Annotated in this window: 42 protein-coding genes and 2 pseudogenes (2 of these 44 running past the window's edge); 29 read left to right on the top strand and 15 right to left on the bottom strand. The window is 58.1% G+C overall.

Annotated elements, in window-relative coordinates:
* From K787_RS0104190 to K787_RS0104245, 12 genes are all read left to right on the top strand, one after another.
* Positions 1 to 526, top strand: partial view of a pilus assembly protein PilM gene (locus tag K787_RS0104190; RefSeq protein WP_022961539.1) — the 3' end only. Its footprint begins 539 nt before the window's first position; 526 of the gene's 1,065 nt are visible here — the last part of the coding sequence; its start codon lies beyond the left edge, outside the window; the stop codon is at positions 524 to 526.
* Complete coding sequence (locus K787_RS0104195) at positions 526 to 1,101, top strand: PilN domain-containing protein (protein WP_022961540.1); 576 nt, start codon at positions 526 to 528, stop codon at positions 1,099 to 1,101. The genes K787_RS0104190 and K787_RS0104195 overlap by 1 nt, the downstream gene beginning before the upstream one ends.
* Positions 1,098 to 1,721, top strand: coding sequence for a type IV pilus inner membrane component PilO (locus tag K787_RS0104200; RefSeq protein ID WP_022961541.1), 624 nt, complete (start codon positions 1,098 to 1,100; stop codon positions 1,719 to 1,721). Before K787_RS0104195 ends, K787_RS0104200 begins: the two co-directional genes overlap by 4 nt.
* A gap of 2 nt (positions 1,722 to 1,723) precedes the next feature.
* Positions 1,724 to 2,248 carry a type 4a pilus biogenesis lipoprotein PilP gene (pilP, locus tag K787_RS0104205; RefSeq protein WP_028614571.1) on the top strand — a complete coding sequence of 175 codons (525 nt, stop codon included), beginning with the start codon at positions 1,724 to 1,726 and terminating at the stop codon, positions 2,246 to 2,248.
* A gap of 56 nt (positions 2,249 to 2,304) precedes the next feature.
* Positions 2,305 to 4,452: a type IV pilus secretin PilQ gene (locus K787_RS0104210; RefSeq protein ID WP_028614572.1), complete on the top strand. Its 2,148-nt coding sequence runs from the start codon at positions 2,305 to 2,307 to the stop codon at positions 4,450 to 4,452.
* Positions 4,453 to 4,457: 5 nt separating this feature from the next.
* Entirely contained in the window at positions 4,458 to 4,973 is a 516-nt protein-coding gene (gene aroK, locus K787_RS0104215) for a shikimate kinase AroK (RefSeq protein ID WP_028614573.1), read from the top strand.
* A gap of 99 nt (positions 4,974 to 5,072) precedes the next feature.
* A complete protein-coding gene (gene aroB / locus K787_RS0104220) occupies positions 5,073 to 6,152 on the top strand; it encodes a 3-dehydroquinate synthase (RefSeq protein ID WP_022961545.1) in 1,080 nt (359 codons plus the stop codon).
* A complete protein-coding gene (locus K787_RS0104225; RefSeq protein ID WP_022961546.1) occupies positions 6,149 to 7,684 on the top strand; it encodes an AAA family ATPase in 1,536 nt (511 codons plus the stop codon). The genes aroB and K787_RS0104225 overlap by 4 nt, the downstream gene beginning before the upstream one ends.
* Before the next feature lie 256 nt (positions 7,685 to 7,940).
* Positions 7,941 to 12,389 carry a glutamate synthase large subunit gene (gltB, locus tag K787_RS0104230; RefSeq protein ID WP_022961547.1) on the top strand — a complete coding sequence of 1,483 codons (4,449 nt, stop codon included), beginning with the start codon at positions 7,941 to 7,943 and terminating at the stop codon, positions 12,387 to 12,389.
* Between the two features lie 102 nt (positions 12,390 to 12,491).
* The gene (locus K787_RS0104235) at positions 12,492 to 13,910 is read left to right on the top strand and encodes a glutamate synthase small subunit GltD family protein (protein ID WP_022961548.1); all 1,419 of its coding nucleotides are present in this window, start codon (positions 12,492 to 12,494) and stop codon (positions 13,908 to 13,910) included.
* A 228-nt stretch (positions 13,911 to 14,138) separates the two neighbouring features.
* Positions 14,139 to 15,221 (top strand): uroporphyrinogen decarboxylase, encoded by a 1,083-nt coding sequence (gene hemE, locus K787_RS0104240; protein WP_028614575.1) that lies wholly within the window; start codon positions 14,139 to 14,141, stop codon positions 15,219 to 15,221.
* Between the two features lie 30 nt (positions 15,222 to 15,251).
* The gene (locus K787_RS0104245; RefSeq protein WP_022961550.1) at positions 15,252 to 16,022 is read left to right on the top strand and encodes a ParA family protein; all 771 of its coding nucleotides are present in this window, start codon (positions 15,252 to 15,254) and stop codon (positions 16,020 to 16,022) included.
* Positions 16,023 to 16,028: 6 nt separating this feature from the next.
* Here the strand turns inward: K787_RS0104245 and K787_RS0104250 are convergent, their stop codons facing one another.
* On the bottom strand, positions 16,029 to 16,862 hold the full coding sequence (locus K787_RS0104250) for a universal stress protein (RefSeq protein ID WP_022961551.1): 834 nt from the start codon (positions 16,860 to 16,862) through the stop codon (positions 16,029 to 16,031).
* 167 nt (positions 16,863 to 17,029) lie between these two features.
* Between K787_RS0104250 and K787_RS0104255 the strand changes: the two genes are divergently transcribed.
* Positions 17,030 to 18,307, top strand: a complete 1,278-nt coding sequence (locus K787_RS0104255; RefSeq protein ID WP_022961552.1) for a bifunctional O-acetylhomoserine aminocarboxypropyltransferase/cysteine synthase — start codon at positions 17,030 to 17,032, stop codon at positions 18,305 to 18,307.
* A 17-nt stretch (positions 18,308 to 18,324) separates the two neighbouring features.
* Here the strand turns inward: K787_RS0104255 and K787_RS0104260 are convergent, their stop codons facing one another.
* Positions 18,325 to 20,121, bottom strand: coding sequence for an SLC13 family permease (locus K787_RS0104260; protein WP_022961553.1), 1,797 nt, complete (start codon positions 20,119 to 20,121; stop codon positions 18,325 to 18,327).
* A gap of 374 nt (positions 20,122 to 20,495) precedes the next feature.
* Here K787_RS0104260 and K787_RS0104265 point away from each other — a divergent pair, with 374 nt between their 5' ends.
* Entirely contained in the window at positions 20,496 to 22,286 is a 1,791-nt protein-coding gene (locus K787_RS0104265) for an acyl-CoA dehydrogenase C-terminal domain-containing protein (protein WP_028614577.1), read from the top strand.
* Between the two features lie 304 nt (positions 22,287 to 22,590).
* Complete coding sequence (locus K787_RS0104270; RefSeq protein ID WP_022961555.1) at positions 22,591 to 24,378, top strand: acyl-CoA dehydrogenase C-terminal domain-containing protein; 1,788 nt, start codon at positions 22,591 to 22,593, stop codon at positions 24,376 to 24,378.
* A 274-nt stretch (positions 24,379 to 24,652) separates the two neighbouring features.
* Here the strand turns inward: K787_RS0104270 and K787_RS0104275 are convergent, their stop codons facing one another.
* Entirely contained in the window at positions 24,653 to 25,441 is a 789-nt protein-coding gene (locus K787_RS0104275) for a 2-keto-4-pentenoate hydratase (RefSeq protein WP_022961556.1), read from the bottom strand.
* Positions 25,438 to 26,346 carry a TauD/TfdA dioxygenase family protein gene (locus tag K787_RS0104280; RefSeq protein ID WP_022961557.1) on the bottom strand — a complete coding sequence of 303 codons (909 nt, stop codon included), beginning with the start codon at positions 26,344 to 26,346 and terminating at the stop codon, positions 25,438 to 25,440. Before K787_RS0104280 ends, K787_RS0104275 begins: the two co-directional genes overlap by 4 nt.
* Positions 26,347 to 26,467: 121 nt before the next feature.
* Between K787_RS0104280 and K787_RS22125 the strand changes: the two genes are divergently transcribed.
* The 5 genes and pseudogenes from K787_RS22125 to ilvA form a co-directional block, all read left to right on the top strand.
* On the top strand, positions 26,468 to 27,535 hold the full coding sequence (locus K787_RS22125; RefSeq protein ID WP_022961558.1) for an AraC family transcriptional regulator: 1,068 nt from the start codon (positions 26,468 to 26,470) through the stop codon (positions 27,533 to 27,535).
* Between the two features lie 9 nt (positions 27,536 to 27,544).
* On the top strand, positions 27,545 to 28,210 hold the full coding sequence (locus K787_RS0104290; protein WP_022961559.1) for an ABC transporter ATP-binding protein: 666 nt from the start codon (positions 27,545 to 27,547) through the stop codon (positions 28,208 to 28,210).
* Between the two features lie 8 nt (positions 28,211 to 28,218).
* Positions 28,219 to 30,693, top strand: a complete 2,475-nt coding sequence (locus tag K787_RS0104295; protein WP_022961560.1) for an ABC transporter permease — start codon at positions 28,219 to 28,221, stop codon at positions 30,691 to 30,693.
* Positions 30,683 to 31,780, top strand: coding sequence for a lipocalin-like domain-containing protein (locus K787_RS0104300; protein WP_022961561.1), 1,098 nt, complete (start codon positions 30,683 to 30,685; stop codon positions 31,778 to 31,780). The genes K787_RS0104295 and K787_RS0104300 overlap by 11 nt, the downstream gene beginning before the upstream one ends.
* Positions 31,781 to 32,016: 236 nt before the next feature.
* Positions 32,017 to 33,093: pseudogene (ilvA, locus tag K787_RS22130) on the top strand (threonine ammonia-lyase, biosynthetic); the annotation flags it as partial.
* Positions 33,094 to 33,111: 18 nt separating this feature from the next.
* On the opposite strand, the gene K787_RS0104310 reads toward ilvA, so the two are convergent.
* Positions 33,112 to 33,639 (bottom strand): hypothetical protein, encoded by a 528-nt coding sequence (locus tag K787_RS0104310; protein ID WP_022961563.1) that lies wholly within the window; start codon positions 33,637 to 33,639, stop codon positions 33,112 to 33,114.
* 179 nt (positions 33,640 to 33,818) lie between these two features.
* Here K787_RS0104310 and K787_RS0104315 point away from each other — a divergent pair, with 179 nt between their 5' ends.
* The 8 genes and pseudogenes from K787_RS0104315 to K787_RS22155 all read left to right on the top strand — a co-directional run bounded on the left by K787_RS0104315 (position 33,819) and on the right by K787_RS22155 (position 46,174).
* Positions 33,819 to 34,160 carry an FKBP-type peptidyl-prolyl cis-trans isomerase gene (locus K787_RS0104315; RefSeq protein ID WP_022961564.1) on the top strand — a complete coding sequence of 114 codons (342 nt, stop codon included), beginning with the start codon at positions 33,819 to 33,821 and terminating at the stop codon, positions 34,158 to 34,160.
* Positions 34,161 to 34,270: 110 nt separating this feature from the next.
* On the top strand, positions 34,271 to 35,098 hold the full coding sequence (locus K787_RS22135; protein WP_022961565.1) for a hypothetical protein: 828 nt from the start codon (positions 34,271 to 34,273) through the stop codon (positions 35,096 to 35,098).
* Positions 35,099 to 35,282: 184 nt separating this feature from the next.
* Complete coding sequence (locus tag K787_RS0104325; protein ID WP_022961566.1) at positions 35,283 to 35,576, top strand: hypothetical protein; 294 nt, start codon at positions 35,283 to 35,285, stop codon at positions 35,574 to 35,576.
* A gap of 478 nt (positions 35,577 to 36,054) precedes the next feature.
* Entirely contained in the window at positions 36,055 to 37,230 is a 1,176-nt protein-coding gene (locus tag K787_RS22140) for an efflux RND transporter periplasmic adaptor subunit (protein ID WP_022961567.1), read from the top strand.
* A pseudogene (locus K787_RS22145) lies at positions 37,227 to 40,400 on the top strand (multidrug efflux RND transporter permease subunit). The gene K787_RS22140 and the pseudogene K787_RS22145 overlap by 4 nt, the downstream one beginning before the upstream one ends.
* Positions 40,393 to 41,796 (top strand): efflux transporter outer membrane subunit, encoded by a 1,404-nt coding sequence (locus K787_RS0104340; protein WP_022961568.1) that lies wholly within the window; start codon positions 40,393 to 40,395, stop codon positions 41,794 to 41,796. The pseudogene K787_RS22145 and the gene K787_RS0104340 overlap by 8 nt, the downstream one beginning before the upstream one ends.
* Positions 41,797 to 41,942: 146 nt before the next feature.
* Positions 41,943 to 43,085: an efflux RND transporter periplasmic adaptor subunit gene (locus K787_RS22150; RefSeq protein WP_022961569.1), complete on the top strand. Its 1,143-nt coding sequence runs from the start codon at positions 41,943 to 41,945 to the stop codon at positions 43,083 to 43,085.
* A complete protein-coding gene (locus K787_RS22155; protein ID WP_022961570.1) occupies positions 43,082 to 46,174 on the top strand; it encodes an efflux RND transporter permease subunit in 3,093 nt (1,030 codons plus the stop codon). The genes K787_RS22150 and K787_RS22155 overlap by 4 nt, the downstream gene beginning before the upstream one ends.
* 46 nt (positions 46,175 to 46,220) lie before the next feature.
* On the opposite strand, the gene K787_RS0104355 is transcribed toward K787_RS22155, so the two are convergent.
* The 6 genes from K787_RS0104355 to K787_RS0104380 form a co-directional block, all read right to left on the bottom strand.
* Positions 46,221 to 47,831 carry a GMC family oxidoreductase gene (locus K787_RS0104355; RefSeq protein ID WP_028614579.1) on the bottom strand — a complete coding sequence of 537 codons (1,611 nt, stop codon included), beginning with the start codon at positions 47,829 to 47,831 and terminating at the stop codon, positions 46,221 to 46,223.
* Positions 47,831 to 48,664 carry an ABC transporter ATP-binding protein gene (locus K787_RS0104360; protein ID WP_022961572.1) on the bottom strand — a complete coding sequence of 278 codons (834 nt, stop codon included), beginning with the start codon at positions 48,662 to 48,664 and terminating at the stop codon, positions 47,831 to 47,833. Before K787_RS0104360 ends, K787_RS0104355 begins: the two co-directional genes overlap by 1 nt.
* Positions 48,652 to 49,455, bottom strand: coding sequence for an ABC transporter permease (locus K787_RS0104365; protein ID WP_022961573.1), 804 nt, complete (start codon positions 49,453 to 49,455; stop codon positions 48,652 to 48,654). Before K787_RS0104365 ends, K787_RS0104360 begins: the two co-directional genes overlap by 13 nt.
* Before the next feature lie 107 nt (positions 49,456 to 49,562).
* The gene (locus K787_RS0104370) at positions 49,563 to 50,549 is read right to left on the bottom strand and encodes an ABC transporter substrate-binding protein (RefSeq protein ID WP_022961574.1); all 987 of its coding nucleotides are present in this window, start codon (positions 50,547 to 50,549) and stop codon (positions 49,563 to 49,565) included.
* A gap of 137 nt (positions 50,550 to 50,686) precedes the next feature.
* Entirely contained in the window at positions 50,687 to 52,060 is a 1,374-nt protein-coding gene (locus K787_RS0104375) for an aspartate aminotransferase family protein (RefSeq protein WP_022961575.1), read from the bottom strand.
* 38 nt (positions 52,061 to 52,098) lie between these two features.
* Positions 52,099 to 53,589, bottom strand: a complete 1,491-nt coding sequence (locus K787_RS0104380; protein WP_028614580.1) for an aldehyde dehydrogenase — start codon at positions 53,587 to 53,589, stop codon at positions 52,099 to 52,101.
* A 374-nt stretch (positions 53,590 to 53,963) separates the two neighbouring features.
* Here K787_RS0104380 and K787_RS22160 point away from each other — a divergent pair, with 374 nt between their 5' ends.
* Entirely contained in the window at positions 53,964 to 54,926 is a 963-nt protein-coding gene (locus K787_RS22160) for a LysR family transcriptional regulator (protein WP_022961577.1), read from the top strand.
* Here K787_RS22160 and argE read toward each other — a convergent pair.
* From argE to K787_RS22165, 4 genes are all read right to left on the bottom strand, one after another.
* Positions 54,874 to 56,025, bottom strand: coding sequence for an acetylornithine deacetylase (gene argE / locus K787_RS0104390; protein ID WP_022961578.1), 1,152 nt, complete (start codon positions 56,023 to 56,025; stop codon positions 54,874 to 54,876). The two genes, K787_RS22160 and argE, sit on opposite strands and share 53 nt — an antisense overlap.
* A gap of 99 nt (positions 56,026 to 56,124) precedes the next feature.
* Positions 56,125 to 56,820, bottom strand: coding sequence for a DUF1028 domain-containing protein (locus K787_RS0104395; protein WP_022961579.1), 696 nt, complete (start codon positions 56,818 to 56,820; stop codon positions 56,125 to 56,127).
* Positions 56,817 to 57,251 (bottom strand): RidA family protein, encoded by a 435-nt coding sequence (locus K787_RS0104400; RefSeq protein WP_022961580.1) that lies wholly within the window; start codon positions 57,249 to 57,251, stop codon positions 56,817 to 56,819. Before K787_RS0104400 ends, K787_RS0104395 begins: the two co-directional genes overlap by 4 nt.
* Positions 57,251 to 57,671 carry the final stretch of a flavin-containing monooxygenase gene (locus tag K787_RS22165; RefSeq protein WP_022961581.1) on the bottom strand. Its footprint extends 944 nt past the window's final position, so only the last 421 of its 1,365 coding nucleotides appear in the window; its start codon lies beyond the right edge, outside the window; its stop codon occupies positions 57,251 to 57,253. The genes K787_RS0104400 and K787_RS22165 overlap by 1 nt, the downstream gene beginning before the upstream one ends.

Below are 57,671 nucleotides of genomic sequence, written 5' to 3' on the forward strand. Positions count from 1 at the left end.
TCTGGTGATCGATCAGCTCGATGGTGACCGCGATGAGATGACCGTTGCGGTGATCGACATCGGCGCGACCATGATGACCCTCAGCGTTCTGAGCAAGGGTCGGATCATCTACACTCGTGAACAGTTGTTCGGCGGCAAGCAGCTTACTGACGAAATTCAGCGACGCTACGGCTTGTCCCAGGAAGAAGCGGGCTTGGCCAAGAAACAGGGCGGCCTGCCGGATGACTACGAAAGTGAAGTGTTGGGGCCGTTCAAAGATGCCGTCGTTCAGCAGGTGTCACGGTCGCTGCAGTTCTTCTTCGCCGGTGGCCAGTATAACGATGTGGATTATATCCTCCTCGCTGGCGGTACGGCCTCGATTCCAGGTCTGGACAATCTGATACAGCAAAAGATCGGCACTACCACGCTGGTCGCCAACCCCTTTGCAAACATGACCCTGTCAAACAAGGTCAATGCAGTGGCGCTCAGTAATGATGCTCCGGCATTGATGATTGCCTGCGGTCTGGCAATGAGGAGTTTCGACTAATGGCTCGCATTAACCTATTACCCTGGCGCGAGCAGCTCAGGGAAGAGCGCAAGAAAGAGTTTCTAACCGTTCTGGCTTTGGTCGTTATTCTTGCGGGGGCGCTGGTATTTATGGGCGACCGCTTCTATGCGGGTAAAATTGACCACCAGAACGCCCGGAATAAATTCCTGCAGGATGAAATTACCCTGTTGGAAGCCCGCATCAAAGAAATCGAGCAGTTGCAGGCACGTCGTACCCAACTGCTAGACCGGATGAAAATCATTCAGGATCTGCAGGGTAATCGTCCGATCATCGTGCGTGTGTTCGACGAGATGGCGCGGACCTTGCCTGATGGTGTGTTCTTTACCTCGGTCAATATGCGCGGCTCGACTGTTAATATCAAAGGTGGTGCCGAGTCCAATAGCCGGGTTTCCAATCTGATGCGTCAGATGGATGCGTCTGAGTGGATGACTTCGCCGAATCTGACTGCAGTAAGAGCGGTTACCTCTGGCGGGGTGGATCAGGCTAACGTTTTCGAGCTTTCAGTGCGCCAAACTGAGCCGAAAGCTTCTGCTGAGGGAGCGCAGCAGCAATGAGTATGTCTCAAATCAAGGATAGTTTTCGCAAGATCGATATCAATAATATCGACTTCAATAACGTCGGGGTATGGCCAGGGGCGTTGAAGTTTATCGTCGGCCTGTTGCTGTTCATCGCACTCTTGTTCGCCGGCTATCAATTTCATTTGAAAGATATGAAAGCCAGCCTCGAGCAGACCGAAGCCAGAGAAGTGGCCCTGCGCAAGGACTTCACCGATAAATCTTTTCGCGCCGCCAATCTAGAAGCCTACAAGGACCAGTTGGTCGAAATCGAAGAGCGGTTTGGGGCACTGTTGAAGCAACTGCCCAGCGACACCGAAGTGCCAGGTCTGCTTGAGGACATTACGCAGATGGGCCTCAATAGCGGCTTGGAGTTCGAGTCCATTACTTTGCAGCCCGAATCGGCTCAGCAGTTTTATATAGAGCTTCCGATCAAAATTGTGGTTCAGGGTAGCTACCATGATATAGCCACCTTCGTCAGCAGCGTCTCGGGTTTGCCGCGGATCGTCACGCTGCATGATTTTGATATTGATCCAGTTACCGAAGGCAATCCCGACCTGCTGAAAATGGATATTCTCGCTAAAACTTATCGCTACAACGAAGCAGGGGGCCAACAATGATCATGTACAAGCGCGTGTTGAGCGTCGCCCTCGCCTTGCCAATGCTATTGGCGGGTTGTAGCGGAGGCAGTTTTAACGATCTGCAGGCTTTTATGGAAGAAACCCGCGCTCGGCCTGCGGGCGAAATCGAGCCATTGCCCCGCTTCGCGCCCTATGAGGCCTTTACCTACAGTGCTACTTCACTACGTAGCCCGTTCCAGCCGCCAATCAGGATTGACTTGACCCAGCGCGAGCGTGGATCGCAGGATTTGAAGCCGGATGAAGATCGAGTTAAACAGTTTCTTGAAGGCTTCAATATTGAAGGATTCGAGATGGTTGGCGTCTTGAGTAATCAGGACGGTATGCAGGCATTGATCCGCGGTGCCGGTAGTGTGCACAGGGTGAGAATGGGTGACTATCTGGGCCGCAATCACGGTCGTATCACCAGTATTGAAGAAGGCCGTGTCGACGTGGTCGAAATCGTCCCGGACGGTGAAGGTGGTTGGTTGGAGCGCCCGCGAACGCTCAGCTTGCCTGAGCGCGGATAAGTCAACCAGGGAGAGATAAAATGAACTGCAAACAGTCACGCGTGGAACGCAATCAAATGCCTTTAACCAGAAAATTTACGCTTGCTGCCATCATGGCGCTGCTCAGCCCGTTGGCGTTAGCCGCAAATCTTGAAAAGCTGGATGTTGCTTCTTTGCCTGGGGAGCGGGTGGAGTTGAAACTGTCCTTTGACGAGCCAGTGACATCAGCGCCAAAAGGCTACACCATCGACCAGCCAGCGCGTATCGCCATTGATTTGCCTGGGGTGAAGAATCAGCTGGGCGAGCGCAGCCGCGAATTGGGCTTGGGTAACGCGCGCAGCATCACAGTGGTGGAGGCCAACGACCGCACCCGATTGATTATCAATCTTACTGATCTGGTGCCCTACGCCACACGGGTAGACGGCAATGATTTGTATGTCATGGTCGGGTCTGGCAGTGCACCCGGTTACACGCAAAGCGCACCGCCGCGTCCCGCGGCTGCGCAGGCTGTTCCTCAGGCAGCGCCGAGCGATTGGCGTGCGACCTCTGAGCCGGCCGTGTCCAGCCCTATGGCAGCACGTGGCAGGTCCATCACCAGTCTGGATTTTCGCCGCGGCGAACAGGGTGAGGGCAATGTTATTGTCGATTTGTCTGATCCTTCAGTGAAGGTCGATGTTCAGGAGCAGGGCGGCCGGGTCAGACTGACTTTCCCCGATACGCAGTTGCCTGATTCGTTGCGAGTGCGCCTGGACGTCAAGGATTTCGCGACCCCGGTTAACTTCGTTAACGCGAGTACCAGTGGTGGCGATAGCGTCATCAATATCGAACCTTCCGGCTTTTATGAGCATCTGGTGTATCAGGCTGATAGTCGTTTGATCGTCAGCTTCAAGCCGTTGACACAAACTGAAGTGGAGCAGCGCCGCTCCGAGGCATTTGCCTATACTGGGGAGAAGCTGTCGCTGAACTTCCAGGATATTGAAGTCCGCTCGGTGCTGCAGTTAATCGCCGACTTTACTGACTTGAACTTGGTCGCCAGTGACACCGTGCAAGGGAGCATTACTCTGCGACTACAGAATGTGCCTTGGGATCAAGCGCTGGACCTGGTGCTAAAAACCAAGGGTCTTGACCAGCGCAAGATCGGCAATGTGCTGCTGGTAGCACCAGCTGATGAAATCGCAGCTCGCGAGCGTCAGGAGCTGGAGTCGCAAATGCAGATTGCTGAATTGGCGCCACTGCGTCGCGAACTGATTCAGGTCAACTATGCGCGTGCCGCAGACATTGCCAGCCTCTTTGCTTCCGTAACAGCGGGTGACAGGGGGGAGCAGCGTGGCTCGATTACTGTTGATGATCGCACCAACAGCATCATTGCATTGGAAACTCAACAGAAGCTGGATGAGCTACGCCGCATCGTTGTACAGCTGGATATTCCGGTTCGCCAGGTCATGATCGAAGCGCGCATCGTCGAGGCTAACGTCGGTTTTGATAAGGCTCTTGGGGTGCGTTGGGGGGGGAACATACGTATGGGTGATCGTTTCTCTTTGTTCGGGAAGGATGGGGAAACGGATGTTGATGATAGTGTCGAAGATGCTTCAACAGCAGGTTTTCAAGGCCAAACTCAAAGACCGTTTAACTCTCCTTTCGTAGATATGGGACTCTTGTCTTCAACCTCCGGTATTGGCATAGGTTTTATCACCAACAACACTATTCTGGATCTGCAGCTGTCAGCGATGGAAAGTACTGGCAACGGTGAAATCATCTCGCAGCCGAAAGTGGTCACATCAGACAAGGAAACCGCCAAAATCCTTAAAGGCTCGGAGATTCCCTATCAAGAGGCTAGCTCCAGCGGTGCCACCACCACAGCCTTTGCTGAAGCAGTGCTTTCCCTTGAGGTGACGCCGCAGATTACGCCGGACAATCAAGTGATTATGGAAGTTATCGTGACGAAGGATGAACCGGATTTCACTAATGATGTTAATGGCGTGCCAACTATTCGTAAGAATGAGGTGAATGCCAAGATTTTGGTGGGTGATGGCGAAACTATTGTGATCGGTGGGGTCTTTTCCAGCGAGTCTCAGCAAGCCCAGGAGAAAGTTCCGTTCTTGGGTGATCTTCCTATTCTCGGGCGGGCATTCCGCCGCGACATTACCTCCGAAACCAAGTCAGAGCTGTTAATCTTCCTGACCCCTCGTATCATCAATAATGGAGCTATTACGGTTGCTAGGTAATCACCTTGCGTAATGTGTTTCTGATCGGCCCGATGGGTGCTGGGAAAAGCACCATCGGGCGTCTGCTTGCCAAAGAACTCAAATACCCTTTCAAGGACTCAGACCGGGAAATTGAAGCGCGTACCGGCGCTGATATACCCTGGATCTTTGATGTCGAAGGGGAAGAGGGGTTTCGCGAGCGTGAAGAGGCGATGATTGCCGAGCTGGTGCAAGAGCATGGCATTATTCTCGCGACCGGTGGTGGCGTGGTAATGCGTGAGGCCAATCGCAGAGCTCTAAGTGCCCACGGCCTGGTCGTGTATTTGCGTACCAGTGTGGATCAGCAACTGCAGCGCACCTCCAAGGACAGACAACGTCCGCTGCTGCTTAATGCCGATCCCGAAAAGGTGTTGCGCGATCTCATGGCGCGTCGCGATCCGCTATACAGTGAAATAGCCGACGTCACCATCGACACCGATCAGCGCGGCCCGAAAGTGGTCGTCAACACGATTCTGAGTCGCCTGCAGGGCACTAACGAATAGTCGCACCGCTACCCAATTCCATTCATGCGCCGAGATTCTGGCTGAGCACAAGTTGCGTGGCTGTTGTATTCTTGCCGGAGTCGTATCGGAGAGAAATTGATGCAACATCTAAGCGTTGAACTGGGTGATCGCAGTTACCCCATCTACATTGGCAGCAATCTGCTCGCCCAGCCCGAGCTGCTTACTGGGCACATCGGTGGCAAGCAGGTTTGTATTGTGACGGATGACACTGTTGCTCCGTTATATCTGGATGCGCTCCGTCAAGTGCTGGCTGGCTATCAGGTCCTGAGCGTTGTATTGCCTACCGGGGAAGCGTTCAAGACATGGGCTACCTTGCAGCAGGTATTCGACGCGTTGCTCGCCGCCCGTCACGACCGCAAGACGACGTTGATCGCGCTGGGCGGTGGGGTGATAGGCGATATGACGGGGTTTGCCGCCGCTTGTTATCAACGGGGTGTGGATTTCATTCAGATGCCGACCACGCTGCTGTCACAAGTGGACTCTTCAGTGGGTGGCAAGACGGGTATCAACCATCCTGCAGGCAAGAACATGCTCGGCGCCTTCTATCAGCCAAAGGCGGTGCTGATCGATACCGACAGCTTGCTGACGCTGCCGGCAAGAGAAGTGAGTGCCGGTTTGGCCGAGGTGATTAAATACGGGTTAATCCGGGATAGTCAGTTCTTGGGCTGGTTGGAAAATAATATTGAAGGGCTGCGAGCGCTCGATCCGCGCCTGACTACCGAAGCGATCGCGCGCTCTTGCCGGATCAAGGCCGAAGTGGTTGCTGCTGATGAACGTGAAGGCGGAATTCGGGCGATTCTGAATCTGGGACACACCTTCGGCCATGCTATTGAAGCGCATCAGGGCTACGGCCAGTGGCTGCATGGTGAAGCGGTGGGGGCGGGCATGGTGATGGCGCTGAGGATGTCCTGTCGGCAAGGCTGGATTACCCAGGCCGAGGTTGATCGCGCAACAACTCTGATCGCTGCGGCGGGTCTGCCGACCGAGCCGCCAGCGGAGATGACGGCTGCAGACTTTATGGGTCTGATGGCAGTAGACAAAAAAGTACTCGACGGACAGCTGCGCCTGGTTCTGGTCAAGGCGTTGGGGCATGCCGTCGTCAGCGCAGAATTCGATTCTGCTTCCTTACAGGCAACACTCGCAGCGGGCCAGTCATGACAGTGGAACGGGATATTAATTTCAGCGCCTCAGGTGAGCTCGATGAGTTTCTTGACCACTATCAGTTGAGTCATGACCCCTTTGCTGCTCGGACACCGGGATTTCGGTTTTTCACCCCGCAACGCAAAACAGTATTGGCTCAGTTGCACCACCTAGCGCGTTTTGGCGATCGCCTGCTGCTGGTCACAGGTCCCGAGGGCAGTGGTAAAACGCTGCTGCGCCAGGTGCTGGTCGCCAGTAGCAATAAGGATACAACCCAATGTGTGGTGGCTACGGCGCGCGAGTTTGCTGATGAGTCGGCGCTGACCGGTTATCTTTGCCAAGCGGTGAATGCCAAGGGTCGCTCGCCGGGCGCTTTGTTGGAGCGGGCTGAGCAGTTGAAGCAGACCGGCGTCCAGTTATATCTGATTATCGACGACGCTCAGCTCTTGGAACTACAGGCGTTGCAGGATCTGGCCGATATGGGCCTCAGTGGCGGGGCTGATTCGCCCATCAGAATATTTCTCTTTGCGGATGAAAATATTGCCCTGCTGTTGCCGCAAGTGGATACCGAGGGTGTGACTGAACAATGGGTACACCGAATCGAGCTGGAAGCTTATTCTCTCGACGAAACCCGCGATTACCTTGCCCAGCGGCTGGAGGCGGCTGGAGGTGAGCTGGCACTGCTGGATGAAGAGCAATTGCAGCAGATACATCGCCGCAGCAGCGGTTGGCCTGGGCGCATCAATACGGTTGCCAGACAGGTGATGGAAGAAGCAATGGAGGTGCCATCTGCGCGCCCTGCCCGACGCTCGGCTGGCGTGCTGCCAGTACGTTCTATCGTCGCGGTGTTGCTGGTTGCCGCAGGTATCAGCGTGGCTTGGTGGATGGGTGGCGACAAGGCTGACCAGCAGCCTTCGCGCACCGTGTTGCAATTGCCGGAGCCGGTCAATACGGTTCATACGGAGCAGGACCGCCAACTGGCCGAGCTGACCGAGTTGAATGCGGTAACCTTGGAGCCTGATGTCGTCTCCCCTGAGCCTGCCACTGCGGTGGTGACCGAGGCTGCTACCCAAGCCACGCCCCCGGCTGCAGACGACCAGGTGTCTGTGGCCCCAGTGCCGGCTGAAGTAGTAGATCTGCAAACGGAAACAGCTGCCCCAGCGCCGGCTCCCGTCGAGGAAGCGCCTGCATTAGTCCCCGCGCCGCCTGCGCCTGCGCCAGCGGCAACGCCGGCCCCTGCAGCACCGACTGGGCAGACGATTCGTTCTACCGACTGGTACCGTCAGGCGAGTTCCGACGCTTATGTTTTGCAGTTGCTCGGAACACGCAGTCGGGACGCAGCTTTGAGCTTCATTCAACAGCAGTCTGGACTGGAGAATCTGGGTTACTTCGAGACCGAGCACGAAGGCCGGCCATGGTTTGTTGTGACCCAGGGGCTGTATGGATCCCGCCAGCAGGCGCAACAAGGGATCAGCAAGCTGCCAGAGGTCTTGCGCAAGCAGAGCCCGTGGCCGCGCGGTATGGGCGCGATTCAGCAATCGCTACGCTGAGTGATCCGGTTCGCGCCGGCGCCGATAACGGGGCTGGCGTGGATTCGCAGGGGAGGCCTGGCCGCCTTGTAGTTGAGGAAAATTTTCCTATTTACGACATTTGGATATGATTTTGCGGCACGATCGCCCACAAAAAAATTGTGGGCGATCGTGCCGCTGTGTACAATTACTCCCCTTTTGTCCGGCGCCGAGCCAGATCCAGTCTCGTTTGAATCTTGTAAGCGCTTGAATCCTATAGCATTTTGAGAGTGTGCCTATGAAAGCAGGTTTATATCAGCCTGATCAGTTCAAGGATAACTGTGGCTTTGGCCTTATCGCCCACATGCAGGGTCAGCCTAGTCATCATCTATTACTGACGGCCATTGAAGCCCTGACATGCATGACACACCGTGGTGGCATCAACGCCGACGGCAAGACCGGCGACGGTTGTGGCCTGCTGATTCAGAAGCCTGATCGGTTTCTGCGTGCGGTTGCCAAAGAGTCGCTGGGCGCTGAGCTGCCCGAGCAATATGCCGTCGGTATGGTGTTTATGGGCGTCGAACAGGCTGCGTCTGCTGCTGCCCGTCAAGCCTTTGAAGCAGCGCTTGAGGATCAAGGACTTGCGCTGCTCGGCTGGCGCGAAGTGCCGGTCGACAGTAGCGTGCTTGGGCCGCTGGCGTTGAGCTGCATGCCGCGTATCGAACAGGTGTTTGTTTCTGGCGAAGGCCTGGACGAGCAGCAATTCGGTATCAAGCTATTCTATGCCCGGCGCAAGGCCGAAATAGCCATGCAAGCGGATCAGGATTTCTACGTCTGCAGCCTGTCGCACAAGGTTATTTCTTATAAAGGTCTGATGATGCCGGCCGATCTGGGTCAGTTCTTCCCGGATCTGAGTGACGAGCGCATGGAGACTGCCATCAGCGTTTTCCACCAGCGCTTTTCTACCAACACCCTGCCCAAATGGCCGCTGGCTCAACCTTTCAGGCTGATTGCCCACAATGGTGAAATCAACACCATTACCGCCAACCGCAATTGGGCCCAGGCGCGCCGCAATAAATTTACCAATGAGTTGCTGCCGGACCTGGACAGCATCTCGCCGATCGTCAACGTTACCGGCTCCGATTCCTCCAGCATGGATAACATGCTTGAGCTTCTGATTGCCGGTGGCATGGATTTGTTCCGTGCGATTCGCATGGTCGTGCCGCCCGCATGGCAGAACGTTGAAACGATGGATGCCGACCTCAAGGCCTTTTACGAATTCAACTCCATGCATATGGAAGCCTGGGACGGCCCGGCCGGCATCGTATTGACCGAAGGCCGTTACGCGGTCTGTCTGCTCGATCGAAATGGTCTGCGTCCGGCGCGCTATGTGGTGACCAAGAATGGCTACATAACCCTGGCCTCCGAGATTGGCGTGTGGGATTACCAGCCCGAAGACGTGATCAGCAAGGGCCGCGTGGGTCCGGGCCAGATCCTGGCGGTGGATACGCAAACCGGTGAAGTGCTGCATACCAGCGACGTGGAGGGGCGCCTGAAGTCGCGTCATCCTTACCGCAAGTGGCTGAAGGAAAACGCCCTGCGCATTCAGGCGACCCTGAACGATCGCGATCATGGTTCTGACTTCCTCAGCCCGGAACAGCTCAAGCAGTACATGAAGATGTTCCAGGTCACCTTCGAGGAGCGTGATCAGGTATTGCGCCCGCTGGCCGAAAATGGTCAGGAAGCGGTGGGCTCCATGGGTGATGATACGCCGATGGCGGTGCTCTCGACCCGCATTCGCTCGGTATATGACTATTTCCGTCAGCAGTTCGCCCAGGTCACCAATCCGGCCATCGATCCGCTGCGCGAAGCTATCGTGATGTCGCTGGAAACCTGTATCGGTGCTGAGCGTAATGTCTTTGAAGAGACGGCCGACCACGCCAACCGGGCGATTCTTAGCAGCCCGGTGATTTCGCCGGCGAAGTGGCGCACGCTGATGAACCTGGAGCGGCCTGGTTTCGCGCACCAGCGTATAGAGCTGAACGCTCCTGCTGATATGCCTCTGGGCGAGGCGGTCAAGGCGATTGCCGAGCAGGCTGAGGCAGCCGTGCGCGCAGGCAAGACGCTGCTGGTGCTGAGCGATCGCTTTATTTCCGAGGGCAAACTGCCCGTGCATGCGGCGCTCGCCGTGGGCGCAGTGCATCACCACCTTATTGCGGTGGGCCTGCGTTGCGATTGCAATATTCTGGTCGAGACGGCCACGGCGCGTGATCCACACCACTATGCGGTGTTGATCGGTTTTGGCGCCACCGCCATCTATCCCTACCTGGCCTACGAAATCCTCGGTGATCTGATCCGTACCGGTGAGGTCATCGGCGATCTGTATGAAGTATTCAAAAGCTACCGTAAGGGCATCTCCAAGGGCCTGCTGAAAATCCTGTCGAAGATGGGTATTTCTACCGTGGTTTCCTACCGGGGTGCGCAGCTGTTTGAGGCGGTAGGTCTGGCCGACGAGGTCGTCGATATGTGCTTCAGAGGTGTGGCCAGCCGCATCCAGGGTGCGCGCTTCAGCGATCTGCAGGCTGAGCAGTCGCTGCTGGCCCGTGAAGCCTGGAACCCACGCAAGAATATCCAGCAGGGCGGCTTGCTCAAGTTCGTGTTTGGCGGTGAGTATCATGCCTACAACCCGGACGTGGTACGCACGCTGCAGGATGCCGTGCAGGGCGACAGCTACGACAAGTATTTGGAATACGCGGCATTGGTGAATAATCGTCCGGTTGCCTCGCTGCGAGATTTGCTGAAGGTGCGTGACGATCAGAAGGCCATCGCGCTGGATGACGTCGAGCCGTTGGAATCGATCTTCAAACGCTTTGACTCTGCGGGCATTTCCCTGGGCGCACTGTCGCCGGAAGCGCATGAAGCGATTGCCGAGGCGATGAATCGCCTGGGCGCGCGCTCCAACTCCGGTGAGGGCGGTGAAGATCCGGCCCGCTATGGCACTGAACGGATGTCGAAGATCAAGCAGATTGCCTCTGGTCGTTTTGGTGTGACCCCGGAGTACCTGATCAACGCCGAAGTGCTGCAGATCAAGGTTGCCCAGGGCGCCAAACCCGGTGAAGGTGGGCAGTTGCCTGGTGGCAAGGTTAACGAGCTGATTGCCCGGCTGCGCTACGCGGTACCTGGGGTGACGCTGATTTCGCCGCCGCCGCATCACGACATCTATTCAATCGAAGATCTGTCGCAGCTGATTTTCGACCTCAAACAGGTCAATCCGCGTGCGCTGGTGTCGGTCAAGCTGGTGGCCGAACCCGGTGTCGGCACTATCGCTGCGGGTGTAGCCAAGGCCTATGCCGATCTGATCACCATTTCCGGTTATGACGGTGGTACCGGCGCGTCGCCGTTGACCTCAATCAAGTACGCAGGGTCACCTTGGGAGCTCGGCCTGTCCGAAGCCCATCAAACCCTGCGCGGCAACGATTTGCGTGGCAAGGTCCGAGTGCAGACCGATGGCGGCTTGAAGACCGGGTTGGACGTGATCAAGGCAGCGATTCTTGGTGCGGAGAGCTTCGGTTTCGGTACGGCGCCGATGATCGCCCTGGGTTGCAAGTACCTGCGTATCTGCCACCTGAACAACTGCGCCACCGGCGTTGCCACACAGAACAAGCACCTGCGTGACAATCACTACATCGGTACCGTAGAAATGGTGATGAACTTCTTCACCTACGTGGCTACCGAAACCCGTGAGTTGATGGCGCAACTTGGCGTCAGCCGTTTGCAGGACCTGATCGGGCGTACTGATCTGCTGGAAATTCTGCCTGGCGTGACCAGCAAGCAGCAGAATCTGGATCTGGAGCCTCTGCTGTTCAGCAAGGACGTGGCCGCCGATAAGCCCCAATACTGCGAATCGCCGCGCAACGCTCCGTTCGACAAGGGGCTGACGGCCGAGAAGATGGTCGAACTGGCGCGTGCCGGCATTGATGGTCTGAGCGGTGGCGAGTTTGAGATGCGCTTGACCAACTGTGATCGCTCAATTGGTGCTCGGGTGTCCGGCGAAATCGCTCGCGTGCACGGTAATCAGGGCATGGTTGGCGCGCCAATCACCTACCGCTTCAAGGGTACCGCCGGTCAGAGCTTCGGTGTCTGGAACGCTGGCGGTTTGAACATGTACCTGGAAGGGGATGCGAACGATTACGTCGGCAAAGGTATGACCGGCGGCAAGCTGGTCATCGTGCCGCCGCAGGGCAGTCCGTTCCGCTCGGAAGAAACCGCCATCATTGGCAACACCTGTCTGTATGGCGCCACTGGCGGCATGCTGTTGGCTGCCGGTACCGCTGGCGAGCGTTTCGCGGTGCGTAACTCCGGTGCCCATGCGGTGATTGAAGGTGCTGGCGACCACTGCTGCGAGTACATGACCGGTGGTATGGTCTGCGTACTCGGGCCAACCGGTCATAACTTCGGTGCGGGCATGACCGGTGGTTTCGCCTTTGTACTGGATCAGGACAACAGTTTCTTCGACAAGCTCAACCATGAGCTGGTGGAGTTGCACCGGATCAGCAGTGAGTCGATGGAGGCCTATCGTAGCCACCTGACCATGGTGCTGACCGATTACGTTGCCGAGACTGGAAGCGCCTGGGGTGAAGAAGTGCTGGATAATCTGGATAACTACATCCGCCGCTTCTGGCTGGTCAAACCCAAGGCCGCAAGTCTGCGCGCCCTGTTGACCAGTACCCGCGCCAACCCGCAATAACTAGAGGCCGATGGCAGACCTGCTCGACAGGTCTGCCATCTTGCCCTGATGAGTCCTGCAGTTGCAGCTCGAAATCTGCCGCTGCTGTTTAGAGGTTTGAATATGGCTGACCGTTTGAGTAACGACTTCCAGTTTATCGATGTGGGCCGCAAGGATCCGCTGAAGCGCCCGTTGCGTCAGCGCAAGACCCAATTTGTCGAAATTCATGAGCAATTCAAGCCGGAGGCGGCTGCTGATCAAGCGCACCGCTGCCTTGAGTGCGGCAATCCGTATTGCGAGTGGAAGTGCCCGGTACACAACTATATTCCCAATTGGCTGAAGCTGGTGTCCGAGGGCAACATCCTCGAAGCCGCCGAGTTGGCTCATCAGACCAACACGCTGCCGGAAGTCTGCGGTCGCGTGTGCCCGCAGGATCGGTTGTGTGAAGGCGCTTGTACGTTGAATGATGGCTTTGGCGCCGTGACCATCGGTTCGGTGGAAAAGTACATTACTGATACCGCCTTTGCCATGGGCTGGCGTCCGGATTTGTCCCAGGTGGTACCGACCGGCAAGAAGGTCGCGATCATTGGTGCCGGTCCCGCCGGCCTCGGTTGTGCCGATGTTTTGGCACGTGCCGGCGTCGGCGCGGTGGTGTTTGATCGCTACCCGGAAATTGGTGGCCTGCTAACCTTCGGCATCCCCGAATTCAAGTTGGAAAAGCTGGTCATGTCGCGTCGTCGGGAAATCTTCGAGGGCATGGGCATCGAGTTCCGGCTGAATACCGAGATCGGCAAGGATGTCAGTATTGATGAGCTGCTCGCCGATTACGACGCGGTCTTTATGGGCATGGGCACCTACACCTATATGAAAGGTGGTTTCCCCGGTGAAGACCTGCCCGGGGTCCATGATGCACTGGACTTCCTGGTGGCCAACGTCAATCGCAACCTGGGCTTCGAGAAGTCCCCGGCTGACTTCATTGATTTGAAGGATAAGCGGGTCGTGGTCTTGGGGGGGGGTGACACGGCGATGGACTGTAACCGCACTTCGATCCGCCAAGGGGCCAAAGCGGTCTATTGCGCTTACCGTCGTGACGAAGAAAACATGCCGGGTTCGCGCAAGGAAGTGAAAAACGCCAAGGACGAGGGCGTGAAGTTCCTGTTCAATCGCCAGCCTATCGCTATCGTTGGTGAGGACAAGGTCGAAGGCGTAAAAGTGGTCGAGACCCGTCTCGGCGAGCCGGATGCCCGCGGTCGTCGCAGCCCCGAACCGATCCCCGGTTCCGAGGAAGTGCTCCCTGCAGATGCAGTGATCATTGCTTTCGGTTTCCGCCCCAGTCCTGCGGATTGGTTCGAGGGCTGCAAGGTTGATATCGACAGCCAAGGTCGGGTTGTAGCCGCCGAGCAGGCGCGCTATCGCTTCCAGACCAGCAACCCGAAGATCTTTGCCGGCGGTGACATGGTGCGCGGCTCGGATCTGGTGGTCACCGCAATTTGGGAAGGACGGCAGGCGGCTGAAGGTATTATCGAGTATCTGGAGCTCTAAATAGCTTTAGTCTGTGAACAGAGGGCGCCTGCGGGCGCCCTTTTGCATTTCTGTTATCGATGGAGTGGAGTGGCTACAGGGCTCGGCCTGGTCGGGACAGGCTACAGCCCAAGCTCTGCAACCGCCGCTGGTTTCTTGGCCGCCTGAAGGAACACTTCTCTCTGGGCCTGATTATTGGCCGCTTTCCCGGTACAATGGCCGCTGATCCCGCAACTGGATACCTATTCCATGCCCGAATTGAAGAATGACCGTTTCCTCCGTGCCTTGATGCGCCAACCCGTGGATGTCACGCCCGTATGGATGATGCGCCAGGCCGGGCGCTACCTGCCCGAGTACCGCGAGGCGCGCACTCGAGCCGGGGATTTCATGGGTTTGTGCACCAACCCGGAAATGGCCTGCGAGGTCACTCTGCAACCGCTGGAGCGGTATCCGCTGGATGCGGCGATTCTGTTTTCGGACATTTTGACCATCCCGGATGCAATGGGCCTGGGTCTGTATTTTGAAGCTGGCGAAGGCCCGCGTTTTCGCAAGCGTATCGATACCGCAGCTGATATCGAGGCACTGCAGGTGCCTGATCCCGAGCAGGACCTGGGTTACGTGATGAACGCCGTGCGGACCATCCGTAGTGAGCTGAATGGACGCGTACCGCTGATCGGTTTTTCCGGCAGCCCCTGGACGCTGGCGACTTATATGGTCGAAGGCAGCTCTTCCAAGGACTTCCGCAAAACCAAAGCCATGCTCTATGATCAGCCAGAAGCCATGCACATGCTGCTCGACAAGCTGGCCGATTCGGTTATCTCCTACCTGAACGGCCAGATCCTTGCTGGCGCCCAGGCGGTGCAGATTTTTGACACCTGGGGCGGTAATCTGTCCTCTGACGCTTATCAGAAGTTTTCCCTGGCCTATATGCGCAAGATTGTAGCCGGGCTGATTCGCGAGCATGAGGGTCGTCGTGTACCGGTGATTCTGTTCACTAAGAACGGCGGGTTGTGGTTGGAAAGTATTGCCGAGGTTGGCGCTGATGCGCTGGGCCTGGATTGGACCATGGATATGGGTGTGGCGCGTTCGCGTGTAGGCTCAAAGGTTGCGTTGCAGGGCAATATGGATCCTACCGTGCTCTACGCCAAGCCTGCAGCTATTCGTGAGGAGGTGGCGCGCATCCTCAAGAGCTATGGCAAGGGTAATGGTCACGTGTTCAATCTGGGTCATGGTATTACCCCAGAGGTTGATCCGGCCCATGCCGGAGCCTTTATCGAGGCGGTGCACGAATTGTCTGCTATCTATCACGACCCCTCTGCTATCGTGGTTTGAGGGCAGTCACGCATTGACAAGGAGATGAGCATGCGGCGGGTGATATTCAACCAGAAAGGGGGGGTGGGCAAGTCCAGCATTGCCTGCAATCTTGCGGCCGTCAGCGCCGCTGCAGGTTATAAGACGCTGGTAGTGGATCTGGATCCGCAGGCCAATTCCAGCCATTACCTGCTCGGTGAGGGGTTGGCGAATGTAGACCTGACTATCGCCGACTTTTTCGCCCAGACGCTGTCGAGCAGCCTGTTCAACAAAAAGGCCGAACAGTTTGTCACCGAGACGCCCTTTGAAAACCTCTGGCTGATGCCCGCTGGCCCTGAACTCGCCGACCTGCAGCATAAGCTGGAGTCACGCTACAAGATTCAGAAATTACGTAAATTGTTGAATGATCTCAAAGACAACTACGAGCGGATCTATATTGATACCGCGCCAAGTTTCAATTTTTACACCATGTCGGCCTTGATTGCCGGCGACCGTTGCCTGATTCCCTTTGACTGCGACAGCTTCTCCCGCCAGGCACTCTATGGTTTGCTCGGCGAGCTGGAGGATATTCGTGAGGAGCATAACGAGGAGCTGCAGGTTGAGGGGATAGTCGTCAACCAGTTCCAGGCGCGTGCCAGCTTGCCGCAGCAGATACTCGATGAGTTGATTGCCGAGGGGTTGCCGGTACTGCCGGTGTACCTGCAAAGCTCGGTGCGCATGCGCGAGTCACATCAAGTCAACACGCCATTGATCTTCCTCGACGGCAGGCACAAGCTGACCCAGCAGTTCATTGCCCTGCATGACCATATCGAAAGCAAATAAGTCAGCCTAGCGCGCGATCAGAACATCGCAGGGCGGGTCGCGCAACCAGGCCTGGGCCAGACTGCCCAACAGCGCCTCGCTTATGCCACTGCGGCTGTGGCTGCCCAGCGCGACAAAGCCGGGGGCAAGCCGAGTGATGGCCTGCTCGAGCTGCTCCCGTACCTCGCCAGTGGCTACCAGTAAGTCGATCTGGGGTGCGGTTGTACCGATCAGCTCCAGGGTTTCCAGTTCGTCCTTGAGCAGATACTCCAGCATTTCCCGCTGCTCGTCGATATACGCCTGCTGAGCGGCGTGCCCAGCCATACGCTTGCCAAGCGGTGGGTTGCACAGGTGTAGCGCGGTCAGTTTGCCGCCAGCAACAAGGCGTGCTGCGCAGCGCAGCGCCTCACTGGCGCAGGTGGAAAAGTCCAGGGCCAGTAGGGCGCTGTCATACTTGCGGCCGTCCGTTGCCACCATTAGCACTGGCGCTGAAGATAGCCGACTGACCCGTTCGAGTGTGGTACCGACAAACAGCTCAGGGCTGCGCTGATGATGCTTGCCCATCACCAGTAGCTGGGCATTTTCCTCGCTGACCTTGCGCAGAATGCTTTCTGCCACCCGCCCGGGTTCAACAATCAGCGCTGCCCCTGAGCCGGTGCCTTGCGGGCAGCGCCCGAGCTGATCCTGCATCAGTTGCTTTGCTTCTTCGCACACGGCATCTCTGGCCAGCAACGGTAACTGATCATCGACCGTATGCATCACGATAAGCGGTGCGTCCAGACCACGGGCGAGCGCACAGGCACGGCTGACAGCCAGATCAGACTCTGGACTCAGGTCGGTGGCAACAATGATTGGTGACACGGCAATAACTCCTCGAAGCGGATTTTGACAGCAGTATGCCCGCGCTAACGAGCGAGGGATTTGACCCAGAGCAAGGTCGGTTAACCTGGTATATCACGGGGATTGACCTGTCGAGGCCAGCATGGGCATGCTTGGTGTTACACCCCAAGAATAGACAAGGTATGAACATGAAGCTCGAAACCCTTGCGATACACGCCGGATATTCCCCGGACCCCACTACCAAAGCAGTGGCGGTGCCCATCTACCAGACTACCTCGTACGCCTTTGACAGTACCCAGCATGGCGCGGATCTGTTTGACCTCAAGGTACCGGGCAACATCTACACGCGGATCATGAACCCGACCAATGACGTGCTCGAAAAGCGGGTGGCGGCCCTTGAAGGTGGGGTGGGTGGCTTGGCGGTGGCCTCCGGCATGGCGGCGATCACTTATGCGATTCAGACCCTAGCGGAGGTCGGCGACAATATCGTCTCGGTGGCCAAGTTGTACGGTGGCACCTACAATCTTTTTGCCCATACGCTGCCGCGCCAGGGTATCGAGGTGCGTTTTGCCGCACATGACGATATAGCTGCGCTGGAGGGCTTGATTGATGCGCGCACCAAGGCGGTGTTCTGTGAGTCGATCGGCAATCCAGCAGGTAATATCATTGATATCACTGCGCTGGCCGCCGCCGCACACCGGCATGGCGTGCCGCTGATCGTCGACAACACGGTGGCCACACCGGCCCTGTGTCGGCCGATTGAGCATGGGGCAGACATAATCGTGCATTCCCTGACCAAATACATTGGTGGCCATGGCACTACAGTGGGCGGTATGGTGATTGATAGCGGTCACTTCCCCTGGGCCGACAACGCTGAGCGCTTCCCGTTATTGAATAGCCCGGATCCGTCCTACCACGGCGTGGTCTACACCGAAGCCTTTGGTCCGGCAGCCTTTATCGGTCGTTGCCGTGTGGTGCCGTTACGCAATATGGGCGCAGCATTGTCACCGATGAATGCTTTTCAGATTCTCATGGGGCTGGAGACGCTGTCTTTGCGCATGGAACGTCATTGTGAAAATGCCCTCAAGGTCGCGCATTACCTGCAGCAGCACCCGCAGGTCAGTTGGGTACAGTTCGCCGGCTTGCCGGACCATCCCGAGCACGCGCTAGCGCAGCGTTATATGGGCGGCATACCCGCCTCGATTCTGTCCTTCGGTATCAAGGGTGGCCAGGAGGCGGGTGCGCGTTTTATTGATGCACTGCAGCTGATTGTGCGTCTGGTGAATATTGGCGACGCCAAATCACTGGCCTGTCACCCGGCCACTACCACACATCGCCAATTGAACGACGAAGAACTGGCCAAAGCCGGGGTGCCGCGAGATATGGTGCGCTTGTCGATCGGTATTGAACATATCGACGACATCCTCGAGGACCTGACTCAAGCGCTTGCTGCAGCCAGCGCTTGAGTCCGCGGCAAGCCGCCTTAGGCCGGAAATAGCGGCCAGATCAACGGGATGATCAGCGTGGCAGTCGCCCACATGATCAGGTTCAGCGGAATGCCTATGCGCATGAAGTCGGTGAAGCGGTAGCCCCCGGCGCTGTAGACGAAAGTATTGGTCTGGTAGCCGATGGGCGTGGCGAAGCTGGCGCTGGCGGCGAACATCACGGCGACCACAAAAGGCCGGGGGTCTGCTCCCAGTTGCTGGGCTACCCCCATGGCGATGGGGGTTAGCAGCACTGCCACGGCATTGTTGCTAACCATCTCGGTCAGAAAAGAGGTAAGCAGGTAAATAAACGACAGCATGAACAGGGGGCCCAGTAATGGCGACAGACTCATGACCTGGGCGACTATGGTATCCACCAGCCCGACCTTGTTCATCGCAATGCTGATCGCCAGCATGCCGAAAATGATCGTCAGAATCCGCCAGTCGATCGCCTTGTAGGCATCTTCGGTATCCAGGCACCCGCTTGCCAGCACCACGGCAGTCGCGATCATGGCCAGCCCTTCAATAGGCATGATCTTGAAAGCGGCAAGTAACATAACCGCCAGTACTGCGGCTATCGCGATGGGCGCCTTGTCACGCCGATAGGCGCGTTCTTGTACGGTGTTCAAGCTGATCAGGTCGCCGTTGTCGGCGAACTTGCGGATCTGCGTTGGCGAGCCTTCTACCAGCATTACATCGCCGAACTGCAACTGAAAATCGTCCAGATTGTCCTGAATGTTCTCGTTATGCCGATGAATGGCCAGCACGTGCATGCCGTAGCGCGCGGTCAGGTTGAGGTCGCGCATAGGCCGGTGGCTGTAGCGTGAGTTACGTCCGACAATGGCTTCGGCCAGCACCACATCACGGGTGGAGATGGTCTCGAAGTTGGCGGCTTGTTCGCGATTGAAGGTCAGCAGCCCGTTTTGCCGCAGCTCCATAAAGTCATGCATATTGGCGTGCAATATCAGGCGGTCGCCAGCACAGAGGAGGGTGCTGTTCACCGGCGTGGACAGCTCTTCATCGCCCCTAAAAATCTTCAGTACCTGAATGCCGCTATTGCCGTTGAGCTTGGCATCGGCGATGGTCTGGCTGATGATCGGCGAGTCATGCGGGACCAGCAGTTCGGTCATAAACGGACGGCTTTGGTCCGGACGCAGCTGTTTGGATAAGCTTTCCCGGTCCGGCAGCAAGCGGTGCCCCACCAGCAAGATGAAACCGACGCCAATCACCGCCATGATCAGGCCTGGGAGGAATATATCGAACATCCCAAACGGCTCCATACCGTTCTGCCGGGCCACACCGTCAACCAGAATATTGGTCGAAGTACCGATCATGGTCATGGAGCCGCCTAAAATGGTGGCGTAGGACAGGGGAATGAGCATCTTCGATGCTTTGCTGCCGACCTGGGCGGCCAGGGTGACGGCGACGGGCGTCAGGATGGCAACCACCGGGGTGTTATTGATGAAGGTCGAGAGCACCAGCGCCGTGATCATTAGGCTGAACAGAGTGCGTAATGGGCTGCCGCCGCCCAGCTTCGCCAGCCATTTGCCCAGCGCGTCGACACAGCCGGTGCGCTCCAGTGCGGCGGAGAGTATGAACATGCAGGCAATGGTGATTGGCGCGCTGTTGGACAGCACACTAAGGACGTCCCCGGCACTGAGCAGGCTGCTGGCCAACAACACGGCGACGGCAATGCCGACCACTACGTCAGGGCTGAACTTTTCGCGGGCAAAGGCGTAGAACACCCAGCACAGCAGAGCGGCGACGCCAATCATTGGCAGGGAATCCCAGTTCATTGGTAACCTGAATCTCGTATGAGGTATCGGCTCCGCGAACCGGAAGCCATCAGGCCGCCACAATAAAAGGGATCGTTAAGTCTGTCCAAGCACGAAAACTGATTTTCATATTCACTTATGGAATAAGTGTTTTGGCGGGTAATCAGCGTTCTAGCTGAGTGCTTTCAAGGAAGAGGCCGTGTCACTTGCAAGTTGTCTCGAAAAGGGTACAGCTCAGGTAGCGGCGGGCCTGAAGGTTACCTTATAGCTTTGTATCAATCAGTGTAATGCGCGGGTCAATAGCTTGACCCTGCTAACCGCCTGGCCGTATGTTCAAACAACTGTATGAATTCGTATCGGCCGGTATGGTCCTGCCGATCTGTGGAGACAATAGCATGCCTACTTACAAAGCCCCCCTCCGTGACATGCGCTTCGTGATGGACGAAGTGTTCGATTTTCCTGCCGGTTATGAAACCCATGGTCACACTGATGCAACGCCGGATATGGTCAGCGCGATTCTTGAAGAAAGCGCCAAATTCGCTGGCGAAGTGTTGGCGCCGCTGAACCGCAGCGGTGATGAGGAAGGTTGTCATATTGATGATGGCGTTGTCACTACGCCCAAGGGTTTCAAGGAAGCCTACCAGCAATATGTCGACAATGGCTGGGGCTCGATGACCGGTCCGGTCGAGTACGGCGGGCAGGGTCTGCCAGTTTCTTTGGGTCTGGTGGTGGCGGAGATGACGGCGTCGGCTAACTATGCCTGGAGCATGTATCCTGGCCTGAGCCATGGCTGCTCGGCTGCCATTCGTGCCCATGGCAGCCCAGAGCAGAAAGAGTTGTATCTGAACAAGCTGGTGCCTGGCACCTGGACTGGCTCCATGTGCCTGACCGAACCCCATTGCGGTACCGATCTGGGTCTGACCAAAACCCGTGCGATACCGCGTGACGATGGCAGTTACGAAATCACTGGCACCAAGATATTTATTTCCTGTGGCGAACATGACTTTGCCGAAAATATCGTGCACCTGGTACTGGCCAAGTTGCCCGATGCGCCCGCTGGCACCAAGGGTATTTCGCTGTTCATCGTGCCCAAGTTTCTGCCCGACGCCAATGGTGAGGTGGGTGAGCGCAACGGCGTGAAGTGCGGGTCCCTGGAGCACAAGATGGGGATCAAGGCCTCTGCTACCTGCGTACTGAACTTTGACGGCGCCACCGGCTTTCTGATCGGCGAGATCAACAAGGGTCTGAACTGCATGTTCACCATGATGAACCACGCACGCCTGGGTACCGGCATGCAGGGTTTGTGTCATGGCGAGGCGTCTTACCAGACCGCTATTGCCTATGCCAAGGATCGCCTGCAGATGCGCGCCCTGTCAGGCCCAGCGGCACCGGACAAACCGGCCGATCCGATTATCGTACATCCCGATGTGCGTCGTATGTTGCTGACCATGAAGGCCTTCAACGAGGGCAACCGTGCGCTGGCTTATTACACCGCGCAATTGCTGGACAAGGCACATTATTCTCAGGATGAAGCGGTGCGTGCCAACGCTGATGATCAATTGGCGTTCCTGACGCCCATCTGCAAGGCGTTTATGACCGAGACTGGCCTGGAAGTTACTAACCACGGCATGCAGGTTTTCGGTGGTCATGGCTACATCCGTGAATGGGGCCAGGAGCAGCAGATGCGCGATTGCCGTATTAGCCTGCTGTATGAAGGCACTAACGGCATCCAAGCGCTGGATCTGTTGGGCCGCAAAGTATTGATGAGCCAGGGCAAGATGCAGCGCGCCTTCACCAAGCAAGTGCACCTGTTTTGCCAGGCCAATGAAGGGCACACTACCCTGGGTGAGTATGTGGCCAAGTTGAACAAGCTGAACGCCGAGTGGGGTGAGCTGACTCAGAAGATTGCCATGCGCTCTATGCAGAATCGCGAGGAAGTCGGTGCTGCGGCGATGGATTTCCTCATGTACTCGGGCTATGTGACCCTGGCGTTCTTCTGGCTGAAAATGGCTGTAGCTGCCCAGGCAACCCTGGACGCAGGCACCTCCGAGGAAGACTTCTACAAAGCCAAACTGGCTACCCAGGAATTCTACTTCAAGCGTCTTCTGCCGCGTGCTCGTGCACACGTTGAAGCGCTGGAGTCTGGTGCCGATTCGCTAATGCAGATGACGGCGGAGCAGTTCTAGGCTCTAGCTGGAAGCTCTAAGCAAAGCCCCGACTGGTTCGGGGCTTTTTGTTTTCTGTTGCTTGGCTATGGGTGAGTGTGTGTCGCAGCGCCAACTGGCCTGCATGTGACTTATTTGCTGTCAGCCAAAACTTTTTACTGTCTCTGGGGGAATTGCCGAGCTTTTTCTGCTGGCGAGATCCAGTGTTGTGACCAGTATTTACAAAGTAGTCATATAAAGACGCTGTTACCAAAAACGTTGCCGCGCTACAATGCGCGGATGTTCCGGACTGTCCCGGGCGCAATGATTGCTAGAGGAGTTTCCCATGGCCGACTACAAAGCCCCCCTGCGTGATATTCGTTTCGTATTGAATGAAGTATTTGAAGCCGACAAGTTGTGGCAGAGCCTGCCAGGACTGGACGGCGCCATCGATGCGGAAACGGCAGATGCGATGCTCGAAGAAGCCGGCAAGATTACCTCGCAGACCATTGCTCCGCTGAACCGCAGTGGTGATGAAGAGGGCGCCAAGTGGGATAACGGTGTGGTGACTACACCTGCCGGTTTCAAGCAAGCCTATAGCACTTATGCCGAGGGCGGCTGGGTGGGTCTGGGTGGTAACCCCGAGTTTGGTGGTTTGGGTATGCCCAAGACCCTCGGCGTTCAGGTTGAAGAAATGGTCTACGGTGCGAACAACAGTTTTGCCCTTTATCCTGCTTTGACGGCCGGTTGCTGCCTGGCGCTCGACGCCCACGGCAGTGAAGAACTTAAGCAGGCTTATTTGCCCAACCTGTACGCCGGTACCTGGGCGGGCACCATGTGTTTGACCGAACCGCATTGCGGTACCGATCTGGGCATCATCCGTACCAAGGCGGTACCGCAGGCGGATGGCAGCTATGCAGTGACCGGGACCAAGATCTTCATCACCGGTGGCGAGCACGACCTGACCGAGAACATCATCCACCTGGTGTTGGCCAAGTTGCCCGACGCACCGGCCGGCCCCAAGGGTATTTCCCTGTTTCTGGTGCCCAAGTTTCTGGTCAATGCCGATGGCAGCCTGGGCGAGCGCAATCCGGTCAGTTGTGGCTCCATCGAGCACAAGATGGGTATCAAGGCCTCTGCTACCTGCGTGATGAACTTCGATGGCGCCCAAGGTTATCTTATCGGTGAAGTGAACAAGGGCTTGAACGCCATGTTCACCATGATGAACTACGAGCGTCTATCCATTGGTATCCAGGGCATTGGCTGTTCCGAAGCCTCTTATCAGAGCGCCGTGGCCTATGCTCGTGACCGCATTCAGAGCCGCGCGCCGACCGGCGCCCAGCAGCCAGACAAAGCTGCCGACCCGATCATCGTGCACCCTGATGTGCGCCGCATGCTGCTGACTATCAAGGCGATGACTGAGGGTAGTCGTGCGTTTTCTACCTATGTTGGCTCGCAGCTGGATATCAGCAAATATGCCGATGATGCCGAGATCAAGAAGAAGGGTGAGGACCTAGTCGCGCTGTTGACGCCGGTAGCCAAGGCGTTCTTTACCGACGTAGGTCTGGAAAACTGCATTCATGGCCAGCAGGTGTTTGGCGGCCACGGTTATGTGCGTGAGTGGGGCCAGGAGCAGTTGGTGCGCGATGTGCGCATTGCGCAGATTTATGAGGGCACCAACGGCATTCAGGCGCTGGACCTTATGGGCCGCAAGACAGTGGCCAATAACGGTGCATTCGTGAAGGTCTTTATCAAGGAAGTGCGCGACTTTATTGCGGGTAATACCGATCAGGCGCTCGTCGAGTTCGTCCAGCCGCTGGCCAAGGCTATAGATAACCTGGAAGAGCTGACCGGCGTAGTGATTGACCGCAGCAAAACCAACGCGAACGAGATTGGCGCCGCCTCGGTCGAGTACCTGCATGTATTCGGTTACACCGCTTATGCTTACATGTGGGCGAGGATGGCCAAAGCTGCCAATGCGCGCTTGGATACCGACACCGATGGTTTTTATCAGGCCAAGATTGGCACCGGGCGTTTCTTCGTCAAGCGTCTTCTGCCACGGATTCATTCGTTGAGCGAATCCGTTCGGGCCGGTAGTGAATCCTTGTACGAGCTGGATGCAGCGCAATTCTGATACAGCCCTTTGACATGCTTGCGTCGAAGATGGCGCAAGTATGTCAAATTGTAAGCGTTGGCTTACATGTGTTGGTGGTAATTGACTATGGGCGCATTCTGCGTTTCTGCGTAACATTGTGTTCGCTAGGAGCAACGCAGGAAGCGCCAAAAAATAACATGGAGTAGGGACAGTGCCTGGAGGCACCACGATTTAAGGATGATCAGGAACAAAGTTCTGCAAAACCCCGCCTAGGCGGGGTTTTCTTTTTTCGCCTCAGCCAATTTCGCTTGCGTCAGCTGAAGCGACATTCCAGGCTGCCCAGCGCGCCTATTTCAAGCCGTATCTTATCTCCCGCCTTGGTCTCGACCATAGGCCCCAGTGAACCTGACAGAATCAGTTCTCCAGCCTTGATCGGCGTGCCTCTTCGTGCAAGTTCGCGCACCAGCCACAGGCAAGCGGTAAGCGGGTTGCCCATGCACTGGCGTGAATGGCCGGTCACCACTGGATCATTGTTGCGGTATAGCTTCATCTCCAGATTGGCCAGGTCGAGCTGACGCGGGTCCTTAAGCTCGCTGCCCAGCACATAGAGGCCGGAGGAGAGATTATCCGCCGCCGCGTCGAACAGGCTTTTCGGCCAGCCGGCGAAGGCCGAATCGCAGATTTCCAGTGCAGGTAGTACGCCTTTCATGCCATCCAGCAGCGCCTCTTGGCTCAGCTGTGGATCGTCCAGCGTAGTCTGGAACAGAAACGCCACTTCCCCTTCCAGTTTCGGGCTGATCAGTTGCGATGAGGCTATGGTATCGCCGTCCAGATAGTCCCAGCCCGATAGCAAATGGCCAAATAGCGGATGATCCAGCGCCATGGCTTCCTGCACTTGGGAATTGGTCACGCCAAGCTTGTAACCGGCCAGCATTTGACCGTCGAAACCCCATTGCTCGATCAATTCTGCCTGGACCGCATAAGCCTGCTCCAGTGTTTCGATCCCGTAGGGTCCGGCGACCGGGTCGCACGGCGCTGCGTTTTGCCGCGCCGCAAACAACACCTCTGCCGCCCCCCTGGCATTGAATAAATCTGCTTTCATTCCGCACTCCCGCGCAGTGGTTTGTCGCCCACTACGGTAGTACGGAACATCTCCCGGCGGTTACCAAAATAATCGGATACCGGCTGATGCCATACACAACGGTTATCCCATATCGCCAGCGTGCCGGGTGTCCAGCGCATGCGCACGGTAAAGGCCGGGGCGGTGGCGATGCTGAACAGGTAGTCGAGTATCGGCCGCGCTTCTTCGGCCTTCATGCCTTCGATGCCCAGGGTGTAGGCCGGGTTGGCGAACAGTACGTTGCGGCCGGTCTCAGGATGCCGGGTAATCAGTGGGTGGCTGCGCACATCATGATCGACATTTTCCCCGTAGAGAATCTGCATGCTCTCTAGGCCAGCGTTGTGCTTGGCATTCGGGCCATAGCCAAATTCCGGGCTGTTGACGCCATTCAGGCCGTGCAACATTTTGCGCATCGCCGGCGATAGCCATTCACAGGCCAGGTACATATTGTTGAACAGGGTGTCGCCGCCGACCTCCGGCACATCGTGGCCGTAGAGCAGGGTGAAGGCCGGGGGGCGTTCCTGAAAGGTCCAGTCCGAATGCCAGGCGCCGCCAAAAACAAAGGGCGTACCTTCGCCGGCTTCCTTGACCACGTGCACCACATGCGGATGATCGGCCATGGGTTTGACGTAAGGCTCGATGCCAAATTCGCCGAAGCGTAGGGAGACGGCTTCGAGCTGTTCTACGCTCAGCGATTGATCACGAATAAACAGCACCTGATGATCCATCAATGCCTGACGCAGTTCGGCCTGGCCAGCCTCGGACAGGTCATTCAGGTCGATATCATGGATATCCGCGCCGAGCGATCCGGCGACAGGCGACACACGGAAGTGCTGGCTCGGTCGAGCTTGGTTGTTGCGCGCAGTGGTATAGAAAAATTCGGGCATGGCGGTTAACTCTTGTTATAGGTTTTTGTCAGATCAGCATGCCCTAGGGCCTATACTCCTGCCATGACAATTTCTGCCATGCTATGACATTTACTGCCATATCGTTGAATGGACTATTCGTATGGACTGGCGACAGCGTCGTGACAATACCAATGTGAGGCTGCTGCTTGAGTTGGCAGCAGAGTTGGGTGTGTCTGCCCAGCAGTGCCTGGCCAATACCGGCTTGCAGGATCGCCCCCCCGAAGAATTCAGCTCCTTGCAGCTCTGGCAGGAGCTTGCGGTGATTCGCAACCTGGTCGCGCTGCACTCTCAACCAGGTGCTGGTTTGCGTCTGGGTCAGCGTTACCATCTGACCAGCTTGGGCTTGCTTGGCTACACCATGTTGGCCAGTCGTACGCTGATGGATGCCATTGAGGTAACCAATCAATTTCGTCCGCTGGCGATGTCGATCTGCCCGGTGAGTCTGCATCCGGATAAAACCGGACTGTGGATGGCGCTAGACGCCAGCGTGCTGCCCGACGATGCCCGATGCCTAGTGGTCGAGCGCGGTATGGCCGCGTGGAAATGTGTTTACAGTGAGCTGCTGCAGCGGCCGTTCATACCTCTGGCCGTGGCGTTGTGCATACCCCAGGCCGTGCCAGCGCAGCTCTACGCCGGGCACTTTGAATGCGCGGTTGATATGCAGGCCGGGCGCAATGCGATGCTGATCGCCTGGGAGGATCTGCATAGCGCGCTGCCGCTGGCCAATGCCATGACCCAGCGCACCTGCGCGAGTCTGTGTCAGCATCTGTGTGATAGCCTAGATGATATCCAGGCGCCGTTGGCGCGTCAGGTGTTGCAGAGCCTGATGAGTCACTCCGGGCGCATTCATCCGGCGCGTGACGTGGCTGGTTGGCTGGGGTTGTCCGAGCGCACGCTGCACCGGCGTCTGGCGCTGGAAGGCCATCCGTTTCGCCAGTTAGACGAACGGGTAAGGCGTAATCTGGCAGAAAGGCTGCTGGATGACAGCACCCTGGGGCTGGACGGCATAGCCCAACAATTGGGCTATGCCGAGGCTGCCAGTTTCTCTCGGGCTTTCAAACGCTGGACTGAATATTCCCCCGATCAATGGCGGCGCCAGCGAAGCACGCAGCCGCTGAATGCGTTGGCCAATGTGCTGGCCGTGATTGATTATGAGAATGGCTCATGAGGCACACCCATGCTTGAGATAACCGGTCTGCGTAAAAGCTACGGTGGCCCGCAGGGCCGACTACAGATACTCGATGGCATTGATCTGCAGCTACCGCGTGGTCAGACCCTGGCGCTGATGGGTGAATCCGGTAGCGGCAAAAGTACCCTGTTGCACCTGGTTGCCGCTCTGGATCAGGCCGACAGTGGCGAGATTATGGTCGGTGAGCAGCGTCTCGGCGGACTTGCCGAGACCGCTCGCGCGGCTTATCGGCGCGAACGTGTAGCGGTGATTTTCCAGCAGTTCAATCTAATACCGTCGCTGACGGTCGCGGATAACCTAGCCTTTCAGGCCCGGCTGGCTGGCCAGCTGGATGCCGAATGGCAGGCCTGGCTGACGGCGGAACTGGGCTTGAGCGCGCTGCTGAGTCGCTACCCAGAGCAGCTTTCTGGTGGCCAGCAGCAGCGTGTTGCGGTGGGCCGCGCGCTGGCGCTGCGGCCGCCGCTGATACTGGCCGATGAACCCACCGGCAACCTGGATGAGCGTACCGCCGACGAAGTACTGGCGTTGCTGTTGACGCTGGTCGACAAGGCGGGTGCCAGTTTGTTGATGGTGACGCACAGCACGCGGTTGGCAAAGCGACTGGACCGACAAATTTTGCTTAGCAATGGGCGCGTTCAGGGTGGCACGAGTTGAACGGTGGGATGCTTGTTCGCCTGGGCTGGACGCTGCACAGCCTGATCAGTCACTGGCGCCGTCATCCTCTGCAGTTAGGTTGTTTGCTGGTCGGATTGTGGTTGGCGACCGCCTTGTGGACGGGCGTGCAGGCGCTCAATAGCCAGGCGCGCGACAGCTATGACCGTGCCGCACAATTGTTCGGCGGCAGTGGCCAATCCGTGCTGGTCAGCTCAGGCGGTCAGTTGATCCCGCAGGAGCGGTTCGCCGAGCTGCGGCGGGCCGGTTGGCCGGTGTCGCCACTGCTGCAGGGCAGCGTCAGCGTGACCACCCCCGAGGGTGTGCGGCGGCTGCAACTCACGGGTATCGAGCCATTGAGTCTGCCGAGGAGTGGTGCCCTGGCTGCGGGCATGCAGAATAGCGACGCACTGGTGGATTTTATCCGCTCGCCGGGGCGTTCCTGGATAGCCGCCGATACGCTGGCCGACCTGGGGGTGAGCGCGGATGGGCTGTTGCGCCTCGCCGACGGCCGCACGTTGCCGCCGTTGCAGGTCGTTGCGGATTTGCCACCGGGTATGTTGGTGGTGGATATAGGCCGCGCCCAACAGCTGCTGAATCAACCGGGTTTGCTCAGCGAGCTGTTGGTCGACAATCAATTCGCTGCCCAGCAGCCGACTATTGCAGGTGATGTGCCATTGCTTTGGGAGTCCCGGGGCGAGGCTGATCTGCAGCGGTTGACCGACAGCTTTCATCTCAATCTGACGGCGCTTGGGTTGCTGGCCTTCGTTGTCGGTCTGTTCATTGTGCATGCCGCTGCAGGTTTGGCGGTGGAACAGCGCCGTGGCTTGATGCAAACCTTGCGTGCCTGCGGCACCAGTCTGCGTATGCTGATGGTGGCTTTGTTATGTGAACTGGTGTTGCTGGCGCTGATTGGCGGTAGCCTGGGAGTGCTTAGCGGCTTTGCTCTGGCGGCGCTGTTGATGGGGGATGTGGCTGCCAGCTTGCGCGGATTATATGGCGCCCAGGTAGCGGGGCAACTGTCGCTGGATGCGAGTTGGTGGCTGGCGGGGCTGGGCATGAGCTTGCTGGGCACGCTATTGGCGGGCGGTAGTAGTGTGCTGACCGCCTTGCGTATGCCAGTGCTGGCCTGGGCCCGACCACAAGCCTGGCGCGAAGCCCAGGGACGAGTGGTCTTGCGGCTGAGCGTTTTGGGCATGCTGCTATTGATCGCAGCGCTCCTATTGATTCAGTACGGTACCGGCTTGTTGGCCGGGTTTGCGCTGCTTGCCTGCCTGCTACTGGGAGCGGCCTGGCTACTGCCGGTGTTTCTGTTGGGGATGTTGCGGCTGGGCGCTCGGTGGGCCCGGGGGCCGGTCAGTCAATGGTTCTGGGCAGACAGCCAACAGCAGCTGTCCGGTTTGAGTATGGCTTTAATGGCCTTGCTGTTGGCATTGGCCGCGAACGTGGGCGTCGGCAGCATGACCGAAGGCTTCCGCCAAACCTTTACCGGCTGGCTGGATCAGCGTCTGGCTGCCGATATCTATATTCGCCCGGAAAGCACGGAACAGGCGGCCGAGATCTCGACCTGGTTACAGGCACGGGCGGATGTGCGCGCGCAATTACCCAGTTGGCAGTTGGACACGCGCATCGCGGGTTGGCCGACCGAGCTCAGTGGCGTCATTGATCATCCGTTGTATGCCGAGACCTGGCCGCTGATCGAGTCCGTTGCCGATGCCTGGACGGTTCTGGCCGCCGGGGAAGGTGCCATGCTCAGCGAGCAGTTGGCCTATCGGCTCGGCCTGGCAATTGGCGATAGTCTGGTGCTGGATACGCCTTTGGGTGAATGGCCGTTGAAGGTGCTGGGCCGCTATGCCGATTACGGTAATCCCCGCGGGCAACTATTAGTATCTGCCACCGGGTTAACGCAGCGCTGGATTGATCAACCGGTCACCAGTCTTGGCGTGCTGACGGCCGCCGGTCGCGCTGGCGAATTAGCCAGCGAGCTGCAAGTCCATTTTGCCTTGGCGGGTAATCGGGTAATCGATCAGGCTTCGCTTAAACGCTACTCGCGGGGTGTGTTCGAGCAGACCTTCGCCGCCACCGCAGCGCTCAATACCTTGACGCTGGGCGTTGCGGCCATTGCACTGTTGACCAGTTTGCTTAGTCTGGCCGACAGCCGTTTGAGCCAGTTGGCGCCGTTATGGGCCATGGGCTTGCGACCAGCACAACTGGCCGGCCTGAGTCTGCTGCAAATGCTGGTGCTGGCCGCCGTCACCTGTCTGATGGCGATTCCGTTGGGCCTGCTCCTAGCCTGGTGCCTGATTGATGTCGTCAATGTGCAGGCGTTTGGTTGGCGGTTGCCCTGGCACTGGTTCCCGGGGCAGTGGTTCTCGCTGCTCGGGTTCGCGCTGGTTGCCGTGATGCTGGCGAGTTTGGGACCCGTGTGGCGTATTGCGCGGGCGCGGCCGGGCAGCCTGCTCAGGAGTTTTGCCAATGAGAGCTGAGCTGAGAGCCTTGACCCTGGTGATATTGGGTGTGCTGTTGCTTGCTTTGGCCGGCTGCGAGAAGACGCCAGCGCCGTCGAGTTCCGGCTTTGCTGGTTTGGGGCAAGCATCCGAAGGTTTTACTCAAGTAGAGCCCGGTACGCCGATTGTCTTGCCGCAGGATCATGGCGCCCACCCGGATTACCGTATCGAATGGTGGTACGTCACTGCCAACCTGACCGACGAACAGGGCCAGAGCTGGGGTGCGCAATGGACGTTGTTCCGCCAGGCGCTTACTGCGCAAACCCCCGAGCAGGCCGAAGCTGGCTGGCAAAGTGAGCAGGTGTGGCTTGGACACGCGGCCTTGACTCATGCTGGCGGCCATCTGCATGCCGATCGCCTGGCCCGTGGCGGAGTGGGGCAAGCTGGCGTGACCGTGGAGCCATTCGAGGCCTGGATTGATGAGTGGTCTCTTAAAGCTCAGGCCAATGAACACTTGAGCCCCATGCAGGTTCACGCCAGTGGCGAGGGTTTCAGTTATCAACTGCAACTGGTATCGGAGCAGCCAATAGTGCTGCAGGGCGAGGGCGGCTACAGCCGCAAGTCCGACAGCGATCAAGCCTCCTGGTATATGAGCCAGCCGTTCTATCAGGTGCAGGGCGAGATTGAGTGGCAGGGACAGACTCACCGTGTCAGCGGCCAGGCTTGGCTGGACCGCGAATGGAGCAGCCAGCCGCTGTCCGCCGATCAGCAGGGCTGGGACTGGTTTTCACTGCACATGGAGGATGGCAATAAATTAATGCTGTTCCGTCTGCGCAGTGCCGACGATAGTCATTACTATTCTGGCACCTGGATCACTGCCGAGGGCGAGACCATCCCGCTGCGGCCTGATCAGATCAGCATGCAGCCGCTCAACAGCGTTAGCGTTGCACAGCGAAGCCTGCCGACGCGTTGGCGATTACGGGTGCCTTCACAGCAACTGGATATTGCTACTGACGCGCTTAACGATCAGGCCTGGATGGGCACCGGTATTCCTTACTGGGAAGGGCCGGTGCGTTTTTCCGGTACTCATGATGGCGAAGGTTATCTGGAGATGACCGGCTACTGATGATGCGCCCCTTTCTGGGCCTGCTGAACCCGGTGGTGTATTGCCGTTTCATCTTGACTCTATTTCCAGGCCGCAGTAGATTCACTACATGACTTACACAAACGCTTTTTCCAGCCGCATGATTATGACCGCCATTCCAGTACTGGCGGGCTGACTTACGGCCACTAAAAAACCCGCCTTCGAGGCGGGTTTTTTGTTTCTGTCTCCTGGGCTAAAGATCGATCAAGGGAGACAGCATGTCACTTTCCTCATTCCAACTGAGTTCCGCCCGCGCCTGGCCTGCGGGCGCCTGCTCGCGTTCCGATCCGGATACTGTGGGTAGTGATCCCGGGCTGCGCCAGCAACTGCTGCGCGATACGGTGACGCAGATCTTGTCCGCTCCGGTTTACGATGTTGCGATTGAAACGCCGCTGCAACTGGCGGCGCGGCTCTCGGCAACACTGGGCAACCAGGTGCTGCTTAAGCGTGAAGATCTGCAACCGGTATTCTCATTTAAGATCCGCGGTGCCTATACCAAGGTCTCGCGTCTGAGTGCTGAGTCGCGCGCCCGGGGCGTGATCACCGCTTCCGCGGGTAACCATGCACAGGGTCTGGCGTTGGCCGCGCAGAAGCTGGGGATTGGCGCCGTTATCGTCATGCCCGTTACTACACCAGCGATCAAGGTGCACGGTGTGCGTTCGCGCGGCGCGCAGGTGCTGTTGCATGGTGATGCTTTTCCAGAGGCGCTGGCTTTTGCCCTAGCCTTGGCCGAAGAGCGCGGGCTGACTTTTGTCCCGCCTTATGATGATCCGGCGGTGATCGCCGGACAGGGCACGGTAGCCGTGGAAATACTGCGGCAACACAGCGGGCAACTTGACGCGATATTCGTGCCCGTGGGCGGCGGCGGATTGATTGCTGGCGTCGCGGCCTATGTGAAATATCTGCGCCCGGAGATTCGGGTGATTGGTGTGGAACCGGAGGATTCCAACTGCTTGCAGGTTGCGCTGGCGGCGGGGCAGCGGGTGGTATTACCCAAGGTAGGCACCTTTGCCGATGGCGTCGCCGTCGCGCAGATCGGTGCGCACAATTTCGCCCTGTGCCGGCATTGGGTTGATGAGGTGATCACAGTGAGTACTGACGAAACCTGTGCTGCGCTGCGGGATATTTTCAACGACACGCGCTCGATCACCGAGCCCTCTGGAGCCCTGGCCGTCGCAGGCCTGAAAAACTATGTTGCCCGCGAGCAGTGCCGTGATCGGGTGCTGGTGGCGATCAATTCCGGCGCCAATATCAACTTCGATAGCTTGGGCTATGTTATCGAGCGGGCTGGTTTGCACGGACTGGCTGAGTCATCAGCCGGGGCTGGGGATGTGCAGCCAGAGTGCGAAGATGCCAAGAAATACCCAGAAACCTGAGAACAACCAGGGCGTGCGTTTGGAGAATGACAAAGATTTGCGTTGACCGGTGAGGCTTGATTCCCAGTCAGAAAACAGCGGAAAGTCGTCGTATGCCTTGCCAAACACAGGGTCACACTTCAACAACCCGCTCTGCTTTGAATACCAGTGATCGATGATGTCGCAGGCGGCCTTGATGCCGGGCCAGGCGCTGAGTGAACACAGCACGCCGAACAAAGCCAGCGTAGCCGGCACCACCAGCGTGAACAGCTTGCCCCAATCTGGATTGGTATTGGCCATGCAGGAGGCATAGGCGATTACCAGGAACGACTGGGCAGTCAGGTAGGCGTTGGTGCGGCTGGCCAGATTGGTGGTCTCATTGAATATCTCGCACCGGTAGAACGCCAGACGATCCTTGGGCGAGCTGAACAGCTGCAGCGCAGGGTCTGCCTGAGGTGGTTCAGGTTGGTGCGGATGAACTATCATGACGTTGACTCGGGTTGCCTATCTTGAACATGTGAATGATCTGTCAGATTTAAGTTCCTTGTCATGCGTCGCTTTCTCGATTGTGTGGCGGTGATTAGGCTTGAGGTAGGACGCTGGAATTGTGACCGCAGGTCCGCTCCACCAGTCACAGGGTGAGTACTCCAAAGAACAGGTGATGTATGAGTGAAGAGCTGGAAGTAACCGATATTTTGGTAGGCGACGGTGAGGAAGTGGTCAAGGGTGCCTTGATCACCACCCAGTACACGGGCATGTTGGAAGACGGCACGGTGTTTGACTCTTCCTATGATCGCGGCAAGGCGTTTCAGTGCGTGATAGGCACTGGGCGTGTGATTAAGGGTTGGGATTTGGGCATGATGGGCATGCGGGTGGGAGGCAAGCGCAAGTTGGTTGTGCCATCGCATCTGGGCTATGGTGCCAGTCAGTTTGGACCACACATCAAACCGAATTCGAACCTGGTATTCGAGGTCGAGTTGCTTGAGGTGCTGACGCGCGACAGTTGACCGGCGTAGTGAGTTATTGACGCCTTATCGGACTTGAGTGGCGTAACTGATTGTCATCGCGCAGCATGCTGCTCCGTGGTGTCCTTATTTGGGCAAATTAAGGTGCCGACGTGATCAATTGCCGCTCGTTTCTGCTTGTGTGTTGCTGTCTGATATTGTTACTCAGCCCCGCTGCAAACGCTCGTCAGGCCGAGCTCTCGCGTGCGGAAGAAATTGTTCTCAAGCTCGGCGGTACGCCCCCCGCTTTTGCCTATATTTCCACATTGCTTACCCGTGCATTGGAGCTACGTGAGTATGTTGTACACGTGCGCAATCGAGGGGATATCCCCACCACGCGCCTGGAAGTGATGTTAGAGCGCGGCGAGATCAGTGCCTTTATTCTCGGCCCCACGCCGCGGCGTGATCAGTTATTTCTTCCAGTGCATGTGGGTATGACAGACGGCTTGGTGAATCGTCGTATTCTGTTTATTCCGCAAGGTAGCCAGGCAGTGTATGACCAGGTTAAAACCCTGGATGATTTCAAACGTTTGGGCAAGGTCGCTGGCTTGGGCGGGGCATGGTCAGATCGGGATATATGGGCAGCTAATGATTTGCCAGTGATTGCCATAGGCGGCGATTGGAAACGCTTGTACCAGATGGTTGCGGCGCGGAACCGGGGCATGGATTACCTGCCCCGCGGCGCCCACGAAATAGCGTTGGAATGGCCTGCCCATCCGCAGCTTCAAGTCGAACGTAATTTGGTGCTGGTCTATGACCAGGATCACATCCTCTACGTCTCGCCTGCCGATCCAGACTTGCACGCATTGCTGCAAGAGGTGCTTGTCGAGGCGCGTGACTCGGGGCTTATTGCGGAACTGGCAGCCGATTTTTTTGCTGCGGCATTCGAGCCGCCAGTCAATATGAATCAACGCAGGGTAATCCCTCTTCCTCTCCCTTAACCCGCATCGTCGGGCGTTGCTGATTAGCCCGCCGTTGGCCTATAGCGAACGGGTATGGCAAATCGTTGTCAAAATCCAGGATGGGATCGTGACCGATCAATAAAGAGTTCTTGCTCTATCCATGCTGGCAAGCTGAACAGGATAAGGACTCATCTAATAATGGCACCGGGAAGGAGAATTACCCATGGTTACTCACTACAAGGTTTCTGGGCATCTGGCTTGTGGCAGTGAAGGCGCGCATCTGGCATCGACCAACAAGGTTAGCCGCGTCAAATGTCGCAACTGCCGGCGCACTGAAGCGTTCCTGGAGGCGCAGCGCCGCTCACGTAATGCCAAGCGCCGGGCCGCACGTAAGGCCCAAGCCACCGAATCGGCACAGCCTACCTTTGACTGGCGCGGTTACTGGACCGACAAACTCACGGCTATGCCGGGTATTCAGCGCCTGCCCCGGGGCTTTGCTGATCAGCCTTACGTGTAAAATCCCCCCTCCTGTAGCGCGCGTTGCAGGAGGAGGTTTAACCGCATGACCCGAGCCGATCTGTGGCTGGATCTTGCGGCGCCAATCCCATAGCACTCTGCTGTTCGCTTAAATTCCCTGCTACCGCCGGGCACCTTGCCTTGCTACTTCAGATAACTGATTCCCCTCGTTGGTACCGAGGTGCCAAGTGCGACGCCGTGGGCGTGCCAGGACTATTACAGCGGCTGTCGGTGCTGTGGAGCCTAAATCTGTTGCGCAAGCCATGGTGACGGACATCGTGCTAGCCTGCGATAGGACAGCTGGACATACCTTGTAGCAACTGAACCTGAGCGCAAGGCGGAACTAGAGCTAATTGTCTAGTTGGCCTGAGGTGCCGGTGCCATAATTGCACAAGCCGCAATAATATGAATTATTGTGGCCGTTGCATGGCCAATAAGCAGCCTGGCTCTGCCATCCTATTGTCAAAAAGGAATAATCAATGCGCCGTCGAACCGCCTCCAGAGCCCTGCTCATCCTCTCGGTTTTGCTGCTGGGCGCCTGTGGACGCGAGGAGTCGGCCCCCGCGCAGGCGCCACCTGCGCCGGAGGTGCAGGTCCAGGTGATGCGCGCCGAACAGATAAACAACATCATCGAAGTGCCTGGGCGCGTCCAGGCGGTAAGGACGGCAGAAATACGGGCGCGGGTTGATGGCATCATTCAAAAGCGTTTGTACCGCGAAGGTAGTGATGTGGAGGCTGGTGCGGAGCTGTTTGCTGTGGATCCCCGTGAGATGCAGGCCAGTCTGAGTGCGGTCAAGGCTGCGCTCGATCGCGCCCAGGCGACTGAGGCCAATGCGGCGCAGGATGTGCGCCGCTATAAGGGGCTGGTGGAGGAACAGGCTATAAGCCAGCAGGAATATGATTCGGCGGTGGCCCGCTTACGCACCGCCCAGGCGGATGTGTTACAGGCCAAGGCACAACTGGATGCGGCGCAGCTGAATCTGGACTACACCACCATCAGTACACCGATTGCCGGCCGTGCGGGTCGTGCTCAAGTGACCGAAGGTGCCTTGGTTAGTGCCTCAAGCGGCACATTGCTGACGACGGTCGAACAGTTCGATCCTGTTTATGTGAACTTTTCCCAATCCAGTTCAGAATTGTTGTCCATTCGCTCGCAATTTGCATCGGGAGCGCTGACCCGGCCGGAAGATGGTGACGTGGCGGTGACCTTGACGTTGGAAGACGGAAGTGAATTCGACCAGGTTGGTCAGATGAATTTCTACGCGATGACGATTGACCAGGCCACCGGCACCGTGGCACTACGCGCCGAATTCCCCAATCCAGACCGTTTGTTGTTACCTGGCCAGTTTGTTAACGCGCGCATTCAGGCGGGTGTTCGCGCAGAGGGCATGATGGTACCCCAGCGTGCCGTACAGATGAGCGAACAGGGCCCGACAGTGCGCCTAGTGACTGCCGAGGAGACGGTCGCCGTACGCTCGGTCAAGGTGGGTGAACAGCGCGATGGCAACTGGGTTATCACCGCCGGTTTGGAACCGGGGGACAGGGTAATTGTGGCAGGCTTGCAGAAGGTGAGCCCGGACCAGAAGGTACGTATTGCTGCAGCCGAGTCTGATCAGGGTGGCGATGAAGGCGCCGATGGGAATGGCGCGCCATGACCCCGCATTTCTTTATCAAGCGTCCGGTATTCGCCTGGGTCATTGCGCTGATCATCGGCTTGGGCGGTATCCTGGCGTTACGTGATCTGGCCGTTGAGCAATATCCGACCATTGCCCCGCCGTCACTGACTATCAGCGTGACCTACCCGGGAGCCGATGCTTCGGTGCTGGAAACCAACGTCACGTAGATCATTGAGCAGGAACTCAATGGCGTTGAAGGCTTCCTGTACATGCAGGCCACAAGCCGGTCGAACGGCAGCGCTTCGATCGAGCTGACGTTCGAGGCCGGCACCGATATAGATACTGCCCAGATGGAGGTGCAAAACCGTCTGAGTCGTGTGGAACAGCGTTTGCCCGAGGAGGTCCGACGCCAGGGAGTCCAGGTCAACCAGGCCTCTTCCAGCTTTTTGATGATTGTCGCGCTTACCTCGAAGAACGGCGAAAACTCAGCGCTAGAGCTGGGTAACTTTGCCTCGGCTCAGGTTGTGGACGAGCTTAGGCGCGTGCCCGGTGTAGGTGATATCAGAGAGTTTTCCACCCAGTACGCCATGCGCATTTGGCTGAACCCGGACAAACTCGCCAGTTTCGGTCTGTCGCCCGCCGAAGCGCTCTCTGCGGTCCAGGAGCAGAATAGCCAGTCTGCGGGTGGCGCCGTAGGTGATCTGCCCAATGCGGACAATATCGAGATTACCGCGACCATCCAGACTCAGGGGCAAATGAGTACACCTGAGGAGTTCGCGCAGATTATCCTGCGGGCCAATTCCGATGGCTCGGCCGTGCGTCTGGGGGATGTTGCTCGGATTGAGCTGGGCGCTGAAAGCTATCTGACCCGGCTGGAAATCAATGGTCAGGAAGCGGCGGGCATGGCTGTACAGCTGACGCCCGGCGCTAACGCACTGGCCGTCGCAGAAGGGGTCAAGAACCGTCTGGCCGAATTGGAGCGTGGCTTCCCCGAGGACATTGGCTGGATCGTTCCCTACGACAGTACGCCCTTTATCAGTGCATCCATTAAGGAGGTACTGATCACGTTATCGGTTGCCATGCTGTTGGTCTTTCTGGTGATGTTCGTGTTCCTGCAAAGTTGGCGCGCCACGATCATCCCGACCATCGTCGTGCCCATCGCACTGGCTGGCGCCTGCATGGGCCTGTGGCTGTTCGGATTTTCCATCAACTTGCTCAGCCTGTTCGCGATGATTCTGGCGATCGGTACGCTGGTAGATGATGCCATCGTAGTGGTTGAGAACGTCGAACGGCTGATGGAAGAGGAGGGCTTGAGCCCTTACAAGGCGACGGTCAAGGCGATGGATCAGGTGACTTCGGCGGTCATCGGAACGACGCTTGTGCTGATCGCGGTGTTTCTGCCGATGGCGTTTTTCCCAGGTTCTACTGGTGGGATCTACCGACAGTTCTCGGTCACTCTGGCGATCTCGGTAGGCGTATCGACGATTCTGGCGCTCTCATTGACGCCGGCATTATGTGCGGCGTTGCTACGCCCGCCCGTGCGTGACGGGGAGCGACAGCCGCTGGGTAAGCGGGTATTTGCCCCGTTCAATCGTTTTATCGATCGCACCACCTCTCGCTATCAAGGCGGCGTGGGCGCCATCCTCTTGCGGCCTTTGCGTTTTCTGCTGTTGTTTGTTGGCCTGGTGGTGATTGCTGGGCTGCTGTTTCTGCGCTTGCCGGGCAGTTTTATTCCTGCCGAAGATCAGGGCTCGATGATCACTGCGGTACAGGGCCCGTCTGGTTCCACTGCCGACCGTACTGACCTGGTAGTAGAGGAGGTGAAGGCTTACTACGACCAGGTGCCGCAAATTGAAAACGTGGTATTCATTAAAGGTTTCAGTTTCTTCGGCCAGGGTCAGGCGCATGCGATGTCCTTTGTCAGCTTGCTGCCCTGGGATGAGCGTCCTGGGGTGGAAAATAGCGCGCAGACATTAGTACAAAACGCGATGGGGGCGCTGAGCAGCATCAAGAATGCCAATGTCTTCGTTCTGAACCCGCCGTCGATCCCTTCTCTGGGAGTAGCCGGTGGCTTTTCCTTCAAACTGCAGGACCGCTCCGGCGCTGGCGCCGAAGCCTTGTTACAGGCGCGCAACCAACTGCTGGCAGCGGCGAGTCAAAGTGAGCTGCTAACCGGGGTGCGGCCGGAGGGTGAAGAAATCGCTCCACGCTTGCGCGTGGATGTCGATCGCATCAAGGCCCGGGCGTTGGGGCTGTCGATCAGCGATATCAATGCCACGTTGAGCATTACCTTTGGTAGTGCCTATGCCAATGACTTCAGCCGGGAAGGCCGTATCCACCGGGTGCTGCTCCAGGCTGACGCACCCTTCCGCATGACCCCGGAGGATGTGCTCGATCTCACTGTGCGCACGCAAGAGGGCGACATAGTGCCCTTTGGTGCCTTTACCTCAGTAGCCTGGACCGCAGGCCCGCCGCAACTGCAGCGTTATAACGGCTATCCGGCCACCACCATCTCCGGCAGCGCCGCGCCAGGGCGTTCCTCCGGTGAGGCGATGGACGAGATGGAACGGCTAGCGGCAGCGCTGCCCGAAGACTTTGGTTTTGAATGGACTGGCCTGTCATATGAGGAGCAGCAGGCATCCGGGCAGGTGGGCGCACTGATGGGGCTGTCGATTCTTATTGTGCTGTTGGTGCTGGCCGCCTTGTATGAGAGTTGGACCATTCCCCTGGCAGTGTTACTGGTGGTGCCGCTGGGCGTGTTGGGTGCGGTCTTGTTCTCGATGTCGCGCGGCCTGCCGTCGGACGTGTATTTCAACGTGGGGTTGATTACGGTAATCGGGCTATCGGCCAAGAATGCGATCCTGATCATCGAGTTCGCCATTGAGGAAGAAGGCAAGGGCAAGAGCCTGATGGACGCCACTATGGCCGCGGTCAAGCTGCGTCTGCGCCCGATCCTGATGACCTCGCTGACCTTTATTCTGGGTATGTTGCCGCTGGTGGTCGCCACCGGCCCTGGTGCTGCTAGCCGCATCGCAGTGGGTACCGGCGTTATGGGCGGAATGATCATGGCCACGGTGCTCGGTGTGTTCTTCACGCCGCTGTTCTATCTGGCCGTGCGTCGCTGGCTGACCCGCAACAAGCCGCCAGGCGCCGAGACGGACGATGATGAGTCTGGCCGGGCAGATGATCAGGAGACGCGGCATGCATAAGTTCATCCCTTGTCTGCTGACGCTGGCACTGGCTGGCTGCCAGTTGGCTCCTGAATACCAGCGCCCCGAGTCTCCGGTGCTGGCATCCTACCCGGATGCCCAGTCGCTGGCTGGCGAGCGTGGCTTCGTCGCTGCGGAGCTGCCCTGGCAAGACTTCTTTGCCGATCCGCGGTTGCGCGTGCTGATCAGTCAAGCGCTGGAAAACAATCGCGATCTGCAGGCTGCTGTGTACCGTATCGAAGAGACTCGCGGGCTCTACCGAGTACAAAACGCCGAGCGCTTTCCCTCGCTGGGTCTCGGCGCCGATGTTACCCGTGGACGCGCCAATCAGGGCGCAGCGACCGGAGTCAGCGGCGGCTCGGTAAGCGAAACCTATTCGGTCAGCGCCAGAGTGTCGGCATTCGAGCTGGATTTCTGGGGGCGTGTGGCTAATCTCTCCACTGCTGCCCGGGCCGAATACTTTGCCAGCGTTGAAGCGCAGCGTGTCTTTCGCCTGTCGCTGATCCGCGATGTAGCCACCACCTACCTGGGGCTGCGTGAGGCGGTAGAGCGTATCGCTCTGGCTGAGGCAACGGTGATCAGCCGGCGGGACGGCCTGCGTATCGCCAAGGTTCGCCTGGATGCGGGCATTACCTCGGCGCTGGACTTCAACCAGGCAGAGGCCTTGTTAACGCAGGCAGAAACCCAGTTGGCGAGCATTATGCTGACCCGTGCAGAAAGTCATAACCTGCTGGCGGTACTGACTGGGGGCGTCGTTTCTGAGCCTTTGCCAGAGCCGCTATCGCTGGAGCAGCAGTCCAGTCCGCCAGCGCTGGACGCCGGGTTGTCATCCAGCCTGCTGGTTAACCGCCCGGATATTCTCGCGGCCGAACAGCGTCTGATCGCGGCTAAGGCGAATATCGGCATTGCGCGCGCAGCCTTCTTTCCGCAGGTATCACTGACCGGCAGCTTTGGCTATGCGTCCAGCGAGTTCAGCAGCCTGATCAGCAGCAGTAATGAAACCTGGAGCATAGGGCCGAGTATCACCCTGCCGATTTTCGATTTTGGCCGTAATCGCGGCAATCTGACCGTGGCCCAAGCGCGCGATAACATCGCCATTGTCGAGTACGAGCGCGCCATTCAGACCGCTTTCAATGAAGTCGCCGATGCGCTCGCTGGCCGTCGCTATCTGGCTGAGCAGGTCGATGCACAACGGCGCAATACCGAGACGCTGCAGCGTGTGGTTAACCTGGCCCGCAAGCGTTATCAGGAAGGAGTGGTCAATTATATCGAGGTGCTGGACGCCGAACGCAGCCTGTTCGAGGCCGAGCAAGCCTTTATCCAGACCCGGCGGGCGGAAGTGCAGAATCTGGTGAATCTCTATGTGGCATTGGGTGGCGGGAACCTGGAGGAATGAGTCCCTATGCGCAGTTAAAATGCAGGGGATAGCAGGGGCATAAAAAGGACGCGTTAAAATCGGCGGATGGCCTGAAAGCCAAGCTGTCCTGCACGCCGCCGGCTCGCTCGCCCAATCTGGTTAGACTTTTTTCTAAGGAACTTTTCGTGAGTGTTGCTCTCAAGAACAAACTTTCCCGTCTAATGTCACCCATCGCGCTTGCCGTGCTAATGGCCGTGGTCTTGGGGTTGTGGCTACTCCTGGGTGAAAAGCGCAGTGCGCAAGATGAAGCCCCACCGTTTGAAGCACAGCTGGAGGAGAGGTTACATCAGGTTGAAACCCGCTGGTCACAGGCACAGCCACTGGCCAGAGAGCAGGTTCTTCAGGGGCAGTTGCAGCCATGGCAGCAGGTTCAGGTCATGGCTCAGGTGTCCGGCCGGGTAGAGAAGTTGTCCAGACAGCAGGGTGATCAGGTTTCCGCAGGTGATGTGCTGCTTGAGTTGTCCGATGAGGGACGCAGTATGCAACTGGCCCAAGCCCGGGCTGATTACCGACTGCGCCAGACAGAGTTGCAGAGCACGCGCAAACTGCGAGCTTCCAATTACGCCACCGAAACGGAAATAGTGCGTCTTGAAGGGGAGCTGGCCAGAGCAGCAGCCGAGCTGAAGTCGGCGGAACTGGCCGTTCAATACAACCAGCCGGTGGCGCCTTTTGATGGCGTGGTTGATCGTCGCTACGTCGATGTGGGTGAGCTGGTTCAGTCCGGTGCTGAGCTTATGTCCCTGGTGAACGTGAAGCGCTTGAAAGCCACCGCTCAAATACCGCAACAGGACGCCAGCAGGGTCGCAGTGGGGCAACAAGTGAAGGTGCAGGTGACTGGTGGGCGGGAGCTGGAAGGGCTGGTTCGATTTGTCAGCCTGGCTGCCGACCCCGCAACCCGCAGCTTCTATGTTGAGATAGAAGCAGACAATCCCGAGCTTTGGCGAGTGGCCGGCGGCAGCGCTACTCTGCGCATTCAGTTACCGCCGGTGCTGGCACACCAGTTTTCACCGGCGCTTCTGCGGCTCGGCCCAGACGGACAATTGGGTGTGCATGCGGTGGATGAGAATGGGCGGGTCATCAATCACCCGGTTCGGGTGGTGGCTATAACCAATGATGGCGCTACGGTGGAAGGCTTGCCTGAGAAGCTGCAGGTGATTACCCAGGGCGCGGGGTTTGTTAAGCCCGGGCAACAGGTCGAGGCAAAAGTTGTGCAAACCTCGGATGCTACCGCGCTTACTCCGCAACCGGGAATGGGTGCGGCTGAATGAGTGCGGTGATCCACGCTGCGATCGATCGCAGCCGCGCGGTGATCACTTTATTGGTCTTCCTATTTATTGGCGGATTGGTTGCCTATAACGCCATCCCCAAGGAAGCCAACCCAGATGTAGCCATTCCAATGATGTACGTGTCTCTGACGCTGGACGGCATTAGTCCGGAAGATGCCGAACGCTTGCTGGTCCGGCCAATGGAGCATGAACTGCGATCATTGGAAGGGGTCAAGAAAATGACCTCGGTTTCCAGTGAAGGCCACGCGTCGGTGATGCTTGAATTCGATGCGGGTTTTGACGCTGACAAAGCGCTGACCGATGTGCGGGAAAAAGTCGATGCGGCCCGCAGCAAGCTCCCCAGCGAGGCCGATGAGCCTACGGTAAACGAAATCAACGTCGCGCTGTTTCCGGTGCTCTCAGTGGGCTTGGCCGGACCGGTTTCGCAAAGTGAGCTGGTATTTATTGCGCGCCAGCTTCAGGAAGAAATCGAAGGTATTCCGGAAGTGCTGGAAGTAGAAATCGGCGGCGACCGGGAGGATCTGCTCGAGATTGTGGTTGATCCTCAAGCACTCGAAACCTACGGTCTGGACTACATGCAACTGTTCAACCTGGTGTCCAACAACAACCGCCTGGTAGCGGCTGGCAGTCTGGATACCGGCGAGGGTCGCATGTCGATCAAGGTGCCTGGGGTGATCGAGAACCTCGACGACATGTTGAATATGCCGGTCAAAGTGGATGGCGACACGGTGGTAACCTTCGCTGATGTAGCGACCATAAACCGTAGTTTCAAGGATCCGCTGGGTTTTGCCCGGATCAACGGACAACCGGCCATGGTGCTGGAAGTCAAAAAGCGCGCCGGCGCCAACATCATATCGACCATCGAACAGACCCGAGCGTTGATCGATGAGGCCAAGGAACACTTTCCAGAAGGGCTGGAAGTGCACTACATCATGGATGAGTCCACGCAAGTCGAGACTATGCTGTCTGATTTGTTGAATAACGTGCTGACCGCCGTGGTGCTGGTGCTGATTCTGATTGTCGCCACCATGGGCGTGCGTTCTGCAATATTGGTCGGCATCACCATTCCCGGTGCGTTTCTCGCAGCCATTCTGGTGATCTATCTGATTGGCTTTACCATGAACGTTATTGTGCTGTTTGCCCTGATTCTGGTGGCAGGCATGCTGGTGGATGGCGCCATTGTCGTCAGCGAACTCGCTGATCGTAATATCACCGACGGCCAAGCACCCAGGCAGGCCTGGGGTAACGCTGCAGCGCGTATGGCCTGGCCGATCATCGCGTCTACCGCGACCACCATAGCTGTCTTCGGGCCATTGCTGTTCTGGCCAGGCATGGTCGGGCAGTTTATGCGGTACTTGCCAGCGACTGTGATCATCGCCTTGCTCGCCTCTCTGGGGATGGCGCTGATATTCTTGCCGGTGCTCGGGTCACTCAAGCGTCATAAGCCGACCGTTACGGTCGCGGGCGTGAGCCGCGCGGGCAAAGCTTATGGCAAGCTGCTGGCGAAACTGCTGCGTCGGCCGGGCAAGACCTTTGTTGGCATGCTGCTGACGATTGTGCTTATTTTCATCGCCTACGGCAGCTTTAACCACGGTGTGGAATTTTTCCCCTCGGTAGAACCTGAATCCGCCCAGGTACTGGTACGGGCACGCGGAGATCTGTCAATCCATGAGCGAGACGATCTACTGCAGCGCGTAGAACAGCGCTTGCTGGGCTTGTCCGAGGTCAAGGCGCTTTACGCTCGATCGCTGGCGACCACCAATAGTGAGTTGCCCCCAGATGTAGTGGGAACCGTGCAGTTCCAGTTCACCGACTGGCATGAGCGGCGCCGTGCGGCTGAGATTCTAAATGATATGCGCGCCCTGACCGCTGACATTCCCGGGATCATCCTTGAGTTTCGCGAGCAGGAAGGCGGGCCGGCGGATGGCAAGCCGATTGAGCTGCACGTGACAGGCGTGGATCAGGACGCCATCGACTCGGCGGTCGAACTGTTGATCGAGAAGATGAACAGTCTGGGCAATTTTGTCGATATCGAAGACGACCGGAGCCTTCCGGGTATTGAATGGCGGGTAAATGTGGATCGCGCGGCGGCTGCCCGTTTTGGGGCTGACGTACTTACCGTGGGCAATGCTGTGCAAATGGTGACTAACGGTTTACTGCTGGCGAAATACCGTCCGGAATATGCCAGTGACGAGGTGGATATCCGTGTGCGTTTTCCTGAAAGTTGGCGCTCCATCGAGGAGTTGACCCGGTTAACGGTGCAAACGCCCAGAGGGCAGGTGCCTATCAGTAACTTTGTGACAGTGGAGCCGGCACCTAAAACCAGCGTGATCAACCGTATTGACGGCAACCGCGCGGTGACCATCAAGTCTGACCTGGCTGACGGCGCTCAAGTCGGCGAACGTCTCAACGCGCTGCTTAATAGCGGGCTGGAGTTGCCGGCCGGCGTGCGGGTGAATACAGCGGGCGAGGGCGCGGATCAGCAGGAGGCCGCCAGCTTTCTTATTACGGCGTTCGTCACCGCAATTTTCCTCATGTTGTTGATTCTGCTGATTCAGTTCAATAGCTGGTATCAAGCCATGCTGGTCATGTCGGCTATTGTATTTTCTACCGCCGGCGTACTGATGGGGCTGCTGATCAACAGTCAGCCGTTTGGCATCGTCATGGTGGGCATGGGCATCATCGGTCTGTCAGGCATTGTGGTAAACAACAACATTGTATTGATCGATACCTACAATCAGATCAGGGCGGCAGGCGCCTCTGCGATTGAGGCAGCGCATGAAACGGGGTGTTTGCGGCTGCGGCCAGTATTGCTCACCTCCATTACTACAGTACTGGGTTTGATGCCGATGGTGCTGGCCGTCAACGTCAACCTGCTGGAGCCGAGTCTGGGCTTCGGCGCGCCCTCAACCCAGTGGTGGACTCAACTCTCCAGTGCCATCGCTGGAGGCCTGACCATAGCCACCGTACTGACCCTGTTTATCACGCCTTGTATGCTGGTGCTGGGTGATAATACGCGGGCCTGGCTTGCTGCGCGCCACTCGGCAAAAGCTATTAAGGCGGATGCTTGAATCTGTTGCCGCTGCCCCGCTCAGAGTCGCAGCTGTCCGCCAACCCCTAGGTTATTGTTGGTGTTTTGGTCCTGGGTGTTAAAATGAAGTCGGCTGCACGTTCCCCGATCATGATGCACGGGGCGTTGGTGTTACCGCTTATCAGCGTCGGCATGATCGAGGCATCCGCTATTCGGAGGTTATCCAGCCCCTTTACCTTCAGCTCCGGGCTCACCACGGCCATGTTGTCCAAGCCCATTTTGCAGGTCCCGACCGGATGGAATACGGTCGCCGCGTAGTCTCGCAGGTGCGCTAGAAGCTGTTCGTCTGTTTGCACTTGTGGGCCAGGCAGCATTTCGAGCCCGCGGATGTCGTCGAACTCCGGTTGCGCAAGGATTCGGCGAGCTAGCTTCACACCCTCTACCAGCACTTTGCCGTCTTCCGGCTTATCAAGGAAGTTAAAGTCGATTTCCAGTCTGCGTCCTTCACCCAGGCGCACTTCACCCGTGCTTTGCGGACGCAACACGCAGGTGTGGATCGCGTAGCCATGACCCCATTCGAATAGCCGTCCGCGGTGGCTCCGGTAGCCGGGAACGAAGTGCATCTGTACATCCGGTAACTCGCCAGCCAGTGGTGTGCGCGCAAAGCCGCCGGCTTCTACATAGTTGGTTGTCAGCCACCCCATCTTTTGAAACAGGTATCTGAACGGCGAGGCCAGCACCTTGGGTAGCGAACCCAGGGAGAAACCAAGCGAAAGTGGGCTTTTTGAGCGAACGGTTACCAGACCATCGATATGATCCTGCAGGTTCTTGCCAACCCCAGGCAGGTCGACTTGGCATGCCACGCCCGCTTTTTTCAGTTCATCTTTGGGGCCAATACCGGAATTGAGCAGAATGTGCGGTGAGCCTAGCGCACCTGCGCAAAGGATGGTTTCGCAGGTGCAATGCAGCGTGCGCCACTGATCGTCCTGTTGCAGTTCAAGGCCGGTGACTCTCCCTCCGTCGAGAATCAGTCGCCCGACTTGGCAACGGGTGAGCACCGTCAAGTTCGGACGCTCGCGTATGGGATGTATAAATGCGCGGTAACTGGACAGGCGCTTGGCTGCCTTTTGCGTCACGTTATAGAGGCCAACCCCTTCCAGGGAGCCGCCGTTGAAGTCGTCGTTGCGCGGTAGCCCCAAGTGTTCGCCAGCGCGTATGAATATCTCCGACAAGGGATTCGGATCAGGCGGTCGGTCTACCAGCAGTTCGCCCTCGATGCCATGGTAATCGGCCGATTGGCCGAGGCGATTGCCTTCAGAGCGTTTGAAATAAGGTAGTACGTCCTGCCAGCCCCAACCTGGGCAGCCGGCACTTTCCCAGCGGTCGTAATCGCTGGCATCGCCACGGATGTAAATCATACTGTTCATTGAACTGGAGCCACCCAACGCCTTGCCGCGTGGAGTGTGCAGGCTACGCCCCGCGAGATTTTTCTGCGGCGCGGAAAAATAGTTCCAACTGAACACCTTACTCTTGTAGAGCGTGATGGTGCCGGCGGGAGTTTGTACCCGCGGGCTGGCGTCGCTGCCGCCGGCCTCGATCAGGCATACACTCACTCCCGGATCGGCGCTCAGGCGGTTGGCCAACACGCAGCCGGCAGAACCGGCGCCCACGATAAGGTAGTCGAAGCGTTCGTTTATCAATGTGATGCCTCCAGATCATCGTGTAGCAGGCCCAGAATTTGCCGTTTCATACGGATAAAATCAGGCTCCATGACCACGTCGAGATTGCGCGGACGCTCGATGGGTACGTCGAGTACTTCCTTGATCCGTCCCGGGCGGGCGCCCATCACGTAAATTTTGTCAGCGAGCAGTATCGCCTCGTCGATATCGTGGGTGACAAACACGACGGTTTTCTTGCTGTTGCCCCACACCTGCAGCAGCAACTGCTGCATCTGTAACCGGGTCTGGCTGTCCAGCGCGCCAAAGGGCTCATCCATCAGCAGAATCTGCGGGTCGTTGGCCAGGGCTCTAGCGATGGCTACGCGCTGCATCATTCCACCTGACAGCTGCTTGGGAAAATGCTCGGCGAATTTGGTCAGACCGACCTCATTCAGATAAAACTCGACGATGGTGCGGATTTCGCCCGAGGGCAGGCCCCGGCGCTTCAGACCGAACTCGATGTTTTTGCGTACGGTCAGCCAGGGAAACAGGGTGTACCCCTGGAACACCATACCCCGGTCCGCGCCCGGGCCTGCGACCTTCTGCCCGCCGACATAGATGTCACCCTCGGTCGGCTCGTTGAGGCCTGCTGTGAGGTACAGCAGGCTCGACTTGCCGCACCCAGACGGACCAACGATCACTGCGAACTGCTGATCCGGCACCTCAAAGGAAACCCGGTCCAAGGCAGTGAAGGTCTCGCCCTTGGGTGACTGGTAGCGCAGGCTGACATTGTCCACTCGCAGCCGCGCGGCGACTTGAGCGTAGGCGCTGAGGGGCGGCATGAGATAGGGTTTCTTGGCTATTGCGCCCATGCGGTAATCCTTAATCTGAGGAAGCGGAACAGTTGATCGGTGATCAGCCCGAGCAAGCCAATGATGGCGATGGCCAGGAATATCACGTCGACCTGGAAACCACGCATAGCCTTGAGGCTGATGTATCCCAGGCCACTTGATGCGGCGACCAGTTCGGCGACCACCAGATAGGTCCAGGCCCACCCCATGGTTACGCGCAGCGTGTCGAGAATGCCTGGCAGCGAGGCTGGGCCGAGCACGTGCAGCACCACGTCGCGGCGGCTGGCGCCGAGCGTGTAACTGGCATTGATCAGGTCCTTCTGCACGCCCTTGGATACGTCGGCGATCATCACCAGCTGCTGAAAGAACACACCAAAGATGATCACTGCCACTCGCTGCTCCAGGCCGATGCCGATCCAGAGAATGAATAGCGGTACGAAGCTTGTCACGGGCAGGTAGCGGATGAAGTTGACCAGGGGCTCAAGGAACGCCTGGACGATGCGAAAGCTACCCATGAGCAAGCCCAGCGGCACGGACACCAGCGACGAGATCAGAAAACCAATCAGCACCACTTCCAGACTGGCCGCCACGTGTTTGCTCAGCGTCCCGTCATTGGTCAGACGAACGCCGGCGGCAAGTACGTCGCCCGGCGTTGGAAGAAACATCGACGGCACGATGCCGCCGTACGATAGTCCGGCCCACAGGCCGAGAACCAGCAGCCAGCACAGGCTGCCCGCACCGAGCACCAGCTTGCCCGGCAAATCCAGCTTGGGCGTCAGGCAACGCTGAAACCAGGATTTTTGCGTGGCCATTGCACCACCCCTTTTTAACAATTGGACGACATGTCAAGACAGGTCCTTGGACCCGATTAAGGCCAAGGTGCGGGCCGGACGCGATGCCATGCCCGCGCCTGTTGCGGTTAAGGTGTTACGAAGCGCGTATCGATCAGGTCTTCGTACGACACCTCGTACGCTTTGCCCTGTAGAAGGCTCCAGGTCTCGTTGGCGAGGCTGATGATCCCGGCGATATCGCCCTGCTGCCCTGGCGTGCCGAGTAGCTTCTCACTCATGCTCTGGTCATAGAATTTGACGCCCTGTGCTGCTTCGGCCAGGTCCTCAGGTTTTGAAAGATAGCCGCCAACCCCTTTGGCCATAATTGCGTACGCTTCCTCGGGATGGGTCTTGGTGTATTCCACGGCTTTGTACAGGCCGCTGACCAGTGCCTTGACGTCCTCTGGCTGCTCCTCGATCACATCGCAACTCAGCGCCACCACGTCGACGATCACGCCAGGCGTGGAGCTGCTATCGACCAGCACCTTGCCGACGCCTTTCTGCCTGATAGCCGTTAGGTTTGGCTCCCAGGTCACTGCAGCGGGCACACGGCCGGCGATGAAAGCAGTGGCCGCGTCATCGGCGGTCATGTTCTGTACCTTGATGTCGGCCATGCTCATGCCTGCATTCTTGAGCAGGTAGGAAAGCCAGAACTGCGACACCGAGCCTTCGTTCACCGCTACCGATTTACCTTTCAACCCCGAGATGTCGTCGATATCGTCACTCACGACGATGCCGTCGCCGCCGTAGGACTCGTCCAGTGCGGCCACCGCCTTGAAACAGAAACCATTGGAGCGGTACTTGAGTATCTCGTCGATGGTGGAAGCCGAGCCGGAGAGCTGCCCCGAGGCTTGGGCCGCCATGTACATTGAAGCTTCTTCGATAACGGTCAGCTCCACGTCCAGGCCGGCATCCTTGAAGTAGCCAAGGTCACGGGCCAGATATAGCGTGCCGTAGCCCACCCAAGTGGTGTGGCCGATGGACAGGGTTCCAGCCTGCGCTGTGGCGGTCATGCAGGCGGCAAGCGCCGTGGCGGCGAAAGAACGGACGATATGGTGGCGCAAGGGCTTTTTCATTAAGCACTCCAATAGCCTATTGGCTGGTTTGGGTTTATGTATGGCAGAGGTTGGCCAAAGGCCTGAACGTCGTTGTGGGCAGGCTCCCCTGGAGCCTGCACCGGGTTCTTGCGCCGCCCTCTGCGGGGCGGTTCGAGTTACAGAAGGTTCAGCTCACGTGCGCTGCGGTCCACTGCTCGGCGGGTCTTCTCTACCAGCTCGTCGAGTTCGGCGTGGCTTGCGACTAGCGCCGGTGCCATGATCATTCGGCCCAGAGTCGAACGGATGATCAGGCCCTCGTCGAAGCCGACGGTGCGGCAATGCCAAGCAATATCGTTTTCGTTGGCAAAGTGTTTTCGCGTGGCTTTGTCCTCGGCGAATTGCAGCGCAGCGACCAGACCGACGCCCTGTATCTCGCCGATCAAAGGGTGTTCGGCAAAAGTCTCGCGTAGCAGTTTCTGCAAGTAGGGGCCGGTGTCGAACTTGACTGTCTCGATGATTTTTTCGTCGCGCAGCGCAGTAAGATTGGCGATGGCTACCGCCGCAGCCACGGGATGCCCGGCATAGGTCAAGCCGTGGGCGAAAACCCCGCCCTGTTGCACCAATACCTCGGCCATACGTGCGCTGAGCACCAAGCCGCCCATGGGGATGTAACCGCTGGTCAGGCCTTTGGCGATAGTCAGGGTGTCAGGTTCGAAACCGAAGTGCTGGTGGGCAAACCACTCTCCTGTGCGGCCGAAGCCACCAATCACTTCGTCGGCGCACAGCAGAACGTCGTACTGGCGGCAGATGCGCTGTATTTCTGGCCAATAACTGGCCGGCGGGAAGATCATGCCACCCGCACCCTGGAAGGGTTCGGCGACGAAAGCAGCCACGTTTTCCTCGCCCAGTTCGAGGATTTTGGTTTCCAGCTCCCGGGCGGCCTTCAGGCCGAATTCCTCTTCGCTCAGATCACCGCCTTCGGCAAAGTAATAGGGCTCACCAATATGCGCGAAATCCGGCAGCATGCCGCCCATCTCGTGCATGAAGCCCATGCCCCCCAAAGCGGCGCTGCCCAGGGTCGACCCGTGGTAACCGTTCTGGCGACCGATCATTACCTTTTTCTGCGGCTTGCCAAGGATTTGCCAATAGCGGCGCACGGTGCGGATCAGGACCTCGTTGGCCTCGGAGCCCGAGTTGGTGTAAATCGCATGGCTGTAGTGTTTGGGGAGTAGGCTGAAGAGCAGCTCCGACAGCTCAATCACCCGCGGATGGGTGGTGTGGAAGAACAGGTTGTAGTAGGGCAGTTCTTGTAGCTGACGGCTGGCGGCGGCATTCAGGTCCGCGCGGCCATACCCGAGCGCGGTACACCACAGACCGGACATACCATCCAGGTAGCGTTTACCGTCGGTATCCCATAGGTTCAGCCCTTGCCCCTTGGCAATCACCAGTGCGCCTGTCTCATTCAAGGCTTTCTGGTCGAGGAAGGCATGGATGTGATGTGCCGCATCCAGTGCCTGGTATTCCTTTGTTGTATGGCTCGGGGCGATCATCGCAAGGCTCCTGTGTTCGAGTTTGGTTCCAATGGCGCTTAGCGCAACTGAAACCAGGTGGTCTTCAACTGGGTGTATTTGTCGAACGAGTGCAGTGACAGGTCGCGGCCGAAGCCCGATTGCTTGCCACCACCAAATGGGGTGCTGACATCCAGCGCATCGACGGTATTGACCGATACGGTGCCAGCCTTCAGCTGGCGGGCGACTCGATGCGCGCGATTGAAGTTGTCACTCCACAGCGAGGCGGCAAGACCGTAAATGCTGTCGTTGGCTAACTGCACGGCCTGCTCCTCGCTGTCGAAGGGCATCACCGCAAGCACCGGGCCAAACACTTCTTCACGGGCCAGGCAGCTGTTCGGTGACACGCGGGTGAACACGGTGGGTGCGATAAAATTGTCCGAACCGTTGAATGTCAATTGCTTGCCACCGCAGGCCAGATGAGCGCCCTGAGTTTGAGCTGCGGCGATGTATTCCATGATGCGGGCGGTTTGCCGCCGCTCGACGATGGCTCCGGCGCGGCTGGATGGGTCCAGCGGGTCACCCGGCTGCCAGTCGCGAGCCTTGGCCACCAAGCGCTCGACGAATTCATCGTGAATGGAGCGTTCAACCAATAGACGCGAGTTGGCCGAGCAGACTTCGCCCTGATTGAAAAAAATGCCAAAGGCGGCCTTTTCGGCAGCGAGGTCCAGATCTTGGTAATCGGCGAAGACCAGGTTGGCGCTCTTGCCGCCGCATTCCAGCCACACCTGTTTGAGGTTGGATTGCGCCGAGTAGCCCATGAAGTATTTGCCTACTTCGGTAGAGCCGGTGAAGACCAGGCAGTCGACATCCATGTGCAGGCCAAGAGCCTTGCCCGCGCTTTCCCCGAGGCCCGTGACTACGTTGAACACGCCCTCCGGAACGCCCGCTTCCAGTGCCAGTTCAGCCAGCCGCAGGGCCGAGAACGGCGACTGCTCGGCGGGCTTGAGAATCACCGAATTGCCTGCGGCGAGTGCCGGCGCTAACTTCCATGCGGCCATATCCAGCGGGAAATTCCACGGCACTACTGCGGCAACCACCCCCAGCGGCTCACGGGTAATAGTGGCGAGGACGTTGTGCGCGCTCGGCGCCACTTCGTCGTATAACTTGTCCAGGCTTTCTGCGTACCAGCGGAATATGCCGGCGGCGCCAGGTACGTCGATGTTCCAGGCATCCATCACCGGCTTGCCCATGCTCAGCGAATCGAGCAGAGCGAGTTCATCGCGGTGGGTCAGGATCAGGTCTGCGAGCTTGAGCAGTACCTGCTTGCGCTCGGTCGGCGCTCGCTGCCACCAACTCCCGTTCTCGTAAGCCTGACGTGCGGCGCGAACGGCCAGATCAACCTCTGCAGCACCACAGGCGGCCACGTTAGCCAATAGTTTGCCGGTCGCCGGATTGATCGAGGCAAAGGTGGCGCCGGATTGTGCCGCCACCCGACGGCCTCCGATCAACGCCTGATCGATAAAGCCTTGTTGCTGCGCACGCTGCTGCCAGTCGATTAGTTCGTACACCGCCATCCCCCTCTCGCCAATTCAATGTGGTTGCGAGCTGATAGTGGCTCAAAGACGGGCATAAAAAAATTATTAAAAATGTCATCGAGGCATACGAAAAAGCTGGCTTGATATGCGCCAAAGCGGGGCGTTTCGCTCCTTTATGGTGCGTACGGTGCGGACGCCCAGAGACGGCTAATTAATAGCTCGGGTGCTGGTCTATTTTGGCGCGTGTCAGCCTTGGCATCGAGGCTCGATGCGGCGATATATGCTGCTATTCGGAGGGTCTATCAGCGCTATCCAGTGCTGCGGCGTGCATCTTGCAGTGAGACTTGCACTTGTGCGCCCCATTGCCCCCGCGGCATTCACCTTGAACCAGATATCCGAGGTATCGCTTGGCTGCCTACTCTCTGCGCCAGATCAGATATTTTGTTACCGCCGTGGAATGTGGCAGCGTGGCTGAAGCATCCCGCAAACTGTATATCGCGCAGCCGTCGATTTCGACGGCGATAAAGGGCCTGGAAGAGAGCTTCGGCGTGCAGTTGCTCATTCGTCACCACGCTCAGGGCGTGTCGCTCACGCCAAGCGGCGCGCGTTTCTATCGCAAGGCGCAGGAACTGCTGCGCATGGCCCATGAGTTCGAGCAAAACGCCCTGGCCGATAACGACATAGTGGCTGGACAGATAGACATCGGCTGCTTTGAAACCGTCGCGCCGCTGTATTTGCCAAGGCTAATCGCAGGTTTCCGTAAGCGCTATCCCGGCGTGGGGATTCGCCTGCACGACGGCGAGCAGCAGGAGCTTGTGCAAGGCGTGACCGGTGGTCGTTTCGATCTCGCGATCTTCTACGAACACGACCTCGACGGCACCATCGAGACTGATCCGCTGATGCCACCACAGCGGCCCTATGCGCTGTTGCCGCAAGGCCATCGGTTTGCCGCGCAGGAGCGGGTATCGCTACGCGACCTAGCTCTGGAACCGATGATTCTCCTGGACGTACTGCCTAGCCGTACTTACTTCGTGAGTATTTTTGAGGAGCTGGGTTTGAGCCCGAACATTGTATTCAGTTCACCCTCGATCGAGATGGTGCGGGGCATGGTTGGCCAGGGGTTCGGCTTCTCTATATTGGTCACGCGGCCGCACTGCAATACCACCTATGATGGACAGCAGGTCGTCTGTGTCGATATCCACGAGGACGTCACCGGCTCCGGGCTTGTCGCCGGCTGGTTAAAACGCGCACAACTGACCAAGCCGGCGCAACTGTTTGTCGATTACTGCAAGGAGCAGTTGGTGGGGCTTTCAGATGTCAGGCCGCCATCCAGCGAGCCAGGCGAGCCAGCATTGCGTCGCATGCTGTGAGTTGTGCGAGGCTGACGAATTCGTCTGGTTTGTGGCCCTGGTCCATGCTGCCGGGGCCACACACCACAGTGGCAATACCCGCCTCGTCGAAAAGACCTCCTTCTGTGCCAAAAGCGACCGTCGAGAAATCGTCACCATCACAAAGCAACGCCAGCAGGCGCGCGGCCTCACTGTCGGGCTCGGCGAGCAGGCCTGGATAACGGGACAATTCGCTGAAATGGATAGCGCTGGCCTCGCTGACGGCCTTCATCCGTGGCAGCAAATCCGTGTCGGCGTAGGCACGGAGCTCGGTGGTTACCTCTGACGGGTCGTCAGAGGGCAATGTGCGGACTTCAAAGTCAAAGCGGCATTCGGCGGGGACGATGTTCAGTGCCTGACCGCCATGAATCAGCCCGGTCTGCACGGTAGAGTAGGGTGGATCGAAGCGCGCGTCATGTCGTGCTGGATTGGCCAGACGTTGGCCAATCTCGCCCAGACGGCCAATCAATCTGGCCGCATATTCGATAGCATTCACGCCTTGCGGTGCGTAGGCAGAATGGCAGGGAGCGCCGTGCACCTCGCAGCGTATCGCCAGCTTGCCCTTGTGCCCAAGTACCGGGCGCATTTCAGTGGGTTCACCTATCAAACAGATGGCTGGGCGGTCCGGGCTTGCACGCAACTGATCGATCAGACTGCGCACGCCGAGGCAGCCGACTTCTTCGTCATAGGAAATCGCCAGGTGTAGCGGCAAACGCAGCGGCTGTTGCAGAAAGCACGGCAGGCTGGCCAGCACACAGGCGATAAAACCCTTCATGTCCGCTGTGCCTCGCCCGTATAGCCGACCTTCCTGCTCGGTCAGTTCGAACGGCGGAGTCGCCCAGCGCTGTCCATCCACCGGCACTACATCGCTGTGCCCGGACAGCATCACCCCGCCCGCTCCGGTTGGCCCAAGGCGCGCGTGCAGGTTAGCCTTGCTGCGTTCGGCATTGAAGATGAGCGTGCTGGTAATACCCAGCTCGGCCAGGTAGTCACTGATGTAGCTGATCAGTGCCAGGTTGGATTCACGGCTGGTGGTATCAAAGGCGATAAGCTTTTTCAGCAGGGTACGGCTGTCGAGCATGGTGACCTCTTCAGTGAAATAAGCGCGCTGGGTTAAAGTATTGGTAACGCCGCTAGACTGGGTGGAGACGTTGCTTATGCTCCATGGGCAGCGCGCTACTCATTCGTCCCCAGGTACCCCGTACTTGGGGGCTTTGGTCGGGTCGAGCGCACGGACGATGTAGTCGTTCATCTGCGGTTCGTAGGCGCGCCAAAGCTCGTCGAGCTCTTCGATAGGATTGGCACTGGCCCAATCGACTCGAAGGTCTATCACTGGCCAAATCAGATCGCTGACTACCGAAAGCGCGGCTGAGTGCACCGGCCCGGCCTCGCCCCCAGCCGCTACGGCCTCGCCCCCAGCCGCTACGGCTGCGTGCATGGCCGCGAGCAGGCGATCCGGCAATCCGCCCCCGGCCTGCTCGAAAGCGTCGATCATGGCGTCGATCACCTTTGGTGACGTCAGCAGGTTGCCAGCGGCTACGCATTGTTCGCCCGCCCTGGCATGATGCACGCCGAGCGCCTCGCTGCCAGTGAAGTGTGCGGTAGCGCCGTGGCTGTCGATCACCAATAGTTGCCTGAACTGACCGTAGCCGTTGCCATCGAGCGCCTGGCGCACGGCCGCCGTCGGGCTGGCTCCGGTCTGCAGCAGGTCCAGCACCTGCGGGCCGAGGGCCGGGAGGGTGATGTTCTGCGTCGATACCGCGCCGACCCCGGCGCGCAGCCAAGGGCAGCGTGCACCGACGGCAATGCTCGATGAGCTGATTGCGACGCCGAGCATTCCGGTTTCTGAGCAGCGGCCCAGGATGGAAAAAGTCATGGTAGTACCTCGCCTTGCCAGTCGTCGGGAATGACGGCAATCACGTCGATTTCCATTAGCCATTGGGGCTGGCCCAGTGCGGAGACTACCAGCCCTGTAGAGATCGGGAAGACGCCCTTGAGCCATTTGCCGACCTCCTGATAAACCGCTTCGCGGTAGCGCGGATCAATCAAGTAGGTGGTGGTTTTTACGATATGCGAGAGATCGCTACCGGCCTCTTCCAGCAGTTGTTTGACGTTCTTCATGGCCTGCTCGGTCTGCGCGCGCGGGTCGCCGAGACCAATCAGTTGGCCCTCGAAATCGGAGCCGACCTGACCACGCACATAGACGGTGTTCCCGGCCCGCACGGCCTGACAGAGGTCGTTATCCAGGCTCTGATTGGGGTAGGTGTCTTGGCTATTGAACATGCGGATGCGAGTATGGGTGGGCATCAACGAACTCCCAAGCGACTGATGCTAGAGTCTTGTGAGCCAAGCGCTGTGGCTGTCTCCCGTTGGCGTTGTGCGGCGTCGCGGTAATCCAGGTATTTGCGCTGGGTAGCAATGTGGTCGGCGATGTGCCTGGCGTCGTGCCACACCCCCCAGATAAAGGTGGAACCCCGGCGCGACAACCACGGAAGGCCAACGAAATAGATGCCCGGTTCGCTGGACACCCCGCGTTGATGCCTAGGTTTGCCGTTATTATCGAGGGCATTGACCGGCAGCCAGTTGAAGTCGACTGAATAGCCGGTGGCCCAGATAATCGTAGCCACCTTGGTTGCGGCCAAGTCCAGCGAGAGGATCGGATGGGTCACACAGTCCGCCTCCGGCATGGGCGTGCGGGCTTCCGGTTCTTCCGGCAGGCTGAGGCCA

This window comes from Halopseudomonas pelagia CL-AP6 (assembly GCF_000410875.1).
Lineage (GTDB): Bacteria > Pseudomonadota > Gammaproteobacteria > Pseudomonadales > Pseudomonadaceae > Halopseudomonas > Halopseudomonas pelagia.

Bases quoted from the DNA above. Each gene is read 5' to 3' on its own strand.
- K787_RS0104195 (WP_022961540.1), top strand. From the start codon at position 526: ATGGCTCGCATTAACCTATTACCCTGGCGCGAGCAGCTCAGGGAAGAG.
- K787_RS0104200 (WP_022961541.1), top strand. From the start codon at position 1,098: ATGAGTATGTCTCAAATCAAGGATAGTTTTCGCAAGATCGATATCAAT.
- pilP (WP_028614571.1), top strand. From the start codon at position 1,724: ATGTACAAGCGCGTGTTGAGCGTCGCCCTCGCCTTGCCAATGCTATTG.
- K787_RS0104210 (WP_028614572.1), top strand. From the start codon at position 2,305: ATGCCTTTAACCAGAAAATTTACGCTTGCTGCCATCATGGCGCTGCTC.
- aroB (WP_022961545.1), top strand. From the start codon at position 5,073: ATGCAACATCTAAGCGTTGAACTGGGTGATCGCAGTTACCCCATCTAC.
- K787_RS0104225 (WP_022961546.1), top strand. From the start codon at position 6,149: ATGACAGTGGAACGGGATATTAATTTCAGCGCCTCAGGTGAGCTCGAT.
- gltB (WP_022961547.1), top strand. From the start codon at position 7,941: ATGAAAGCAGGTTTATATCAGCCTGATCAGTTCAAGGATAACTGTGGC.
- K787_RS0104235 (WP_022961548.1), top strand. From the start codon at position 12,492: ATGGCTGACCGTTTGAGTAACGACTTCCAGTTTATCGATGTGGGCCGC.
- hemE (WP_028614575.1), top strand. From the start codon at position 14,139: ATGCCCGAATTGAAGAATGACCGTTTCCTCCGTGCCTTGATGCGCCAA.
- K787_RS0104245 (WP_022961550.1), top strand. From the start codon at position 15,252: ATGCGGCGGGTGATATTCAACCAGAAAGGGGGGGTGGGCAAGTCCAGC.
- K787_RS0104255 (WP_022961552.1), top strand. From the start codon at position 17,030: ATGAAGCTCGAAACCCTTGCGATACACGCCGGATATTCCCCGGACCCC.
- K787_RS0104260 (WP_022961553.1), bottom strand. From the start codon at position 20,121: ATGAACTGGGATTCCCTGCCAATGATTGGCGTCGCCGCTCTGCTGTGC.
- K787_RS0104265 (WP_028614577.1), top strand. From the start codon at position 20,496: ATGCCTACTTACAAAGCCCCCCTCCGTGACATGCGCTTCGTGATGGAC.
- K787_RS0104270 (WP_022961555.1), top strand. From the start codon at position 22,591: ATGGCCGACTACAAAGCCCCCCTGCGTGATATTCGTTTCGTATTGAAT.
- K787_RS0104275 (WP_022961556.1), bottom strand. From the start codon at position 25,441: ATGAAAGCAGATTTATTCAATGCCAGGGGGGCGGCAGAGGTGTTGTTT.
- K787_RS0104280 (WP_022961557.1), bottom strand. From the start codon at position 26,346: ATGCCCGAATTTTTCTATACCACTGCGCGCAACAACCAAGCTCGACCG.
- K787_RS22125 (WP_022961558.1), top strand. From the start codon at position 26,468: ATGGACTGGCGACAGCGTCGTGACAATACCAATGTGAGGCTGCTGCTT.
- K787_RS0104290 (WP_022961559.1), top strand. From the start codon at position 27,545: ATGCTTGAGATAACCGGTCTGCGTAAAAGCTACGGTGGCCCGCAGGGC.
- K787_RS0104295 (WP_022961560.1), top strand. From the start codon at position 28,219: ATGCTTGTTCGCCTGGGCTGGACGCTGCACAGCCTGATCAGTCACTGG.
- K787_RS0104300 (WP_022961561.1), top strand. From the start codon at position 30,683: ATGAGAGCTGAGCTGAGAGCCTTGACCCTGGTGATATTGGGTGTGCTG.
- K787_RS0104310 (WP_022961563.1), bottom strand. From the start codon at position 33,639: ATGATAGTTCATCCGCACCAACCTGAACCACCTCAGGCAGACCCTGCG.
- K787_RS0104315 (WP_022961564.1), top strand. From the start codon at position 33,819: ATGAGTGAAGAGCTGGAAGTAACCGATATTTTGGTAGGCGACGGTGAG.
- K787_RS0104325 (WP_022961566.1), top strand. From the start codon at position 35,283: ATGGTTACTCACTACAAGGTTTCTGGGCATCTGGCTTGTGGCAGTGAA.
- K787_RS22140 (WP_022961567.1), top strand. From the start codon at position 36,055: ATGCGCCGTCGAACCGCCTCCAGAGCCCTGCTCATCCTCTCGGTTTTG.
- K787_RS0104340 (WP_022961568.1), top strand. From the start codon at position 40,393: ATGCATAAGTTCATCCCTTGTCTGCTGACGCTGGCACTGGCTGGCTGC.
- K787_RS22155 (WP_022961570.1), top strand. From the start codon at position 43,082: ATGAGTGCGGTGATCCACGCTGCGATCGATCGCAGCCGCGCGGTGATC.
- K787_RS0104360 (WP_022961572.1), bottom strand. From the start codon at position 48,664: ATGGGCGCAATAGCCAAGAAACCCTATCTCATGCCGCCCCTCAGCGCC.
- K787_RS0104365 (WP_022961573.1), bottom strand. From the start codon at position 49,455: ATGGCCACGCAAAAATCCTGGTTTCAGCGTTGCCTGACGCCCAAGCTG.
- K787_RS0104370 (WP_022961574.1), bottom strand. From the start codon at position 50,549: ATGAAAAAGCCCTTGCGCCACCATATCGTCCGTTCTTTCGCCGCCACG.
- K787_RS0104375 (WP_022961575.1), bottom strand. From the start codon at position 52,060: ATGATCGCCCCGAGCCATACAACAAAGGAATACCAGGCACTGGATGCG.
- argE (WP_022961578.1), bottom strand. From the start codon at position 56,025: ATGCTCGACAGCCGTACCCTGCTGAAAAAGCTTATCGCCTTTGATACC.
- K787_RS0104395 (WP_022961579.1), bottom strand. From the start codon at position 56,820: ATGACTTTTTCCATCCTGGGCCGCTGCTCAGAAACCGGAATGCTCGGC.
- K787_RS0104400 (WP_022961580.1), bottom strand. From the start codon at position 57,251: ATGCCCACCCATACTCGCATCCGCATGTTCAATAGCCAAGACACCTAC.